This is a genomic window from Edaphobacillus lindanitolerans (assembly GCF_900156305.1).
GTDB classification, from domain to species: Bacteria; Bacillota; Bacilli; order Bacillales_A; family Planococcaceae; genus Bhargavaea; species Bhargavaea lindanitolerans.
In genome coordinates this window covers 576,473-634,143 of record NZ_FTPL01000002.1, presented here as the reverse complement: position 1 = coordinate 634,143, position 57,671 = coordinate 576,473, and the positions used below count along the sequence as shown (strand labels likewise).

Genomic DNA, 57,671 nt, shown 5'->3' with positions numbered 1-57,671 from the left:
TGGATGCCATCCTGAAAGATGACCCGAACGCGCGGGTGGCATGTGAAACGACCGTGACGACCGGCCTTGTGCTCGTTGCCGGCGAAATCACGACATCCACTTACGTGGACATCCCGAAAGTCGTCCGGGAAACGGTGAAGGAAATTGGCTACACGCGGGCCAAGTACGGTTTCGACTCCGAAACGAGCGCGGTCCTCACGTCGATTGATGAACAGTCGCCGGACATCGCGGCCGGCGTCGATGTGGCGCTCGAGTCGAGGGAAGGCCAGATGGCGGATGAAGAGCTCGAGGCGATCGGTGCGGGTGACCAGGGTCTCATGTTCGGGTTCGCCTGTGATGAAACGCCTGAACTCATGCCGCTGCCGATCAGCCTGGCCCACAAGCTGGCACGCCGCCTGGCGGAAGTGCGCAAGGAAGAGATCCTTCCTTATCTGCGTCCTGACGGCAAAACGCAGGTGACCGTGGAATACGGCGAGGACGGCCGCCCGGTCCGTGTGGACACGATCGTCATCTCGACACAGCACCACCCGGAAGTCACGCTTGACCAGATCCAGCGGAACATCCGGGAATATGTCATCAATGAAGTCGTCCCTGCAGGGCTGATCGATGAGGAGACGAAGTTCTTCATCAATCCGACCGGCCGGTTCGTGATCGGCGGACCTCAGGGAGACGCGGGGCTGACAGGCCGGAAAATCATAGTCGATACGTACGGCGGCTATGCTCGCCACGGCGGCGGTGCGTTTTCCGGCAAGGATGCGACGAAGGTCGACCGTTCCGCGGCCTATGCCGCGCGCTATGTCGCCAAAAATATTGTCGCGGCAGGTCTCGCGACGAAGTGTGAAGTCCAGCTCGCCTATGCGATCGGCGTGGCGCAGCCGGTGTCGATCTCGATCGACACATTCGGCACGGGCAAAGCCGCCGAAGCGGATCTGGTCGGCTGGGTCCGTGAACTGTTCGACCTCCGGCCGGCCGGCATCATCAAGATGCTTGACCTCCGCCGCCCGATCTACAAGCAGACGGCCGCATACGGCCACTTCGGCCGCACCGACGTGGACCTTCCGTGGGAGCGGACCGACAAAGCGTCTGCGCTGAAGGAAAAAGCGGGACAATAAAACAGAAAGGCCCGGCGCCGTGAAGGCGCCGGGCCTTTTTCATTTCTGAAGGCTCTTGTAGTATTGACCTTTTTCCGCATATTCACGCACGATCCGTTCCATGTCCTGCCGGTCTTCGTCGTTGAGCGGTCGGATGACTTTGGCAGGCGAGCCGAATGCCAGCATGCCGGCCGGGATCTTCTTGCCCTGCGGGACGAGCGATCCGGCACCGATGAACGCGCCTTCGCCGATCTCCGCCCCGTCCAGGACAATTGAACCCATTCCGATAAGCGCGCCCTTGCGGACGGTGCAGCTGTGAAGGATCACATTGTGCCCGACGGTCACGTCGTCCTCCAGGATGAGCGGGTAAGCAGGGCTCTGATGGAGCATCGACAGGTCCTGGATATTGACCCGCCTGCCGATCCGTGTCGGGGAAACATCCCCGCGGATCACGGTATTGAACCAGACGGAAGAATCCTCGCCGATTTCGACATCGCCCGTCACGGTTGCGTGATCTGCGATGAAAACCGACGGATGAATCGCCGGATGTTTGCCATTGAAGGGATAAATCATCGAAAAATCCTCTCTTTCCGTGTAAAATTGGTGATAAGTCAAGTTTACCAAAAGAACGAGATTCCGTTGGTTTCCGGATCACAACCGGCAGACCCTCGGATGGGAGGAGATGGACAGTCATGTGGAAATGGGAAGCGGAGGGGCAGCCGAAGGCGACAGTCGTCCTGTTCCATAATGCATATGAACACCATGGCCGCCATGCATGGCTGATCGAAAGGTTCCGGACAGCCGGCATGCATGTGATCGCGGGAGACCTTCCCGGCCATGGAAGCAGGGGGACGGATGTCCACGATGAGGCGATCCAGGAATACCGGGATTTCGCCGGCCGGCTCGTGAAGGCAGGGCTTGCGGAGAGCGTCCCGCTGTTCCTGTACGGCCACGGGCTCGGCGGCCTGCTGGCGGCGGACCAGGCGAGGCTGGAAGGACAGGCTTGTGCGGGGCTCATCCTCACGTCGCCCTGGTTTGCGCTCGACCATCTTCCGCCGAAGATGAAAGGCGCCCTTTCCGGCATCGGGAAAATCGCCTCCGGCATCAAGTTCAATCACCGGATCACCGAAGAGATGCTGACCAGGTCGCAGGAAAACGGCTCACCGGAAAATGGCATTCCTTCCTACCAGCCGGTCGCGACTGCAGGCTGGTATCGTGAACTGAATCTATATATGAAGGAAATGTCCGAGCTGCCGGCAGCCGGCGTTCCGCCCGTCCTGCTGCATACGGGCGGAAAGGACACGATTGCCAACCGCGGGGCGGCCCGCGAGTGGCTCGTACGGGAAGGACGCGAGGAATTCCAGTACAAGACGTGGAAAAACTGCCGTCATGACATATTCCTTGAGCCGGAGAAGGAGGAAGTGTTCCTTTACACGGAAGCGTTCATCAATTCCGTTCTCCGCTCATTGGGCTATGTAGCCTGAGGGGGAGGCGATGGGCGAACGGATGAGGAAATGGGCCGTCCGCATGCTGTTTTCCGCCGCATTGCTCGTTCTTGGCGATCCGGTGACCGGCACGTTCGGGTTGAAAGATGAACCGCTGCCCGACCAGGTGTTCATGGTCGGCAATGAAGACGGGACGGGGACCGGATTTCTGATTGAAGCGTCCGGTCTCGTCCTGACGAATCAACATGTGGCCGGTGATTCCGGAACTCAGGAAATCATCTCCCTGGGGGGCGGGGAATACACCGGTCAGGTCCTTGAAACCAACCGGTATCTCGATCTGGCGCTCGTCCGGATCGAAGATTTCCCGGGCGGAGAGCCGCTTGTGCTGTCGGACGAACCGCCTGAGCGGATGGAGAAGGTGCTGACGCCGGTCTGGACGGATGACCATCCATTCGAGATCCGGGAGGGCACCGTGCAGTTGCTGCATCAGACGGCCGGGATCGATGATCAGGAACCGGCATTCAGCGACTTCATGATCTCCAGCACAAAACTGAAGCCGGGGATGAGCGGCAGTCCGGTCATCCGGACGGATACAGGTGAAGTGATTGCCGTGAACACGGCGATCGAACCGTGGAGCGGCATCTCGCTGAGCATTCCGGTCACGACGGTGCGGGAAGTTCTGGACCGTTGGATCGGAGAGCATGGAGAAGGAGGAACCTTTGATGGATCATGAGGCAGAACGCTACATCCGGACACTCGGTCTGGAACCCCACCCGGAGGGCGGCTGCTACGCCCGGACATTTGAAGCTACGGGGGCGGAGGGGGACGGACCGCTGCTGTATACGAGCATTTATTTCCTGTTGCGCAATGGGGAAGTCTCCCACCTGCACCGGCTGAAATCGGACGAGCTGTGGTATTTCCATGACGGCGGACCGCTTGATGTCCATATGTTGTTCCTGGACGGAACAAGCCGGACGGAGTGTCTCGGTCTCGGCACAGACCGCGGAGAGCGGCCGCAGGTCCTCGTTCCGGCAGGCACGATCTTCGGATCAGAGCCGGCAGCCGGCAGCTCGTTCTCGCTCGTCGGCTGCATGGTCGCTCCGGGCTTTGACTTTGCAGACTTTGAATTGTTCACGCAGGTTGAGCTCTTGATCGATTATCCGGAGCATGAAGGACTTATCAGGCGTCTTGCCTACAGAACCCTCCCTGAATAACTGCGGCTTCCAAAATACTGAAGGTTTTAATTGGCGGGATTGCACCGGGTGACCGAAAGCAATCCCGCTTTTTTATCATCCGGCAGATGTAGGAGTCCAACTTATTGTCCGGCGTTTTGTTGTCGCAGCGACTGTAACCCCCATCCCGCAAAGACCGTCTGATCGGTCATAAAGGGGAGTGGAGAATGTGAGGAAAATCTTGTTCATGGCGCTGACGGTGATCTTGATGGTGGCCGCTTGCGGGAACACAGAAGGAATGAATGAGGATCCGGACCTTCCCGGACTGACCGTCCGGGTGGGAGGAGAGGAGTTCCAGGCTGCAGCCGGGCCGTATTGCTGGCGGACGGGCAACACGACATCCTGCGCGGATGCGTCAGGTGATCCGTTTGGCTACGGGGATGCGGACAAGCCGATCACTGCGGCACCCGGATCAGAAATTTCGTTTGAATTCGACCGTCCGCCGGATTCATTTACTGTCCTCGTGAAAGAGGAAGCCGGCGCAGAACACCCATCTGCCGGTCCGCCGTTCCAGCTGCCCGAAGAACCTGGGAAGTACGGCTTCATGGTCAGCGGTGAATGGCCGCAGGGAGAGGTCACTTTCCTGTTCGTCGTTTCTTCGACAGTGGACGCGTCCGATTGAAAGTCCTTGTTTCGGGGTAAAGTAGGGCGTAGACCATCCAGTGAAGGAGGAAACCGCCATGACCGAGCACAACAGCAGGACGGCAGAACAGATGGCCAAGTCCTCTGCGGAGGCCATGAAAAAGAGCCATGAACAAACACAGAGCATCGCGAAGAAATCCGGCAGCAAGCCCACGGTACAGCCGGGGAAGGCTTTTTCTGAAGAGGGGCGCAAGACCGACGAGGTGGCGGCCACCGAATATACCGACGGGGACGGCGGATTCGATCCGCGCGACAAGCTGGAAACCGGCGAATGACCGGTGAATGAATGAACGGGCGGCACTGCATGGGTTTGCAGGCCGTCTTTTTTGATTAAAAAGGAGGGGTACTAGAGAAACCAGCGGAGTCATGCACTTTAATGCCCGCTTGATTAAACAGTCCCCCAGAATGTCCCCCAATTCAAAGGTTAACGGCCTGAGAAAACAACTCCACTGATTCGTTTTCGAGTTCTTTCACAGCATGTCCGTAGACCTTATAGATCATGTCTGCTGTGTTCCCTAAACGTTTTGCGACGTTATGGGCAGTTACCCCCTGGACCAACAGCAAAGTGGCGTGTGTGTGTCTAAGTCCGTGCGGAGTGATGGTCGGGATGTCGAGCTCTTTTTTTTCAAACATCTCTCTAAGTGCCTCCCTAAGTGTGGAGACGGCGATTGGACTTCCCCAAGAAGAGTAGAATATGAACTGATCATCACTGTGTGCGATTCCGTGCTGTAGCTTGGTTTTCTTTACCCACAGTTTATAAGCGGCCAACATGTCGATAATCATTTGATCGATCACGATGGTCCGGTAGCTCCGATCAGTCTTCGGTGGCCCTACCTTATTGCCTTCACGGCTCCGCTCGATAGGTACAATTAATACAGGCTATGACAAACCAACAGACTATCAAGTAATGCTTAGCCAAGCTATAGCCACTTGGGGGAGAAGTTGTAAGTAAATATAGCAGTTTAAACAGGAGAGATTTTCTTGAAGGATTACATCCCGGGTATTATACTATCTCTGATTTTCTTCGTTATCTTAACTGTAGTTAATTCACAAATATATGGTGGTGTAATGTCTTTAAGCTTGTTGTATCTTTTGATTATCCTCCATATTTTAATGTTCAAAGTTTTAAGCGTTGAAAAGAAATGGTTACCATATTCTTTATTTATGTTATTCTTTGCAGTAGTTCTGTTCTTTTCTGTGCCAGAATTAACACAACAACAGGCAACAGAAAAAGTCATTGCAACGCATGATCTAGATGTTACAGAAACTACTACTGTTCCGACTGATAATATCAATCCATTCAGGCCTTCTAAAGCTTATTTCTTTAAAGGATATAAAGCTGATGAGGAAATTTCAGTAATCGTCACTGCTACTAATGGTGATGTGTTTGTTGTAGAAGATTAAAAAAGATGGTCGATTATTCGACCATCTTTTTTTCTCTTGAACTACTAGGGTATGAGGGTCCGTCGAGGACGCTCATACCCCAAGTTTTTGAATTTAGGGTTAATTTACTCGATATATGTAGTTCCAATGATATTTATATATGGCATAATTACATCTTTAATTGCAGATGGAATTAGTAAAAAAACGAAAAAATATAAGGGGAAATTATCTTTTTTGCTTCACCTTCTATTTGGACTAGGCTTTATACCACCTTATGCTTTGCTGTATGAAAATGATCCCATTCCCGAATTAAACTTCGTTAACGTGATTTCACACCCTGTAACAATAATTGGTGCTCTATGTTCTATTCTCTTTTTTATCATTGATCATATTTTAAATAAGTGGAATAGTCGACGGAAGAAATATCACTAAAGCGTATCGAAAGTCAATCCTTAATGAAAACTGAAAACACTGTTGACTCGAAAAACTGTTAAGCAGAAGACCATGTTGTGGAATAAGGATGATGGAATGATGTCCGTTCAAAGATTGCCCCACTTTTCCCCCTCAACTCATGAGCCACTATGTCGCTCTAAGATCGATAAAACAATAAAAACGCCCATCTTCTGCATCCAAATATGCAAAAGACGGACGTTTTCTTCTCCATTAATTTGGGTTCGATTCCTGCCGAAGGCGCTGACGTAAACCGTCATTGAGCGATTGATTTCGCTTGATGGCGTTTTTTGCATGCCATCCGACCCCAGCTAGAAAGAAAAACCCGCCGCACCGAAGTGCAGCGTCTGCCTGTCCACTTGATAAATGTCCCCCAAAGTTTCCCCCAAACGTTCAATTAACAATACGTTCTTTTGGAGAGCCGGCCGGCTTGCCAAAATAAAGAACCCTCGATACGCTTACTGAATGAAGAATAAAAAACCTCATTCAAATAGCTTCTCGTTAATTGATTAGAATAGAGGGATTGAAGCAGGAAAGGGTGGCGGACATGACGGACTTTTTCGAACGGAAGCGGGCGGATACGGGCGTGGCGCTTAATGAAGTGCAGAAGCAGGCGGTCCTGAAGACGGACGGCCCGCTTCTCCTGCTCGCATGCCCGGGTTCGGGGAAGACGACGACGATGATCATGCGGATCGGCTATATGATCGAGGAGAAGGGGATCAGCCCGGCCCGCATCAAGCCGATCACGTTCAGCAAGGCGTCGGCGCGGGATATGGCGGACCGGTTCCGGCAGCTGTTTCCGTCGCTCAGGGTCCCGGCCTTCTCCACGATCCACAGCCTCGCATTCGGGATTGCCCGGGAGCATCTTGAACAGACGGGCAGGGAATTCGCCCTGATCGAAGGGGAGAAGCAGCCGGGCATCCCGAACCGGCTGGCCCTTCTGAAACAGAGCTTCCGGGACATTGAAAAAGAGGATCCGAAGGAAGAGGAACTGGGCGCGCTGTCCACGTATGCCAGCTACGTCAAGAACCGGCTCCTCCCGGAGAGTGAATGGGGGATCGACGGCCCGTTCCCGAAGGCGGGGGACATGCTCCGGCGCTACGAGGCGCTCAAGCGCAGGAACCGGCGGTTGCTCCTGCTCGATTTTGACGACATGCTCACCATCGCGGAAGAAGGGCTGAGGACGGATCCGGATCTTTGCAGGCGTTCACAGGACCGGTTCGACTACGTGATCACGGACGAAAGCCAGGACACGTCGCTTGCGCAGCACCGGATCGTCGAACACCTCGTCAGACGGCATCGCAACCTGTGTGCTGTGGCGGACGACGACCAGTCGATCTACACCTGGCGGGGGGCCGATCCGGATTATCTCCTGAAATTCAGCGAGCCGTATCCGGGTGCGGAAATCCTCATGATGGAAACGAACTATCGGTCGTCGGAGGAAATCGTCGGTGCTTCGGCCGGCTTCATCAAGCGGAACCGCAAGCGGTACGAAAAGGGGATGCAGGCGGTCAACGGAAGTGCCGGGCCCGTGACGCTCAAGAAGTTCCCGGACCGCGACACGCAGATCCGGTATGTCATCTACGAACTGCTCGCGGAAGAGAATCCGGGCGATGCGGCGATCCTGTTCAGGACAAATGCGTCATCGACCGCTTTCGTCCACGAACTCCACAGGAGGGGTATCCCGTTTTACATGAAGGATGCCGACGACCGCTTCTTTGACCACTGGGTTGTGGAAGATGTGCTGAACTTCATGCGCCTTGCCTACAATCCCGCCCATAAAGGCGTCTTTTCCAGGATCGCGCTGAAAATGGAACTTTACATATCCCGTGCCCTGCTCGACCGGTTCACGCAGTCGGGCAGGGACGGCAATGTCTTCGACGGTCTGCTGGAAGAGCCGGAGCTGAAGGAGAGCCAGCGCCGGAAGCTGGTGCTCTACCGGGACATCTACGGAAGCCTCAAGGGGAAGCGGCCTGCGGAAGTGATCCGGATCATCCGGAAGGACCTCGGCTACGAGGAAGCGCTGAAAGGCCGTGCCGACAAATTCGGCTACCGTGCGGATGCCCTGCTCGACATGCTCGATACACTGGAAAGCATCGCGAAGCCGCTCAGGACGATGACGGAGTTCGCCGGCCGGCTCGATGAGCTGAAAACGGCGGTCAAGGAAGCGAAGCAGCATCCTGCGGACGGGGCGGTGACGCTCTCGACGCTGCACAGCTCCAAAGGCCTGGAATTCCGGCGCGTGTTCATGATCGACCTGATCGAAGGCCAGTTCCCGTCCGCGGAGGACGTGAAGGATGCGGACCTGCTGGAAGAGGCGAGGCGGCTGTTTTACGTCGGGATGACGAGGGCGAAGGCGAGGCTTGAGCTTCTCAGCTATGAACGCAACGACCGGGGAGCCGGCGCGGCCGACTCCAGGTTTGTCGGAGAGGTCCGTGGATTGCTGGCGATCGGGGAAGGACGCGAACGCATGCAGGCAGCGGACAGGATGCTTGCAGCCGCCGGGGGAACGAAGTCCGCTGGCCGGGAACCGATGCACGGCGCGATCAACGATCCGGCCCGGCTCGTCCCGGGCCTGAAAATCCGTCACCGGGTGTTCGGTGACGGGGTGGTGGAGTCGGTCGGAGGCGGGCGGGTGTCCGTCCAATTCACAAAGCAGCGAAAGGAGCTGGACCTCGACATGTGCATCGGCCGGGGGCTGATCGCGGAAGCAGGTGAAGGCGCATGAAAGAATGGGCTGCGGTCGGTGCCGGCGGCGCCGCGGGAGCGGTTGCCAGATACCTGATCGGAAGGTGGCTCCAGGAACCCGGCGGCTTCCCGTTCGGGACGCTTGCCGTCAATCTCACCGGCGCATTCGTGCTTTCTGCACTCATTGCCGCCGCTCCGTTCAGGGGGGCCTGGAAAGCGGGCATCCAGACCGGTTTCCTCGGATCATTCACGACGTTCTCTGCACTCGGAACGGAGCTGGCCGGGATGATTCCGGAAGGCAGATGGGGCGAGGCGGCGATTTATGCCGCCGTCAGCCTGGCGGGCGGTCTCATCGCAGGGACGGCAGGGTTCCGCTTCGGTGAGAGGGGCGTGGCCGCATGAGCGCATGGGTGATTGCCGCGGTTGCAGCAGGCGGGTTTCTGGGCGCGGTTGCCCGCCATGCCGTTTCAAGAAAGCTGAACCGGACCGGCCGGCCGTACGGGACCATTGCGGTGAACCTGGCCGGGGCCTTCCTTGCGGGATGGTTTCTCGAGGGGCAGACGGCTAGGCTGCCGCAGGCGTTCGTCGTGTATGGTTTCCTCGGATCATTCACGACTTTTTCCACATGGCAGTCCGAAGCGGCAGCGATGTGGACAGAGGGACGGCGGCGGAAAGCCGTCGTTTATTCGGCAGGCCTGCTCGCAGCGGGGATCCTCGCTGCCGCGTTAGGCTGGCTGATGAGCGGCACGGGCAGATGATTTGATATGAAAAGGTGCGAAGGAGAGGTCTCATGTCATCCAGGAAAACACGGCAGAAAAAACGGGGATCCCTGGTAACCCTGATTGTCATCCTCCTCATTGCGATCGTTTATTTGATGGGTGACCGCGATGAGGGAGCGGAACAGGATCGGGATCAGGCCGTCCAGGACCGTCCGGACGGTCAAATAGAAGAACAGGCAGAAGAACAGGCAGGCGGGCAGGTTCCGGCTTCAGCCCAGTCCGGCGATCTCATCCCCATCAAACTCGTCAAGACGATCGACGGCGACACGATCAAAATCCGTTACGAAGGAAAAGAGCAGAATGTCCGGTACCTGCTGATTGACACGCCGGAGACGAATCATCCGCGTCTCGGGAAGCAGCCGTTCGGCGAGCAGGCGAAGGAACGGAACCGCGAACTGCTGGCGAACGGGGAAGTGTCGATCGAGTTCGACATCGGCCCCCGGACCGACAAATACGGGCGGCTGCTCGCCTATGTGTATGTGGACGGGGAAAGCGTCGAGGAAAAGCTCCTGGAAGAAGGGCTGGCCCGCGTGGCCTATGTGTATCCTCCGAACACCCGCCATCTTGACCGTTTTGAAAAAGCCGAAAAACGGGCAAAGGATAAGGGGATCGGCATCTGGTCGATCGAAGATTATGCAACAGACCGGGGCTTCGATAATGAAAAGGCCGGAGACCTGCAGGAAGGTTCCGGGGAACCGCCGGAATCCGGCGGCACGGACAAGCGGTTCAATAATTGCACCGAGCTCAGAAAGGTTTATCCGGAAGGGGTCAAGAAGGGGCATCCCGCCTATGAATCCAAGATGGACAGGGACAATGACGGCGTTGCCTGTGAGCCGGCGTGAGGAGGAAGCAACCATGGACTTCAAGAGCAAATGGAAAGGCAGGATTGATTCGGCGACGGACCGCGCGTTTTTCAGATACCATCAGGTCGTGGAAGAAAAGCAGGAAGAGGAAACGGCGATTGCGCTGATCGGCTTCTGCTGTGATGAGGGCGTGCGCAGGAACCAGGGCCGTCCGGGGGCGGCCGAAGCACCCGATGCCCTCCGGCGGGCGCTTGCCGGCCTGCCTTGGCATGGAGGGGACTGCAAGGTCGCAGACTACGGGAACGTCATCTGCGAAGACGGGATGCTGGAAGAAGCGCAGGATGCGCTTGCGGAGCAGGCGGCCGACGCATATGCCGGCGGGTCGAAAGCCGTCGTGCTCGGGGGCGGCCATGAGACGCTTTACGGGCATTACCTCGGTGCCCGGCTCCATCTCGGACCGGAAGCGAAGCTCGGGATCATCAACATCGATGCACACTTCGACCTTCGGCCCTATGACAGCGAGACTTCATCGGGCACCATGTTCCGGCAGATCCTGGATGAAGATCCGAAGGCGGGCTACTTCGTCCTCGGCATCCAGCGATTCGGCAATACCGAGTCCCTGTTTGATGCGGCAAGCGGTTTTGATGTTGAATACATGCCGGAGGAAGCGGTCCGGATGGCCGACCCGGCATCGATCGCCGCCCGGATCCATTCATTCATCGACCGACATGACGCTGTCATCGTGACGCTCTGTGCGGATGTGATGAACGCGGCGTCAGCACCCGGCGTGAGCGCGCCTTCCCCGTTCGGCCTTGAGCCGGTGACGGTCAGGTCGATCATCCGTGCAGCCTGCAGCCATCCGGATGTGCTGTCTTTTGACATATCCGAGGTGAATCCGGGTCTCGACGAAAACGGGCGGACCATCCGGCTCGGTGCGGCACTGACGAACGAAGCCATCCTGTCGATGATCGGCAAAGCACCCGAAGCATAGGCGGAACCAATTAAAAAGGCTTGCCCCGGGTGGTTTCCACTCGTTTGGGCAAGCCTTTTCCCATGGTGTATTTTTCAGGGCTCTCCGGTGCGGGCAGGTCCGAACCGCTCATTGTAGTCTGTCGCCTTCCGAAGCGCCTTTTCCTCCGCCGGAATCCGCACGGACAGCATCCAAGCGTTGAGCAGGGCGAACAGGGCGGCGGTGAAATACGCCTGGTACAGGAGCGGCAGCACGAGCAGTTCGGTCGTGACGATCACATAGTTCGGGTGCCGCAGCCATTTGTACGGCCCCCGCCTGACGACATTCGCCCCCGGCAGGATGATGATTTTCGTGTTCCAGAATTCCCTGAGCGATGCCAGGCACCAGACCCGGAGAACCTGCATCGCCAGAAAGACGGCGAGCAGCGGCAGCCAGATCGGGGAAGGAGGACGGTGCAACAGCAGCACTTCCATGACCAGACAGAGGAAAAAGGCGGCATGCATCGCGACCATGTATGGATAGTGTGACTTTCCCGCCTCAAATGCGCCCTTCGCAAGGAGCAGCCGTTCGTTTCGCCGGGCCACCCTGAGCTCGACGAGTCGCTGGACGATGACGAGCCCAATCAAGATCCAAAAAAGCATCATCCGGGCTTACCTCCATTCAAGCAGCAGGAGTTCTCCGGAAAAACCGGGACCGAGCGCTGCCATCAGTCCGGTTTCTCCCGCACCGGGCTGCTTTTTCATGAACTGCTCCAGGACGAACAGCACGGTGGGGGAAGACATGTTGCCGTATTGTCTCAACACTTCCCGGGATATATCGGTCTTGCCGCGGTCGAAGCCGAGCGCATCTTCATAGGCGACGAGGACTTTCTTTCCGCCAGGGTGTGCGACGAAATGGCCGATGTCCCCGACCCCGACCCCGTTTGAATCGAGGAATTCATGGACGAACGGACCCAGCCATTCGGTGATGATCGCCGGGATGCTTTTTGAAAAGATGACGTGGAGTCCCGCATCGTCCACATCCCAGCCCATGACATCCTCGGAGTCGGGCATGGTTTTGGAGACGGTGGCGTTCACATGCGGCATCGGGACGGTGGAAGGGATGTCCGCTTCATCTCCCGTCACGAGCGCGCAGGCGACCCCGTCCGCAAACAGCGAGGCGCCGACCAGATTGCTTTTTGTATAATCTTCGCTTTGAAAAGTGAGGGAGCACAGTTCAACGCAGAGGACGAGCACTTTGTGGTCAGGGTACGCCTTGCAGTAGTCGAAGGCCCGGCTGATCCCGGAGGCTCCGCCGGCGCAGCCGAGCCCCCAGACCGGAATCCGCTTGACGTCATCGCGGAATGGCAGCCGGTTCATGATGCGGGCCTCGATGCTCGGCGTGGAGATGCCGCTGCTGGATATGTAGAAAACCGCATCGATCTCGGCGAAGTCCACCGGCCGGCCGAGATAGTGCGGATTTTCCAGGCATCCGGTCATGGCTTCGGAGCCGAGACGGATGGCATGCTCGATGTACAGGTCATTGCGCTCACCGAAAGGATGGGACTCGCCGTACCAGTCAAGCGGCATCGTCACATGCCGGGTCTGGATGTCCCCATTGTCGAAAACCCTGAGCAACCGTTCAATATCCTTGAATTTCTCTTTGAACAGCCTGCGGGTGAGCCCCGCGGCATCGTCCTGCCGGATTTCGTGGCCGGGCACGGTTGTGTAAATCGAACGGATGACAGGCATGTCGGTTCCTCCTTCAGTTTCTGGTTCTCTATTACTTCATACCCTTATAAAAAAAGGATATGCAGAAGCCGGAGGAGATAGGAGGAGACCGGCGGAGTCAGTCAAACATCCGAAGCTCGGTGAAGTCTTTTTTCTTCTCAAAGACGATCAGAAACGGGGGATGGCCCCGGTGATTCAGCAGTTCGTAGCGGGCGGCGTGGACGTCCGCTTCATGAAGCCTGCCCGCAAACCGGAGCAGGGCATCCCGTTCCTCGGCGCCGCCTTCATGGCCGTCATACACACAGACGGTGATCAGTCCGCCTTTTTTAAGAAGGGCGAGCAGTGCGCGGATGGCCCGGACGGTCGATTCCGGGCGCGTGATGACCGACCGGTCCCCCCGGTTCGGAAGGAACCCGAGATTGAACATCGCCCCGCCGACCGGACCGTCGGCGTACTCGGCCACTTCCGCATGGCTGTCCAGGATGAGGCGCACGCGGCCGGCCATGCCGCCGAGCCGGTCCGCCGTGGCATCCAGCGCTTCCTGCTGGACGTCGAACGCCAGCACGGTTCCCGCCTCCCCGACAAGCTCAGCGAGAAATGCCGTGTCATGTCCGTTCCCGGCCGTGCCGTCGACCACGAGATCACCGGGGGCGACCGCCAGTTCCATCCATTTTCTTGCCTGTGCCAGTGTTCTTCCAAATTCCATTGCCAACCACTCCCCGGATAAATTCCAACTCTTTTCTAACCATCGTACCATCCGTCCGTGCTTCGCTCCATCGGATCCCGATTGCAATGTTCGGACAATGAACAGCGTTATTGAAAACCATGCCGGCTGGGAATACAATCATTGGAGTGATTATTAATCAGGGAGGTGGCTGTCTTGCCGAAAAGAGTATGGCTTCTGGTCATCGGGATGTTCGTGAACACGGTCGGGAACTCCTTCATCTGGCCGCTGAACACGATCTATATCCATGACCATCTCGGAAAGTCGCTGTCGGTCGCGGGGCTCGTCCTCATGGCGAACTCCGCCGCGGGGATCGTCGGCAACATGCTCGGCGGGTTCCTGTTCGACAGGATCGGCGGTTACCGCTCGATCATCACCGGGATCGTGCTGTCGCTCGCCGCGCTGGTCGGACTCGTATTCTGGCACGGCTGGCCGCAATATGTCTGGCTGCTTGCATTCCTCGGATTTGGCGGCGGAATCGTATTCCCGAGCATGTACGCGATGGTCGGGACCGCCTGGCCGGAAGGCGGGCGCAAGGCGTTCAATGCGATCTACCTGGCAAACAATGCCGGTGTCGCCATCGGGCCGGCCATCGCCGGGCTCGTCGCCTCTTATAAGATTGATTATATTTTCCATGCCAATACGATCATGTACATTCTTTTCCTGCTCATCGCACTCATTTTCTACCGCGGGTTCAAGATTGACCCGGCGACCCACACGTCGGTCATCAAGGAACAGAAGAAAATCCGCCAAAAGGCGCCGCTTTATTCGCTCGTCATCGTCCTGAGCGGGTTTTTCCTCACTTGGCTCGTGTATTCCCAGTGGACGACGACCATTTCCACGCATGCAATCGATCTCGGGGTATCCCTGGCTCAGTACAGCCTGCTGTGGACGATCAATGGTGCACTCATCGTCCTCGGACAGCCGCTGATCAAGCCGATCATCAAGCGCATCGAGGACAAGCTGAAGGTCCAGATGCTGATCGGGATCATCATCTTCCTCGTTTCGTTCGTCGTCGTGGGCTTTGCCGAATCGTTCGCGATGTTCATCACGTCGATGGTGATCCTGACATTCGGCGAGATGTTCGTCTGGCCGGTCATCCCGACGATTGCGAACAACCTCGCGCCGAAAGGCCGGGAAGGATTCTATCAGGGAATCGTCAACAGTGTCTCGACCGCGGGCCGCATGGTCGGTCCCGTGCTCGGCGGGGTGCTCGTCGACCTGTACGGCACACAGATGATGCTGACCATCCTGACGGCCGTCATGAGCCTGGCGATCGTGACCAGCCTCCTGTACGACCTTCCGCTCAAGCGCCAGGCTGCCGGGCAGTCTGCCGGCCGGTGATCATCAGAGAGCTTCCGCAACTCGTTGCGGGGGCTCTTTTTTTGATGAGCCCGGCCTTTTCGGTGCGATCCGGACAGGCCGGGCCATTGCAAGCTGCGGAGTCTTCTGATTTAATTAAATGTAGGCGTTTACATAATAGAAATGGAGGGGGACCATTTGAAACCGATTTACGATGCAGCCGCAGAGGCGGTGGCGGACATCCGGGACGGAGCGACCATCATGGTCGGAGGATTCGGGCTCGTCGGGATTCCGGAGCAGCTCATCCTGGCGCTCGTCGACAGCGGCGTCAAGGACCTGACCGTCATCTCGAACAACTGCGGAGTGGATGACTGGGGGCTCGGACTGCTCCTGAACAATAAGCAGATTAAAAAGATGATCGGTTCCTATGTCGGAGAAAATAAAGAGTTCGAACGGCAGGTGCTGTCCGGCGAGATCGAGGTGGAGCTGACGCCGCAGGGCACACTCGCCGAGAAGATCCGCGCGGGCGGTGCCGGCATCCCGGCGTTTTTCACGCCTGCGGGTGTCGGGACACCGATCGCGGAAGGAAAAGAGATCCGCACATTCGACGGCAAGGAGTATGTGCTGGAAGAAGCGCTCAAAGCCGACTTTGCCCTCGTGCGCGCAGCGAAGGCCGACAAGCTCGGAAATCTCATCTACAACAAGACCGCGCAGAACTTCAACCCGATGATGGCGGCGGCCGGCAAGGTGACGATCGCGGAGTCGGAAGAAATCGTGGAGGTCGGTGAACTGGATCCGGCCTGCATCCATACGCCGAGCATCTACGTCCAGCGGCTCATCCAGGCGGAACAGGAAAAACGGATCGAGCGGCTGACGACCCGCTGACGACAGGAGAAAGGGGAGGGTGCATGATGGATAAAGCGCAAGTCAGGGAGCGGATTGCCCGGCGTGCCGAACAGGAGATCCAGGACGGGGACTACGTCAATCTCGGCATCGGGATGCCTACGCTCGTGGCCAACTATATTTCTGAGGACAAAAACGTCATTCTGCAGTCGGAGAACGGACTGCTGGGGATCGGACCCTATCCGACCGAAGATGAAGTCGACCCGGATCTGATCAATGCGGGCAAGGAAACCGTGACCGCTATCAAGGGGGCGGCCTACTTCAGCAATGCCGAATCATTCGCAATGATCCGCGGCGGCCATATCGATGTGGCCATCCTCGGCGGCATGGAAGTTTCGGAGAACGGGGACCTTGCCAACTGGATGATTCCGGGCAAGATGATCAAAGGGATGGGCGGTGCGATGGACCTCGTACACGGTGCGAAGAAAATCATCGTCATCATGGATCACGCGGCAAAAGACGGCTCGCCGAAAATTCGCAAGGCGTGCTCACTGCCGCTGACGGGCAAGGGAGTCGTCGACATGATCATCACGGAGCGGGCGATGATCGAAGTGACGCCTGACGGGCTGAAGCTGAAGGAAGTGTTCGAAGGCTTTACCGTTGAAGATGTGGTGAACGCCACCGAGGCAGATCTGGACACGAGTGAAGTAACCAAATAAATCAAAGGGGTCAAGCCGGAAGAGGAAACTTTTCCGGCTTGATTTCCGTAGACGGAGAAAATCGGGAAAGAGGGAGCGAATGCGATGGGCAGGCACGAACTGCTGGAGGAAATGCAGACGGCTGTCGGCCGGGTGCTGTTCGAAAAAGAGGAAGTGACCGAACTGATGCTGACGGCTCTCGTGGCTGGGGGGCATGTGTTGCTGGAGGATGTGCCCGGAACCGGGAAGACGGTGCTGGCCAAAACGATGGCGGCCGTCATCGATGCATCATTCAGACGCATCCAGTTTACGCCGGATGTGTTGCCGGGTGATGTGACAGGCATCCGCTTCTTCAACATGAAAGAGCAGGAATTTGAATACAGGGAAGGCCCGGTCATGACGAACATCCTGCTCGCGGACGAGATCAACCGGGCCACGCCGAGGACGCAATCCAGCCTGCTGGAGGCGATGGATGAACGCCAGGTGACGGTTGACGGAGAAACCCATCCGCTGCCGGATCCGTTTTTTGTCATCGCCACGCAAAACCCGATCGAATCCGCCCAGGGGACCTTTGACCTTCCCGAAGCCCAGATGGACCGCTTCCTTATGAAAATCCGGCCCGGTTATCCATCGGCGGCGGGGGAACGGGCGATGATCCGCTCGTATATGCATGGAAGCCCGGTGCCGTCCGGACCTGCAGCCGGTCATGCGGACATTCTGGCGATCCGCAGGGAAGCCCTGAAGGTAAGGGTGAATGAGGCGGTGGAGGAATACCTGATCCGGCTCGTCAGGGCGACGAGGGACCACTCCGAGATCGAGACGGGGGCTAGTCCGCGCGGGACGATTGCCCTGATGCGTGCCGTCCAGGCAAAGGCCCATCTCCGCGGGCGGGACTTCGCAGTGCCGGAAGATGTGCGGGATCTCGCCGTTCCCGTACTGGCCCACCGGATTTCATTGAGCGTTGACGCATCCTTGAGGAACCGGCCCGAAGAGGTGCTTGAGGCGGTTTTGGACAGGATCCCCGTTCCGGTCGAGGATGTCGCGAGAAGATGACCCGCCCATTCAATATACTCATCCTGCCGGAACGCCGTGCTGCCGCTTATCTTCTCGCAGCGATCGCGTTTTTCCTCGTCGCACTGGCCGGAAGGAATCCCCTCGTCTGGTGCCTCCCCCTGATCATCCTGTCCATCCTCATCGGGAACTACATTTATGTGCACCGTGCCGCACGGGCCCTCCGCTTCGAGAATGAACGGAGCCGTCTCCGCCTGTTTGCGGGAGAAGCCGCCACCGTCCCGTTCGCGTTCACCAATACCGGCCGTCTTCCGATCGTGAGCGCCGAGTGGACGGCGGACGTGCTTGACCGCGACCGGGCGCTTGGACGGGAGGCAGGGAATCAGGGCGAATACCGCCCGATGTTCCTCATGGGGCGTGAAACATCCGTGTATCCGATCGATGTGCAAGCGGTGAAGCGGGGGATGGTCCGCTTTCCGGAGTTGAAAGTGCGGGTCAGGGATCTGCTCGGCCTTTATACGGCAATGCTGACGTACGGTGAGTTCGTCCGGAAGGAGATCTGCGTTTACCCCGAACCCATTCCGTTTCCCCTGCCGCAGCGCCTTTCCCGGATGGAGCCCGGCGCGTTGCAGGATCGCCTGTCACTCTTCGAGGAGCCGACCATGCCGAGGGGAAGCCGTTCCTACAGGGAGGGCGATCCGTTCGGGACGGTCGCCTGGAAGGAGGCGGCGCGGACAGGCGAACTCCGGACGAAGGAATTTGAACGGGTCCTGCAGACGCGGTGGATCCTGGCTGCGGATCTTTCCGGTCCGCAGCCGGGGCATCCCGATGAACAGGCGGCAGAGCGCATTTTCGGCGAACTCGCCTATGCGATGACCGTCGCAGGACAAAAGGGGATCGAGACGGAACTATGGCTCAACGTCCGGATGGCGGGCGCCCGGACCCACCTCCATGTGCTGCCGGGGAGCGGGCCGGCACATATGGTTTCGGTCCTTCAGATGCTCGCCAGACTGCCGGCCGCTCCGGCAGTCGCACCGCCCGCCAATATGTACGGCGGCATCGCAAGGTCTGCCGGCAGGGGGCATGTCCTCCTGCATTTCGGGGCCTGGCGTGAAGAGGCGGGGGGGCTGGAGCGCCTGCTCAGGAAAAAAGGGGTTCCCGTCCACAGGCTCGCCGGGGGAAGGGAGTTGGAAGCAGTGTGAGAAATCCGAGGATGGCCGCAGTCCGGCTTGCCGGTCTTTTACTGGAGTTTTCGGCAGTCTATCTGTTTTCGGCTCCTCCCCATCTTTTCCGCGGAGAGCTTCCGCCGGTCTGGCCGATGGCCGTTGCCCTGCTGGCGGGCGGTGCGGGATTTCTGTTGTTCAGAAAGGCCGGTCCGCGGCTTGCCGGACTGTTTTCGGCCCTGTGCGTATTCGTGGCGGGGACGGTCTCAGGCCTGAGCCTGCTCTTTTCCCTCATTCTCGCCGTCATCGCCGTCTGGCGGTTTACCGCGGCGTCCGCCGGGAAAGGGACCAACACCGAACTGCTCGCATCGGTCCTGTCAATCGCCTACGGGCTCGCCGCATTTTTCCTGATCGGCGGGGAGGCGGGGAACCGGCTGCTGCAGCTGTTGATCCTGCAGTTCGGCCTGGCGGTTTTTGTGCGGGCAGCGAAGACCGTCGTGCAGAACGGGGATGCCGGCAGGAGACAGGACCGGATCTTGTCGGTGATGGCCGCGGGCTTCATCCTGTTTGCGGGCACTGTCTTTTACATGGAACCGATCATGGCGCGGCTCGCCGTTCCGGCCGCCTGGCTGGCCGGGTGGGCCGGCCGGCTGTTCGGCTGGACGGCGTCGCCGTTTCTCGGTGCGGCGGAGCCGCTGATCGACTATTTGGATGAGAAACAGAAGAAGATCGACGGGGGATCGGAGAAGAATGAGGAGGCCGGGCAGGAGGACGTTCAGTTTCCCGGCGGGGATGCAATGCCGGAGGGCAACGGGGCCGCTGTTATATTCTTCATGATTTTTGCGGCAGTTGCCGTTGGGCTGATCCTGTTCCTCCTCCGCCGTCAGCGGCAGGCACAGGTGCCGGACCGTCCCGGGGACCATTCCGGAAAACGGATGGCCGTCATGGAAGAAGGGGGCCGCCGGATGCTCGCGTTCAGGCCGCCTGCGGATCCGGTCCGGCGTGAAGTATACCGCCTGGAAAAACGGATGGCCCGCAGGAGCCGGGGGCGGCGGCCCGGCCAGACATTCGGTGAGTGGCTCAGTGACCTGGGGACGGACGGTGAGGCGGCCGGCATGCTCGAAGACGTCTACAGCCGCATCCGATATGCCGAGGAGCCGCTTTCCAAAAGGGAAATTGATGATTTCCGCCTGCTGATCCGCAAGATCGGCTGAAGCAATGTTACAGGCGAAAGCCCCATTGCGGTGACGGATCCATGCCGGCGGGAACACGAACGCAAAAAACGAGCAGGCCCGAGAAATGGACCGTGCTCGTTTTGATTTTCCTGCGTATTTTCATTGGCCGGTTTCCGGCACGGTCTTCTCGTCCTTTCCGGCTTTTAATCCTGCCAGCAACAGAAGGATGATCGTGATGATGAACAGCCAGATGGAGGCATTCCAGGCACCGGTCATGTCGTGGAAGGCACCGAACAGGACGGGTCCTGCCGCAGCCAATAGATAGCCGAGCGACTGTGCCATCCCCGAAAGTGAGGCCGCTTCGGACGGCGTGTTCGTCCGGAGGGCAAAGAACATCATCGCCAGGCCGAACGAGGCGCCTCCGGACACGCCCATGAGAACCATCCAGAGCGGGGTGAGGGCCAGGTTGTCGACAAACAGGCCCCCGTATCCCGTCAGGTAGAATGCGGCGATGATCACGACGAGCAGCCGCTGGTCCTTCAGGCGTCCCGCAATGATCGGAATGAGGAACGTGAACGGGATCTGCGAGAACTGGACAAGCGAGAACATCCAGCCGGCCGTGCTGTCATCCATTCCGCGCGAGGTGAGGACTTCCGGCACCCAGGCGGCCGTCGTATAGAACATGACCGACTGGAAACCCATGAAGAAAGTCACGCCCCATGCGAGCGGGGATTTCCAGAGCGGCCTCGGTGCCGGTCCCTTGGCCATGCCGGCCACTTCCAGGACGGGCCGTTTCTTCACCTGCGGGAGCCAGATGATCGCGCCGATGACGCCGAACAGCGCCCAGACCCCGAGGGAGGCACGCCAGCCGAGCGCAACCGAATTGGAGATCGGCGTGCTGAGCCCGGCGGCCACACCGGCGGCCAGGTTCATGGAGACGGTATAGACGCCCGTCATGAGGCCGACCTGCATCGGGAAGTTCAGCTTCACGAGACTCGGCAGGAGAACATTGCCGAATGAAATTGCGACTCCGAGCAGGAATGTGCCGGAGATGAGCATCCCCGTCCCGCCGGATGACCGGATCAGGACGCCGATGATGAGGATGAGCAATGCGAGGAACAGGCTCCTGGCCATCCCGATCCGGTCGGCGATCTTCGGGACAACAGGCGAGACGAGGGCAAAGGCGAGAAGCGGGATGGTTGTGAGGAAGCCGGCCGTCGTATTGGAGATGCCGAGGTCTCCCATAATTTTGGAGATCACCGGCCCGACCGACGTGAGCGGAGACCTGAGTGTGAACGCGATGGCGATGACGCCGAGGAGCAGAAGCCAGGCCCCCGGCGGCAGATTCAGCCGTTTTGAGCGGTATGTATGAGTGTCTTCCAAGTGCAACCCTCCAGACAGAATATACGGACAACGCTTCCAATCATCGTAACATCGGGCCTGCAGGATGTAAACGCGCCTGCACAATGGCACTTGCGGCCGCATGGACTATCGGGTACAATGATGCCAATAGTCAAAGACTTTGACGGGGAATAGTAGGCGTTCCGGTCCTTCCAGAGAGCCGGCGGTCGGTGTGAGCCGGCAGGACGGGACGCTGAACTCGCCCCCGAGTCCGCACCGCAGGCATGTCCGGCCGGTGCCGTCACTCCGCGTTAAGGATGAGCTGGACGGCATGCCGTCAATGTGGGTGGCACCGCGGGAGCACAACAACTCTCGTCCCTGTTCCGGGACGGGAGTTTTTTATTTTTTCTGAGGAGGAATCAGCCGTGAGCTACAACCATCAAGAGATTGACCGCAAATGGCGGAAGTACTGGGAAGACAACAAAACATTCAAGACGGTCGACGAACCGGAAAAACCGAAGTTCTATGCACTGGATATGTTCCCGTATCCGTCCGGCGCCGGCCTTCACGTCGGGCATCCGCTCGGCTATATCGCGACCGATATCCTGAGCGGTTTCAAGCGGATGCAGGGGCACAACGTCCTCCATCCGATGGGCTGGGACGCGTTCGGCCTGCCGGCTGAGCAGTATGCGCTCGACACGGGCAACGACCCGGCCGAGTTCACGGCGAGGAACATTGCCACGTTCAAGCGCCAGATGCAGGAACTCGGGTTCTCCTATGACTGGGACCGGGAGATCAATACGACCGATCCCGAGTATTACAAATGGACCCAGTGGATTTTCATCCAGCTCTACAACCGGGGCCTCGCCTATGTGGATGAAGTGCCGGTCAACTGGTGCCCGGCACTCGGCACGGTGCTCGCAAACGAAGAAGTCATCGACGGCCTGTCCGAACGCGGCGGCCACCCGGTCGAACGCCGCCCGATGCGGCAGTGGGTGCTCCGCATCACCGAATATGCCGACCGCCTGCTCGATGACCTGGACGACCTCGACTGGCCGGACAGCCTGAAAGAGATGCAGCGCAACTGGATCGGCCGTTCCGAAGGCGCGCAGATCACGTTCCCGATCGACGGGACGGAAAAGTCGTTCGATGCCTTCACGACACGCCCGGACACGATCTTCGGCGCCACGTACGCCGTGCTCGCGCCCGAGCACAAGCTCGTCTCCGAGATCACGACGCCGGAACAGCAGGCGGCGGTTGATGCGTATCTCGACAAGGTCAAGACGAAGAGCGACCTGGAGCGCACCGATCTTGCGAAGGAAAAGACCGGCGTCTTCACCGGCGCCTATGCCGTCAATCCGGTGAGCGGCGAGAAGATGCCGGTCTGGATCGCCGACTATGTGCTCGCTTCGTACGGCACCGGCGCCATCATGGCGGTACCGGCGCACGATGAGCGGGATTACGAGTTTGCAAAGGAATTCGGCCTGCCGGTCAAGGAAGTCGTCGCAGGCGGCAACATCGAAGAGGAAGCCTATGTCGGAGACGGCCCGCACGTGAATTCCGGTTTCCTCGACGGCCTCGGAAAAGACGAAGCGATCTCCAAGGCCATCACGTGGATGGAAGAGCACGGGGCGGGCGAGAAAAAGATCACCTACCGCCTCCGTGACTGGCTGTTCTCCCGCCAGCGCTATTGGGGCGAACCGATCCCGGTCATCCACTGGGAAGACGGCACGATGACGACCGTTCCGGAAGAAGAGCTGCCGCTCATGCTGCCGAAGACGGACAACATCCGCCCGAGCGGCACAGGCGAATCTCCGCTGGCCAATATCGAGGATTGGGTGAATGTCACGGATCCCGAGACCGGCATGAAGGGACGCCGCGAGACGAACACGATGCCGCAGTGGGCCGGCAGCTGCTGGTATTACATCCGCTACATCGATCCGCACAATTCCGAGCAGCTCATCGATCCGGAACTCGCCGAGCGCTGGCTCCCGGTCGACATCTACGTCGGCGGTGCGGAACATGCGGTCCTCCACTTGCTGTACGCGCGGTTCTGGCACAAAGTGCTCTACGACATCGGCGTCGTCAAGACGAAAGAGCCGTTCCAGAAGCTCTTCAACCAGGGCATGATCCTCGGCGAGGGCAACGAGAAGATGTCCAAGTCGAAAGGGAACGTCGTCAATCCGGACGACATCGTCGAGAGCCACGGTGCGGATGCACTCCGCCTCTATGAAATGTTCATGGGGCCGCTTGATGCATCGAAGGCCTGGTCGACGAACGGCCTTGACGGCTCGCGCAAATTCCTTGACCGGATCTGGCGCCTCTACACCGAAGCGGACGGCTCGCTCTCGGCGAAGATTACGGAAGAGAATGACGGCAAGCTCGATAAAGTGTACAACCAGACTGTCAAGAAAGTGACGGAAGACCTCGAGGCGATGCACAACAACACCGCCATTTCGCAGATGATGGTGTTCATCAACGAAGCCTACAAGGCCGACACGCTGCCGAAAGAGTACGCGGAAGGCTTCATCAAGATGCTGTCGCCGATCTGCCCGTTCATCACGGAAGAACTGTGGCGCATCCTCGGCCATGAGGAGACGATCAAGTATGAATCATGGCCGGTCCATGATGAAGCCAAGCTTGTGGACGACGAAGTGGAAATCGCCGTCCAGATCAACGGCAAGGTCCGTTCCAAGGTCGTCGTGCCTGCGGACGTGACCAAGGAAGAGCTGGAGAAAGCCGCGCTTGCCGAGCCGCGCGTGAAGGAACTGACGGAAGGCAAGGAGATCAAGAAGGTCATCGGCATTCCAGGCCGCCTTGTGAACATAGTGGTGAAGTAATAGGGAAGAAAGACAAACCCGGAGCGGGAGGCTCCGGGTTTGTCTGGGTTTTAATAGATATCGAAATGACTCAAAAGAGGGCGGGGGCTGTTCACGGTGCATTCTTCACTTACAGCCCGTCTTTCTTAACATAGGGCCGTGGATCCTTAACCTACAGTCCCTCTTTCTTAACATAGAACGCCGAGTTCTTAACTTACAGATCTTCTTGCCCGGCTGACGGCTCACATTCCAATTCTCCGGCAGCCAATGGATCACCGGCATCCAGAATGTCTTACTCGCCGGTGCCGAGCGCGGACTTCGCTGCGTTCATCCCGGCGATCCGGCCGGTGACGAGGGCGGATGTGATATTGTAGCCGCCGGTGTAGCCGTGGATATCGAGGATCTCGCCGCAGAAGAAGAGCCCTTCCTTTTTCTTTGACGCCATCGTCTTCGGACCGATTTCCTTCACCGAGACACCGCCGCCCGTGACAAACGCCTTCTCGATCGGCTGCGTGCCGTTCACTGTCATTTCAAAGGAGTGGAGGAGGCGGGCCAGATTGCGCAGTTTCTCATGGGCGATCTGGCCGGCCGGAGATGCCGGGTCGATCCCGGCTTCTTCCATAAGGAACAGCAGCCAGCGCTCGGGCGCGAGGCCTTTCCACAGGTTCTTCGCCGCTTTCTTCGGTTCGGCTTTTCCGCTGCCGGTGAGAAACTGGAACGTCTTTTCCGCGTTTTCGTCGGGGAGCGTATCGATCAGCATCCGGACCGGGGCGCCGCCGTTTTTCTTCCGCTCTTTCACAACGAACTGGCTGCAGCGGAGGATCGCCGGGCCGCTCAGGCCGAAATGTGTAAAGAGCATGTCCATCCGGTGGGTGACGAGCGTCTTGCCTTTCTTGTTGAGTACGGATACGGCCGCGTCCCGGAGGGCGAGGCCCTGGAGCGTCCGGGAACGGATGAACGGCTCGCCGGACAGGAGCGGCACTTCCGTCGGGTACAGTTCGGTGATGGTATGGCCGGCGCGCTCCGCCCACGGGTAGCCGTCGCCCGTCGATCCCGTCTGCGGGACGGCCTTCCCGCCGGAGGCCACGACGACCGAGCGGCTCTGGAGTTCTTCCCCGTTCTCGAGCCGGACGCCGAGGATGCGCTCATCGTCCATGAGGAGCTTGGCGACGCGCGCGCCGAACCGGACCTTCACGCCGAGCCTGCCGAGTTCTCCGGTCAGTGCATCCACCACGTCCGATGCCTTGTCCGATACCGGGAACATCCGGCCGTGGTCTTCTTCCTTGAGCGGGACGCCGAGATTCTCGAAAAAGCGGATGATGTCCTGGTTGTCGAATACCGAAAACGGTCCATAGAGGAAACGGCCGTTTCCGGGAATATGCCGGATGATCTCCTCGTAGTCCAGATTGTTCGTCACATTGCAGCGTCCGCCGCCGCTGATGGCGAGTTTCTTCCCGAGCTTGTTGCCCTTCTCGATGAGCAGCACGTCTGCGCCCGAAGCGCCGGCCGCCGCAGCGGCCATGAGCCCCGAAGGACCGCCGCCGATGATGATCACGTCATGCATGTTTGTCATCCTTTCAATATAAATCCGGTTCCGTAGAACGGGAGAGAGTCCAGTCTCGTGTGTTTTTATGATGCCGGTTTTCCGGTTCACGGATCGGCAACATTTCACTTGCATTCCCGTCTTATTATACACGCCGGCCAGAAAAGAATTTGAGATATCTGCGGGAGCGGAGTACACTGTAGAATAGTTTATAGGAATGGAAGGGTCTTATGTCATCCAACTTAGTCAAAGGGACGGCGGTCCTGTCGATCGGGCTGTTTCTGTCCAAGGCGCTCGGTCTCCTGTATGTCATTCCGCTCTATGCAATGGTCGGCAAGGAGAATCTCGGGCTGTATCAGTATGCATACATACCGTACAACATCATGCTGTCATTCGCGATTTCCGGCATGCCGATCGCAGTGTCGAAATTCGTATCCAAATACAATGCGCTCGGCGACTATGAAACCGGGCGCAGATTGTTCAAGTCCAGCCTCGGGATCATGATCGGAACGGGGATCGCCTCGTTCCTCATCCTGTTCTTCCTCGCCGAGCCGATGGCCCATATGGTCATCGCCGATGATGAGCAGGTGTTCTCAATCGACGAGATTGCGGGCGTCATCCGCTGGGTGAGCTTTGCGCTCATCGTCGTTCCGTTCATGAGCCTGACCCGCGGATTCTTCCAGGGCTATCAGCAGTTCACGCCGACTGCCGTTTCCCAGCTGCTGGAACAGATCGTCCGGATCCTGTTCGTGCTGGCGGGCGTCTATGTCGTGATCCACTTCATGGAGGAATCTCCGCGGACCGCGATTTCATTTGCGGTGTTTGCCGCCTTCATCGGGGCGCTGGCAGGGCTTGCGATCCTCGGCTACTACTGGAAGAAGGAAAAGCCCGAGTTTGATCGTCTTCTCCAGTCGAGCCGGCATGCGAGCGGCGCCAGCCTGAAGGACATGTACCGCGAGCTCATCGTGTATATCTTCCCGATCGTCCTCGTCGGTCTTGCGAACCCCCTGTTCCAGTTTGTTGACATGATCACGTTCAACCGGGCGATGTCGTCCATCGGGCTTGCCGCCGTATCGGACGGCCAGCTCGCGATGCTGAACTTCACGACCCACAAGATCGTCATGATCCCGGTCATGATCGGCACGGCTTTTTCGATGGCGCTCATCCCGATCGTGACGGGCTACTTCACGACCGGCAACCGGCCGGCCATGACCCGTGCGCTCGACCAGACGTACCAGATCGTCGCATTCCTCACTTTCCCGATGGTCATCGGACTGATGATCCTGTCGGGCGAGTTTTACCACTTGCTGTTTGAACAGGATCCGGTCGGAGCGGATATCCTCCGGGCGTATGCGCCGACGTCCATCCTGTTCGCCCTGTATACGGTGACCGGCTCGATCCTCCAGGCGATCGACCGTCACAAATGGATTGTCCTGAACCTGCTGATCGGCCTCTTCCTGAAGCTGGCGCTGAACATCCCGCTCATCAAGCTGTTCGAGGCGGAAGGGGCCATCCTTGCAACCGTGATCGGCTACGGGGTGGCCGTCCTGATGAACATCATGGTCGCCTCCCGGGCGCTGGACTACCGTTCGTCGATGGTGACGAGGCGCCTGCTGCTCATCCTGATATTCAATGCGGTCATGGCACTCGCTTCCTGGCTCACGCTGAAGGGGCTCCGCCTGTTCGGTCCCGCGGACACAAAAGGGGACGCGTTCCTCTACATTCTGGTGACTGCGGCCGTCGGTGCCGTCGTGTACGCCGTCATTTCCTTCAAGTCCGGACTTGCACAGAAACTGTTCGGAGACCGGCTGAAGCGGCTGACCGACAAACTTGGATTGTGAGGTGGGGAGAATGAGGCTGGATAAGCTGCTCGCAAACAGCGGGTACGGTTCGAGAAAAGAAGTGAAGCTCCTTCTGAAACAGGGGGCCGTGAGCGTCGGGGGAGAAACGGTCCGGGACCCGAAGCTGCATGTCGATCCGGATGCGGACAGCGTCACGGTGTTCGGAGATCCGGTCGATTACCGGGAATTCGTCTACATCATGATGAACAAGCCGCCGGGTGTCGTGTCGGCCACGGACGACAACCGGGACCGGACGGTGATCGACCTGCTGCCTGACGAATACAGGCGGTTCGAGCCGTTCCCGGCCGGCCGGCTCGACAAGGACACGGAAGGGCTCCTGCTCATCACGAATGACGGGAAGCTGGCCCATGAACTGCTCTCGCCGAAGCGGCATGTCGGAAAGACGTATTACGCAAAGGTGGACGGCGAAGTGACCGCAGCTGATGCAGAGGCCTTCACGGCCGGCGTCGAGCTCGAGGACGGGTACGTCACAAAACCCGCCGTGCTGGAAATCTTGTCCGCCGGCCCCGTTTCGGACATCGAGCTCACGATCACCGAGGGGAAATTCCATCAGGTCAAGCGCATGTTCGAAAGCCGGGGCAAGCAAGTCGTCTACCTGAAGCGGCTGACGATGGGTCCGCTCCGCCTGGATCCGGAACTGGCCCTCGGCGGATTCAGGGAACTGACCGATGAAGAGCTGAATGAACTCAAGTCACATAAAAAAGGATGACCTGCCGAAGGGCAGGCCATCCTTTTTCGTATGTGTACAGTCTCATGAAGTCAGTTTTACCCGTTTCTCCGTCGTTGTCCATTTGCCGCGGCTTGGGCTGTCGACCAGGCCGTTGAAAGCAAGCACGTTCAGGTCCCTTTGAACCGTGCGCGGAGTGATGCCGAATGCGTCGACCAAATCGTCGGTCGTGACGGTTCCTTGATCCCGGATGTACAGGTAGACATCCTTTATCCGGGTGAGCATCCGGTCGGTAGTAGGTTTCATATCCAGAACCACTCCTTCATCATGTTCTCCTTGGCAAGACCAGCGGACGACCAAAGCGTCGAGCCATGCTCGAGGACTGTTCCGTTGAGGGCGTACACATCCTTTGTATGGTTTCGGTCCCCACAGGGGTCCACTCTTATTATACAATAATAATTAGAGTATTCCAACGCACGGAAGTTGGTTTTACATAAATTAACAGACAACAAGAGTTGTGAGATACCACTTTTCATTTTCTGCCGAACGTGTAGAATGGCACTATAAATGACGGGGAGGCGGAGTGATGGACTGGAAAACAGAAGCCGCACGGTCGGAAGCGGCAATGATCAATGATCTTCAATCACTCATTTCTATCAACAGCGTGCTCGACGAGTCGACGGCAAGCGAACATGCGCCGTTTGGCGAAGGGCCGCGGCGCGCACTCGACTGGATGCTTGAGGAAGGCAGGAAAGCGGGGATGACCGTCAAAGACATCGACGGCAAGGCGGGGCATATCGAAATGGGCGAAGGGCCTGAACTGCTCGGGATCCTGTGCCATGTCGATGTGGTGCCCGCGGGCGACGGCTGGACGACGCCTCCGTTCCAGGCGGATGTCCGGGACGGGAAAGTGTTCGGCAGGGGGACGATCGACGACAAAGGACCGACGATCGCCGCCTGGCATGCCATGAAGCTGGTGAAAGAATCGGGCATCCCCCTGAACAAACGGGTACGGCTCATCATCGGCGCCGACGAGGAAAGCGGATTCCGATGCATGGACCGGTACTTTGAGACGGAAGAAATGCCGGACATCGGATTTGCGCCCGACGCGGATTTTCCGATCATCCATGCAGAAAAAGGGATTGCGGGCCTCGTCTTTTCGCAGGGGCCGTTCAACGGAACGGGACCGCTCGCGTCATTCCGTTCGGGCAGCCGGACGAATATGGTGCCGGACGAGGCGGTGGCCGATATCCGGCTTCCGGAAGAAGCCCTTTGCGGACCGTTTGAAGAATTCGTCCGGGAACACGGCCTCGAAGGCGAGATCAGGTCCGGAGGGGAAGCGGACTGCCGGCTGTTTCTGAAGGGTCGCGCGGCGCACGCCATGGAGCCGGAGGACGGCATCAATGCGGGCATCCGGCTTGCCGAATTCCTGGATCCGTACATGGACGGGGATGCCGCCCGCTTCACTTCGTTTGTCCTGCAGGCATTCGGTGAAGGGTCCAGGGGGCATTCCCTCGGCCTTGGCTACCGGGATGAAATTTCAGGGGAAACGACGCTCAACGCCGGTATTCTGGCGTATAATGAAGAGAGCGGAGGAGAAGTTTCGGTCAGCATGCGCTACTCGGTCACGTATCCGCTCGACGAGAAGCTGTCGGCGTGCCGGAACGTGCTGGAAGGCTCGGGCTTCGGACTGGATCTGTCGTCCGATTCGCCGCCCCACCATGTGGATGCGGACGATCCGTTCATCCGCACGCTGCAGCATGTATACGAACGGCAGACCGGCGAAAAGGCTGAACTGCTGGCGATCGGCGGCGGCACCTATGCCCGCACGCTGGAAAAAGGGGTGGCGTTCGGCATGCTGTTCCCCGGCAGGCCTGACGTCGCCCATCAGGCGGATGAGTATGTTGACGTGGAAGACCTTGTGAAGGCGGCCGGAATCTATGCGGACGCCATTGCGGAACTGGCCGGGAATGACCCGGCGCACTGACAATCATTTATGAAAGAAGGATCAGAATGTCTACCTACCTGCTGAATGACCGATTTGTCAAAGACGATGAAATCTCCATCTCGATCGAAGACCGCGGATATTACTTCGGTGACGGCGTCTATGAAGTGATCCGTGTGTACGGCGGCACCCTGTTCACCGCAGAGGAGCATATCGCCCGGCTGTATGAGTCGGCTGCAAAGATCCGCATGCAGCTTCCGTACGGCGAGGAGGAAATGAAACACAAGATCGAGCAGCTTGTCCGGGACAACGGCATCGATGAAGGGCATGTGTATGTCCAGGCCACCCGGGGTGCCGCTCCCCGCGTCCACCAATTCCCGGGCGAAGACATCGTTCCCGTGATCACGGGCTATACGAAGGCCTATCCGGCAACGGCGTCCCAGCATGAGCCGGTGACGCTCAAGTCGGTCGAGGACATCCGCTGGATGCGCTGTGACATCAAGAGCCTCAACCTGCTCGCCAATGTCATGGCGAAGCAGGAAGCCTACGAAGAGGGCCACTATGAAGCGCTTCTTCATCGCAGCGGCACCGTGACCGAAGGGTCTTCCTCCAATATGTTCGGCGTGAAAGACGGCGTCATCCATACGCATCCGGTTTCCAACTTCATCCTGAACGGCATCACGCGCCGCGTCGTCATGGAATGCTGTACGGAACTGGATCAGCCGGTCATCGAGGAGCCGATGGCGCTCGAAGATGTGTACAACATGGATGAGTTCTTCATGACTTCGACGACGAACGGGATCGTCCCGGTTTCGGCGATCGACGGAAAGCAGATCGGCGACGGCCGGCCGGGTCCCGTGACGGAAGCCCTGATGGCTGCATTCGACCGGAAGCTTCCGGTGCCCGTCGAGTCAAAATAACGGATGGACGTGATCTTCATCGTCAATCCTGCCGCCCGGAACGGCAGGTCCCTTGACCGATGGGAGTCATTCTGCAAACAGATCGGCTTCCCCTATGAGGCGGTCATGACGAAAGGCCCCGGGCATGCGGCTGCCGTCGCCCGGGGCCTTGCTGCAAAGGCGGACAGGGGTCCTCTTCTGCTCATCGCATTTGGAGGGGACGGGACGGTGCATGAGGTCATTCGGGGAGCCGCGGGATATCCCGAGGTGCAGATCGGTTCGGTCGGTGCGGGTTCGGGCAATGATTTTGGCCGGGGATACCTGTCATTCCGGACGGCCGAAGAGATCGAGGCCGCCGGACGGAAAGACTCCGGCTCGTTTGATCTCGGCACAGCCGGAATGCCCGGATCATCAAAACCCGCCGTTTTCGTCAACAGTGCCGGCATCGGGTTTGACGCAGTGATCTCCATGCAGGTGAACCGCTCCCGCACAAAGCGGCTCTTCAACCGGTTCGGCGCGGGCAAGCTGATCTACACATTCTTCATCGTCCGTACGTTGTTCACCTTCCGTCCGTTCAGCCTGACCGTGGACGCAGACGGGCAGCGGCGGAAGTTTGACCGGGTATGGCTGGCCGCCGTGAGCAACCAGCCGTACTACGGCGGAGGCATGATGATTTCCCCGGGTTCCGATCCGGCAGACGGGGAGCTCGAACTGACGGTGATCCACGGGCTGAACCGGCTGAAGCTCCTGCTCGTCTTCGGAACCGTGTTCACGGGGAGCCACACCAGATTCAAGGAAGTCCACAGGCAGTCCGGCGGGGCGTTCAGGCTGACCGCCGATCGACGGATGCCGGTCCATACAGACGGGGAAGGCGCAGGCCTGGCGGAGCCGGGCCGCCCGATTCCGTTTGAAGTCCGGCGGGCCGCCTGGCGGCTTGCAGGGCCAACACGCAACAGGAAGGTTAGGGATAAACATGAGGGCACGCCATAAGCCATGGGCGGAAGCTTACATAAACGAGCGACCGGATATTGTCATTCCGGAACCGGAGACATTGAAGGGACGCTGGCAAGAGGAATTCGGCAATGACCGGCCGATCCACATCGAGGTCGGAACGGGCAAAGGCCGTTTCATCACCGGGATGGCAGAAGCCAACCCGGACATCAACTACATCGGGATTGAAATGTTCCGTGACATCATCGTCACTGCGGTCCAGCGGGCGGAAGAAGCGGACAAGCCGGCAAATCTCCGGCTGCTGAACGTGGATGCCGGCCGGCTTTCCGAGTTTTTCGCTCCCGGGGAACTGGGCCGGGTGTATCTGAACTTTTCGGATCCTTGGCCGAAAACCCGTCACGCCAAACGGCGCCTGACGCACGACAACTTCCTCCGGCTTTATGAGTCGGTGTTGCCGCCGGGCGGGGAAGTGCATTTCAAGACGGACAACCGCGGGCTTTTCGAGTATTCGCTCATGAACATGACCGACTACGGGATGCAGCTCAGATATGTCTCGCTTGATCTTCATGCGGACAATCCGGAATGGAACATCATGACGGAATACGAAGAGAAATTTTCATCGATGGGGCAGCCGATCTACCGGCTGGAGGCTGCGTTCCGGAACAGGACGGACGAAGGGGAGTAAATTCAATACTGGGGGGATTTTCATGGATACGTATCAATTTCATGACGTCAAATTGACCTGGCTGGACGGGGGATTCAACAAATTGGACGGGGGCGCCATGTTCGGACCCGTGCCAAAAGTGCTCTGGTCAAGGAAATACGCCGTGGACGAGGACAATAAGATCGACCTCGCGACGGAGCCGATCCTTCTTCAGACGGGCGGCAAGAATATCATGATTGAATCCGGCATGGGGGCCGGAAAACTGACGGACAAGATGATCCGGAACCTCGGGGTGACCCGGGAATCCAGGGTCGAGGAGAGCCTGGCGGAACTTGGCCTGGCCCCGGAGGATATCGACATCATCCTCATGACCCATCTCCACAACGACCATGCGGCCGGTCTGACGAAGCGCGGAGAGGACGGATTCGTCTCTGTTTTCCCGAACGCGGTCATTTACACGACGAAGATTGAATGGGACGAAATGCGCGAACCGAACATCCGGTCGAAAAGCACATATTTCCGTGATAACTGGGAAGCCATCCAAGATCAGGTCAGGACTTTCGAAGACGAGATCGAGGTGCTCCCGGGAATCCGGATGGTCCATACCGGCGGCCACAGCAACGGCCATGCGGTGATCGAGATCGAACGGGACGGCGAGACGATGGTCCATATGGGCGACATCATGCCGACCCACGCCCATCAGAACCCGCTCTGGGTGCTCGGTTTCGACGACTACCCGATGGACTCGATCTTCGCCAAGGAGCGGATCCTGAAAAAAGCCTACGACGGGAACTGGCGCTTCATCTTCTACCATGATGCCGTCTATCGCATGATCCGCTGGGATGAAAACGGAAAAGAAATGGTCGAGACGCTTGAGCGTACGCCGTTCGAGTGAACGGAAAAAGACGCACTTCCCGCCGGGAGGATGCGTCACAGACTGCAGACTAAGTGAGGGGCCTCCCTTTCCCTGTCTGCAGTTTTTTGTATGGAGCCATATGGCATTCGGAGGAACCCGGAGAGTCGTCCTGACCATCCGGATCATGGATTTCTAACATGGAGGCAATCGATATATCTTGAGCAATTTCCCGTCATCCATAAAAAAATCAGGTCCGGAAGAAAAACTTCCGGGCCTAATTTGCAGTCTGAGACGGCGCTCACGGGCGGGACATTGGGCCGCCCTGCGCCGGCAACTCAGATTTTGGTGATCTCGACGACGGTGCCTGTCTTGGCATCCGCCGCAAACTCGTACTCTTCAAAGACGCCGTCGATTTCGCGGGTGAGGCCGCCCCGGTAAACATCAAGCTGGACGGCCTTCTGGCGGAATGGTTCCGTCTTCATGACAATCCAGGAACCCTCGATCGGGCCTTCCTTCTTGAATGCACTCTTGACGTTATTCAACACTTTTTCAGCCGGTACATTCCGGTCCGCCCGATTGACGGCTTCCACGACCGCTGCGCCGGCAACTGCACCGGCAACGGCACCTACTGCAAAGTCTTTCATATTCATTCCAATTCCCTCCTCAGACACGCTTTTTTCACAGTATATCACAGAACGCCGGTCGGACCATCTCCGAAGGGGGGAGGTTTTAATTTCGCTGCCCGAAAGAAGCCGGTGGAAACATTCTGAACCATCGTCTACAATAAGAAAGAACCGGTCACCACATGGGAGGGTTTCAAATGGAAAAAGAGACATTGGAGCTGTTTAAGACATTGACGGAGCTGCCGGGCGCACCCGGCAATGAACATGCCGTGCGTGACTTCATGCGCGGGGAACTCGGGCGCTATTCGGATGAAGTCATCCAGGATCGGCTCGGGGGAATCTTCGGTGTCCGGAAAGGGGAAGCCGGAGACCCGAAAGTCATGGTGGCTGGACATATGGACGAAGTGGGCTTCATGGTCAAAAGCATCACCGAGAACGGCATGATCACCTTCCAGCCGCTCGGCGGATGGTGGAACCAGGTCCTGCTGGCCCAGCGGGTTGAAGTCATCACGGACAACGGCCCGGTGCCGGGCGTCATCGGATCGATCCCGCCTCATCTGCTGAGCGATGAAGTGCGGAACAAGCCGATGGACATCAAAAACATGCTCATCGATATCGGTGCGGACGACCGCGAGGATGCCAAAAAGATCGGCATCAGGCCGGGCCAGCAGATCGTCCCGGTCTGCCCGTTCACCCCGATGGCCAACGACAAGAAAATCATGGCCAAGTCCTGGGATAACCGGTACGGCTGCGGCCTGTCGATCGAGCTGCTGAAAGAAGTGCAGGGGGAGAAGCTCCCGAACAATCTGTACTCCGGTGCGAACGTCATGGAAGAAGTCGGCCTCCGCGGCGCACAGGCTGCGGCCAACATGATCAACCCGGATGTTTTCTTTGCGCTTGACGCAAGCCCTGCCAATGATGCTTCGGGCAATAAAAACGAGTTCGGCCAGCTGGGCAAGGGGACGCTCCTGAGGATTTTCGACCGGTCGATGGTCACTCACCGCGGAATGCGGGAATTTCTGCTCGATACTGCCGAGACGAACGACATCCCTTATCAATATTTCATCTCGCAGGGCGGCACGGATGCAGGCCGTGTCCATACGTCCAATGAGGGCGTTCCGAGTGCGGTCATCGGCATCTGCTCGCGTTACATCCATACTTCGGCAAGCATCATCCATACAGATGACTATGCTGCCGCAAAAGAGCTGCTCGTGAAGCTGGTGCGTTCTCTGGACCGGACCACCCTCGAAACGATCCGGCAAAACGTTTGAAAAAAGGAGCCCGCGGGCTCCTTTTTTCACCCAATCCCATCATCCCCTGGAGGCAGTGAAATGATCAAGATCACAGTAGGATCAACGAACAAAGCAAAAGTGGAGGCAGTCCGGACTGCGCTCCGGTCAATGGAAATCGAAGCGGAGGTGACCGGCACCGGGACCGATTCGGAAGTTTCGGCACAGCCCGTCGGCGACGAAGAGACGATGACGGGGGCGAGGAACCGGGCAAAGGCCGCGGCTTCCACTGTGCCCGGTTCCGTCGGAATCGGTCTTGAAGGCGGCGTGAGGGAACTCGACGGCCGGCTCTACATCTGCAACTGGGGTGCGCTTGCCCTTCCGGACGGCACCGTGTTCACGGCGGGCGGCGCGCAGCTCCCCCTGCCGGAAGAAGTGGCCGCTCCGGTGAGGGCCGGGCAGGAACTCGGTCCGGTCATGGAACAGTACTCCCTGCAGGAGGATATAAGACAGACGGGCGGGGCGGTCGGCGTATTCACGTCGGGCAGAGTCGGGAGACCGGACATGTTCGGCCACATTGTCCGCCTGCTCGTCGGCCAGTGGCAGTTCAAGGACGGGGACGGAGCGGTTGCAAGCGGCCCGGAACATGCTTAAAATGATGGAGATGCTTTTAAGCGATTGGAGGAGACACGATGGTCAAAGGACTTCGCCCGCTCGGGGTCGCGATGCTTGCCGTCTTGCTAGCCGGATGTTCGATGACGCCTGAAGAGCGCAGTGAGGAAGGCCTCGAGGCAGCCGGCAAGGTATTCCGGGAGGACGTCCGCAGGACCAATGCGGAAGTGGGATCGGTCCGCTTGTATAAGCCGGCCGGCTTCAAAATCCGGGAAGGTTCGGACGAGCAGAACATCGTCTTTGAAAAGGGCGGGGACACCTATGTTCTCTTCATCAATCCGAATGAACCCGACAACAGCCGCCTGTTTTATGAACTGCTTTATGCGGATCCTGCAAAGGACATCCTGACGACGGCCACGTACGAACAGTACGGCGTGTTCGGATTCTCCGGGATCACCGATGCGGGAAATGAGCGATTCGAGCTCGTTGCCGGCAGCGGGGGGACCAAAATGACCACCATGTCGAAGGAAAGAGGGATCGAACGCAATCTCCGGACCATGATGGAGATTGTGCGCTCGGTTGAACGGGCGGATGATCCGGAACTGACATACAACTAACAGGCCCGTCATACCGGCGGACCGGAAGGAGAGGAACCGATGAATGCATCCGAACTCGTGAAGGTGCTTAAGGAGCGTCTCGGCTCCGAACGCTTCGATTGGGATTTCGACCGGCAGAACAACCGCCTCCGCCTCACCAACAAAGCGACGGGAAAAGGGATGGAACTGAGCCTGCCGCCCCTGCTCGCCAAATATGAGCAGAAAAAGGACAAGGCAATTGATGAAGCGGTCTATACGATCGATGAAACATTCTCCGCCATGGAGCGGGAAGCGGCGGAAGGCTTTGACGCCACGGGCAGGATCTATCCGGTGATCCGGTCGACTTCGTTCCCGGTGAAGTCAAAAGACGGGCATCCGTTCGTCACGTGCGACCATACCGCGGAGACGAGAATCTTTTATGCCCTGGACCTGGGCAAGACCTATCGGCTCGTCGATGAGACGATGCTTGAAAACCTCGGCATGACGGAACAGCAGCTGAAGGAATCTGCACGGTTCCGGGTCCGGCAGCTGCCGACCGGTGCGAAAAAAGACGAAGTGGCCGGCAATGTCTTTTATTTCGTCAACAACAATGACGGCTATGACGCAAGCCGGATCCTGAATGAGCCGTTCCTGAAAGAGATGGAAGAGAAGATCGAGGGGGACATGACCGTTTCCGTCCCCCACCAGGACGTGCTCATCATCGGGGACATCCGGAACGAGACGGGCTATGACGTGCTCGCCCAGCTGACGATGCACTACTTCACAGTCGGGACGGTGCCGGTCACCTCCCTCTCATTCATCTATGAAAACGGGGAACTGGAGCCGATCTTCATCCTTGCGAAGAATCGGCCGGTGAGAAAGGAAGAAAAGGAATGAACGCATTTTATAACAAGACGGGCGTCGGCGATGTGCTGCTCGTCCAGCTGACTCCCGAAGCACCAGCGGAGATCCGCACCGAAACGAACGGAGATGTCACGGTCATCCGAGACGCGGAGAGCGGCGAAGCTTCCGGCTTCAACCTGTTCCGTGCATCCGAGTACGTGGAGCCGGACCAAGACGGACAGATCGAGGTCAATGAAGCGCTGATCGATGCACTGAAGAAGGCGTTTGGGCAAAACGGGACGCAGTTCGATTTTGAAATCGACATTTCACCGAAGTTTGTTGTCGGGCATGTGCTTTCGAAAGAGAAGCACCCGAACGCGGACAAGCTGAGCATCTGCCGTGTCGACACAGGCGGGGAAACGCTTCAGATCGTGTGCGGGGCACCGAATGTGGCGGAGGGCCAATTCGTGGTCGTGGCCAAGCCGGGGGCCGTCATGCCGTCCGGAATGGTCATCAAGGATGCGGAACTCCGAGGCGTACCTTCTTCCGGGATGATCTGCTCAGCCCGTGAGCTGGACCTTCCGGATGCTCCGAAGGAAAAAGGGATCCTCGTCCTGGAGGGCGATCAGACGCCGGGCGAGCCGTTCCGGTTCTGACGGCCGGCACAAATGAATCATGAATGCGCGGGCGGCAGGGATGCCTGGAGCCCCCGCCGACCGAACGGCGGGGGACGACCAGATCCCCTGCCGTTTTTTATATTGGTGTTTAAACGGCCGCGCCCGCACGTCCTGCAACGGCCGAACCGGTCTGTTCAGCCGGACGGTGACCGGTGTCCGTTTGATTCCTCTGTGCCGGGCTGATAAAATAAAGTGATCGACTTGGAAAGAGTGATGTTTTTGAATTGGTTCAAACGACTATTCCTAAAAAATGATGATAATCCTGAAACGATTGAAACCGTTGGATACATAGAAGACGAGAATCAAGAACAGCCTGTTACGGGAAGAAGAAGCAAGTTCAGATTTCCGCTCATCTCGGATGAAGAAGCCGATGTGCTTGAGGAGCGGCAGGACAATCCTGCACCTCCTGCCCAGGAAGAATGGAGCGACTCCGGCCAAACCGGAGGGATCAGCGAGTACAAGCCGGGTCCGCTCGGTGTCACGGACACCGACAGGAGAAGATTCCGCAACGGCATGCCGGCCGGAACCTTCATGGCCCGTCAGCAAGAGGCGGATGCATGGGCGCCTCGACAGCCCATCCGGAAGCCGGCTGCCGACCGCTCTGATGATCATTTCGGACCGGCCGAGCCGCTGAAGCCAAGAAGATTGTTGGATGAACGGCCGAAGCCGCCGACCCGCACACGCGGCTTCCAGCCGACGGAAGTGCCGTCCCCGGTCTATGGATTCGGCCGGCGCCCCGAGCAGAAGAGGGAGAAAGCCCCGAGCCCTGCGGCTAAAGCGCCGGAAACCGGACTAGCAGAGCGGCTGAGGGAGAGGGAAGAAACGACGATCAACGAAACGGACACAATCGGAACGCAAACGTCCCAGGTGCGTGTCCGGGAACCCCGTTCCCTGGAAACCCAGGCAACCCGCACCGCAACCCCGCATGACCGGGAACGGACGGTGAACAGTCCGCGTCCTTCCGACCGGGCAACAGAACCCGTCCGGACAATCGGAACGGAACCGGCGGACGAGAAGGGGAAAACAGCGGACAACGAAGCGAAACCTGTCCAGGAACCGTTGCGCCCGACTGAGGAGATGCCGGAGGCGGTCCATTCGACGGAGCAAGCGGAGACACCGGCAGAGCCCGTCGGATCGGTTGAGGCTGTGAAACCCGTTGGAACGGTTGCCGGGCCTGGGGCGGAGGTGCAGCAGGCACCTGCTTCCGAAGTGATCGTGCCGGCTGATTCGGCTGAAGAAAAGCCGGAAACGGACCGCAAGGGGAGAAGCTCCGGCACGCCGTTCAATGTGGTCATGCTGAAATCCGACAGGGAACGGCTTGAGAAGCTGGATGCCCTGAAAGGGATCCGGCGGCGTCCGGCCGCGACTCCGGGAACTGGATCAGCCCACAATCGAACGACGTCCATCCCGGCCCCGGCCGGACCGGAGCGGCAAATGGAACTGCCGGCATCGGAACCCGCGGCGGATGTCTCCGGCATCAGAACTTCCCGGGTGAATGAACCGAAAATGAAACCGTCCGGCTCAAACATTGCGGAATCAGTTGCATCAAAACCGGCACCCGCTGTGGAAACAGCGGCAGCTGAACCTGCACAAGTTCATGAACCGGCAGCATCTGAACCGGAACACGTTGCTGAAACGGCAACGGAACCGGCGTACATTCGGGAGACGACGTCATCTGAACCTGTACTCCATCCGGAATCAGCGACAGCTGAACCGGTACACGTTCCGGAACCGGCAGTATCTGAACCGTCATCCGCTGTCGAAACGGCTGCACCCGCTCCTGATTCTGTTCGGGAAACGACTGCTGTTCAGGCGGAAGGGACAGAACCGGCAACGGACGGAATAGAAGAACCAGAAGAAGACCTTCCCTATTACATGACGCCCGGACTGGATTTCCTGAATCCTCCCGCAGAAAAAGGGGAGGATACGGAGTGGATGGAGCAGCAGGCCGCCACGCTTGAAGAGGCGCTGTCCTACTTCTCCGTGAAGGCGAAGGTGATCGGCATCGTCCAGGGTCCGGCGGTCACCCAGTTTGAGCTCACGGTCGGACACGGGACGAAAGTGAGCAAGATCCGCAATCTGCAGGATGACCTGAAGCTGGCACTCGCTGCCCGGGACATCCGGATACAGGCACCGATCCCAGGCAAAAGCTCGATCGGGATCGAGATTCCAAACAGGATCTCGCGGCCGGTGCGGATTTCGGAATTGATCGGCGCAGACGTGTTCCGGGAATCCGATTCTCCGCTTGAAGCGGTGCTCGGCCTCGACCTGTCCGGACGGCCGACGACCGTCGATCTGCGGAAGATGCCGCACGGACTGATCGCCGGAGCGACAGGCTCCGGGAAATCAGTCTGTATCAACTCCATCCTGACGAGCCTGCTGTACAAAGCCTCGCCGGATGAGCTCCGGATGCTCCTCATCGACCCGAAAATGGTGGAACTTGCGCCATATAACCGGATTCCGCATCTCGTCAGCCCGGTCATCACGGATGTGAAGGCGGCGAATGCAGCTCTGAAATGGGCGGTCGAGGAGATGGAGCGGCGGTATGAACTGTTTGTCCATGCAGGCGTGCGGGACATCGTCCGCTTCAACAGGAAGGCGGAGGAGCACCGGGAATTCGGCCGGAAGCTGCCGTATCTCCTCATCGTCATCGATGAGCTTGCTGACCTGATGATGGCGGCGCCCGCCGAAGTGGAGGAGTCGATCTGCCGGATTGCACAGAAAGCCCGCGCCTGCGGGATCCATCTCATCATTGCGACGCAGCGTCCGTCCGTCGATGTCATCACCGGCCTCATCAAGGCGAACATTCCGGCCCGGATCGCTTTCTCGGTCTCTTCCCAGGTGGATTCAAGGACCATCATCGACGTCCAGGGGGCCGAGCGCCTTCTCGGAAGAGGGGACATGCTCTACCTCGGAAACGGGATGCCGGCACCCGTCCGCCTTCAGGGCACTTTCGTCACGGACGATGAGATTGAGCGGGTGACGGATTTCGTCCGCCGTTCCGGGGAGCCGGATTACCTGTTCAGGCAGGAAGAGCTTCTCCGCGAAACGGAGGCCCACGAAGCGGAAGACCCGCTGTTCGGAGAAGCGTGCTCGTTCATCATCCAGGCGGGCAGCGCCTCGACATCGATGCTGCAGAGAAAGTTCAGCATCGGCTACAACCGCGCCGCCCGGCTGATCGACATGCTGGAAGAACGGGGCTATGTCTCTCCTCAAAAGGGGAGCAAGCCGAGGGATGTCTACCTGACGGACGCCGGTGAGGCTCCAGAACGGCAGGATGGCCCTGCGCATACGATATGAACAGTTGGAAATAAATAAATGAAACACGCTTTTCGGCTTGCAAAAGTTTGATGATATAATTGGAATGCGGCATTTTTCGGCCGCGGTTAGGGATATTTCAAATCCCGGGAGGTTTCACTTATGACAGTTTTCCATTTTACCGGCATCAAAGGATCAGGGATGAGTTCGCTCGCCCAGATTCTCCATGACACCGGACAGACCGTCCAGGGCTCGGACGTAGAGAAATATTTCTTCACGGAAGAGCCGCTCAAAGAGCGGGGGATCCTCATCCTGCCGTTCAGCGAGGAGAATATCCGCGAGGGGCTGACGGTAATTGCAGGGAATGCGTTTCCGGATGACCACCCTGAGCTCGTGCGGGCGAGGGAACTCGGCCTCGAGGTCATTCGCTATCATGAATTCCTCGGAAACTATATGGACTCGTTCATTTCGGTGGCAGTCACGGGATCCCACGGCAAGACGTCGACGACGGGACTGCTTTCCCATGTGCTGGCCGGGTACGGTCCGACGACTTACCTGATCGGAGACGGCACCGGCAAGGGTGATCCTGACGGCCGGTACTTTGTCCTGGAAGCATGCGAATACAAGCGCCACTTCCTGGCATACGATCCGGATTATGCAATCATGACGAATATCGACTTCGATCATCCCGATTACTTCACGGATCTGAATGATGTGGTGGATGCATTCCAGGAAATGGCTTGGAAAGTGAAGAAGTGCCTCATCGCCTGCGGGGATGACGATCAGCTCCAGCGCATCCAGGCAAATGTTCCGGTCATTTATTATGGCTTTTCGCCTGAAAATGATTTTGTCGCCTACAATCTGCAACGCTCCGAATCAGGGACGACTTTCGACGTCCGTGTCCGCAACGAGGCATATGAAACGTTTCATGTTCCACAGACAGGGGACCATGCCGTCCTGAACGCGCTGTCGGTCATTTCGCTCTGCCACTATGAGAACATCCCGGCAGAGATCGTCCAGGCGAGACTGGATACGTTCGGAGGCGTCAAGCGCCGGTTCACCGAGACGAAGCTCGGTGAACGGGTGATCGTGGACGATTATGCACACCATCCGACGGAGATCCGCGCAACACTCCAGTCTGCAAGACAGAAGTACCCGGGCAGGGAGATCGTTGCGATTTTCCAGCCGCACACTTTCTCAAGAACCGCCAAGTTCCTGGATGAGTTTGCGCAAAGCCTCGGGGAGGCGGACAGCATCTACCTGTGCGATATCTTCGGATCCGCGCGTGAACAGAACGGTGATTTGACGATCAACGACCTGTCGTCGAAAATTGACAACAGCACGGTCATTTCCGTTGCCGACGTCGAACAGCTGCTCGGGCATGACGAAGCCGTGTTCCTGTTCATGGGGGCAGGGGATGTCCAAAAATACGAAAGAGCCTTCACGGAACTTCTGAAGGAAGGAAAGACAGCCTGAGCAGCCTTTGCCGGGCTGTCTTTTTTCTTTTGGGAAGGAGTCTGGCGCCCGGCTGTCGAATAGGTTGTACGGAGCGTTTATTCCTGCATTCGCAGGGGTACAACGTTAGTATGATACGCGCAACACACGATAGGAGGAAAAGGCATGGAGAATTTGTTGTACATCGCGGCGATTGTGGCAGCCGTTGCTTTCCTGATCTTATGCATCGCACTTGCCATGACCCTCGGGTCACTCAAAAAGACGCTGAACAGCGTGGCGGAGACGGTGGACGGACTGGAAGGGCAGCTGCAGGGCCTGACAAAGGAGTCGACCGACCTCCTGCATAAAACGAACCTGCTCGCAGCAGACATCCAGCAGAAGAGCGAACAGCTCAATACGGTCGTACAGGCCGTGCAGGGTGTCGGAGAATCGGTAGGCAACCTGAACTCTTCAGTCCGCAGGATTACATCGTCCGTGGCGGCGGAAGTTGAACGCAATGAAGATAAAATCGCGCAAGTGGTCCAGTGGAGCAACGTCGTTCTCGGCATACGCGACAAGTGGAAAGAACGCAAAGGGACCGGCCAGGACGGGTGGACGGAATATACGGTTCCCGGCCAAAAAAGGCTTCCGGGACCCGGCGCCCAGTAATCGGACCCGGCAACAAACGAACCGTTTGAATAAGCTTCCCTTAAACAAACGCATTAACTAAAAGGAGGAAACCGAAATGAACGAAGACCGCAATGTCAAACCCAACTACAACGACCCTGAGTACGGCAAGGATTATTATGCAAACAAGAGCCATTATGATGAGCAGCACAGCGGGACGTACGACATGTACAGCCCGAACAACTATGACTACAGCTACCGGGACAACTATTCCGATTCGTTCTACCGCAACGAACGCGACCGGGACGAAGACGGCGGCGGCGGATTCCTGACAGGCGCGATCATCGGAGGGCTCATCGGGGCGGCTGCCGCGCTCCTGCTCGCACCGAAATCCGGCAAGGAGCTGCGTGGAGATGTATCCACACAGGCCGTAAACCTGAAAGAGAAGGGAATCGAGCTTTCTTCCGTGGCGAAGGACAAGACGGCCGACATGACGAAGACGGTCCAGGAAAAAACGAGCGGACTCGGCAAGTCCATCCAGGATCAGGCCGGCCAAATGGTCGACAAAGTCAAATCCATGAAGAAAGGCCAGAGCGCTCCGATGGATGACGGAACCGTTTCTTCCGAAGGGGAGGAGCCGATCGAGTTTATCGATACGGTGGCGGACAAAGTCCATGAAGCGATCAGCACCGGCCAGGACAAAGTCAATTCCACCGCCGAAGCGATGAAGGACGCGGTTGACGAAAAGCAGAAGCAGGCAAAAGACATGGCCAAAAATTCCTCTTCCGGCAAGTCGGGCAGCGGTTCCGGCTCCGGCAAGTCCAAAAGCGGCTCCGACTCCGACTTGAAGGATCAGCACTCCGGCAACACCGAGTATTCCTATGACAACTCGGAGAACAAGGGCGACAACAAAGTAATGGGGATGAACCACATCTCCAAAATCGAAAATGACAAGAAAGACAACAAAAATACTTGATATGAACCGGGGCTGCATTCAGTGACCAGCCCATGGGCAAGAGGCTTGGCCGGCATCGAACCGGCCAAGCCTCTTTTTTTGTTATGATAAACGGAACGGCTTTGGGCAGCAGACCCGGAAAACAAGCAGTAATTTCCATGCAGTCGGAATGACAGCGCTTACAATAATAATTTTGAAGTTTTCAGCAAATATAACGTGACAAAATGAGACATACTCCACTATAATAGGTTCATTATACCTCGGCGGCTGCGGCAGCCGGATATAGCGAACACTCAACAGAGAGGGGATACGGGAATGAGCCTGAATGATTTGGAAAGCCTTCGTGGCAAGGTGGATGAACTGAACCTGGAAATTCTTCGTCTCATCAACGAGCGGGCAGAAGTGGTCCAGGAAATCGGCAAAGTAAAGGAAAAGCAGGGTGTCAACCGATATGACCCTCTCCGTGAACGGCATATGCTGAATCTCCTGAAGGAGTACAACGACGGTCCTGTGCCTCAGTCGACCGTTGAACATATCTTCAAGGAAATTTTCAAAACCGCACTCGAGCAGCAGGAAGAGGATCACCGCAAGGCGTTGCTCGTCTCAAGGAAGAAGAAAAAAGAAGACACGGTCATCGAAGTGAACGGCGAAAAAATCGGCAAGGACGTCCCGACGTTCATTTTCGGTCCGTGTGCCGTTGAATCATATGAACAGGTGTCCACGGTGGCACAGGCGATTGCCGCGAAAGGTCAGAAACTCATCCGCGGCGGGGCCTACAAGCCGCGTACGTCTCCTTATGACTTCCAGGGCCTCGGTCTCGAAGGTCTGAAGATCCTCAGCCGGGCGGCCAAGGAAAACGGCCTGGCTGTCGTGTCTGAAATTGTCACCCCGGGTCATCTCGAGGAAGCGCTTGACTACGTGGATGTCATCCAGATCGGTGCGCGCAATATGCAGAACTTCGAATTGCTGAAAGCAGCCGGATCGGTCCGCAAGCCGGTCCTCCTCAAGCGGGGCCTCGCCGCAACCATCGATGAATTCATCAATGCGGCGGAGTACATCATCGCCCAGGGGAATGACCAGATCGTCCTGTGCGAGCGGGGGATCCGGACGTATGAGCGGGCGACGCGGAACACGCTCGACATCTCGGCTGTTCCGATCCTCAAGCAGGAAACGCATCTGCCGGTCTTCGTCGACGTGACGCACTCCACGGGCCGCCGGGATCTTCTCCTTCCGACAGCGAAGGCAGCGATTGCGGTCGGTGCGGACGGTGTCATGGCCGAAGTGCACCCGGATCCGGCAGTGGCCCTCTCGGATGCGCAGCAGCAGATGAACCTTGAGCAGTTCGATGAGTTCTACACCGAGCTGCAGAAATTCATGAAGTCCCACGCCATCCTGGTCTGAGGATGGGCGGGTGAGCCGAAACCTCCGTGTTCCGGCTTTTTTGTGTTCCGGGGGAGGCGGGGTGTGACGCTCCGGCACGGCGAGGAATGCCCTTCGCTCATCGCATCTAAATCGGTGCCAATGCAGAGGATATTTGGAAAGGGAAGACGGGGGAATGCCGGTGAATTCGGGAAACTTCTGCTTTCGGGCTTTGAGTTGGGGCAAACTTAGCGTAAAATGAAAATAAATGAAGTGTTTTCATCGGAGGGATCATCGACATGACAGTAACGATTTACGATGTGGCCAGGGAGGCAAACGTGTCCATGGCGACCGTCTCACGGGTCGTCAACGGGAATCCGAACGTCAAACCGGCCACGCGGAAAAAAGTGAAAGAGGCGATTGATCGTCTGGGTTACCGGCCGAATGCCGTGGCAAGAGGGCTGGCGAGCAAGAAGACGACAACCGTCGGGGTCATCATCCCGGATATTTCCAAAGGCTTCTACGCCGAGCTTGCCCGCGGGATCGAAGATATTGCCACGATGTATGAATACAACATCATCCTGTCGAACTCCGACCAGAAGGAGGACAAGGAGATCCGCCTGCTGGAGACGATGCTCGGCAAGCAGGTGGACGGCATTGTCCTCATGAGCGATGCCGTGACGCCGGCGCTCAGGGAAGAAATCAGCCGATCCTCCGTCCCGGTCGTCCTGGCCGGCACGGTCGACCCGGAAGGACTCATCCCGTCCGTCAACATCGATTACAAAGGGGCGGCCCGTGAAGCGGTGTCCAAACTCATCGGCAACGGGCACAAGGAAGTGGCATTCGTATCCGGCCCGTTCAATACGGTCATCAACCGGGACTTCCTCCTGGAAGGATACAAGGAAGCGCTCGAGGAGGCGGGCATCGCACTGGATGAGGGTCTGGTCTTTGAGTTGGACGATTCCTATGACGCTGCGCTTGAAGCCTGGCATGCCATCGACCGCCGCCCGACCGGTGTCTTTGCGGGCAGCGACGAACTGGCGATCGGCGTGATCCACGGTGCGCTCGACGCGGGGCTTTCCATTCCGGAAGACGTGGAAGTGATCGGGTTCGAGAACACGAAGCTCGCGCGGATGGTGCGGCCTCGGCTCACATCGGTCGTCATTCCGCTTTACGATATCGGGGCTGTCTCGATGCGTCTCCTGACGAAATATATGAGCAATGAAGAGATTGAGGATCCGACGGTCATTCTGCCGCACCGGATCGAAGAGCGGGAGTCCGCAAAATAAGCAACTGAAAATTAAAAGCGGTCCGACGGTGAAAGTTGCCGTCGGACCGTTTCTTCATTCTCTGTGCTTTTGTTCACTCCGGATGATGTGGAGCGCCTTGTCCATCATATGGCGGTTCTTCTCCGTAATCTCCGCTTTTCTCGGAATCGGCTCATAGAGCGGATCGGGATCTTCCCAGTCCGGCATGAGCGGAACCGGTGATTCTGGTCCGTATTTATCCAGCCATTCTTCCGGAAGAGGGCCGGCCGGCAGCGGCTGTCCGCTCATCGTGAGCCAGATGAGCGACCATGCCCGGGGCACGACACGCCAGATGTCGTAGCCTCCGCCGCCGACGGCGATCCAGCGGCCGTCGCAGAACTCTTCGGCCAGTTCCAGCGCCAGCTTCGGGATCTCCCGGTATGTATTCATCGTGCTGTATAAATGCGTGAGCGGATCGAAAAAGTGGGCATCCGCACCGTTCTGGGTGAGGATGACATCCGGCTTGAAGTATTCGGCGATCTCCCGGACGCCGGTCCTGTAGATCTCGAGGAACGATTCGTCTTCGGTGAACGCATCGATCGGAAAGTTGAATGAGAACCCATATCCTTTTCCGCTGCCTCTCTCCGTGATGGCACCGGTCCCGGGGAACAGATACCGGCCGGTCTCATGGATGGAGACCGTGCACACGTCCGGATCGTCATAGAAGCTCCACTGCACCCCGTCGCCGTGATGGGCATCCGTGTCGATGTACAGGACCCGGGCGCCGTATTTCTTCTGCATATAGCGGATGGCGACCGAACTGTCGTTGTATACGCAAAAGCCGGAAGCCTTTCCGCGGAAGCCGTGGTGAAGGCCCCCGCCGAGGTTCAGGGCGTGCCGGGCACGGCCTTCCATCACTTCATCGACCGCCGTGAGCGTCCCGCCGACGAGCATGGCGCTCGCTTCGTGCATATCGGGGAAGATCGGGGTGTCTTCGGTGCCGATTCCATAATTCTCGGCGATATCCGCAGTCACCTCTCCGCGACCGGCTTTTTTTACGATCTCGATATACCGTTCATCATGGATCAGTGCAAGTTCTTCATCCGTGGCCATTCTGGGCCGGACGATGGCCGAATCGGGCAGCGCCCCGATGCTTTTGAGCAGATCTGCCGTCAGGACCAGCCGTTTTTGATTGAACGGGTGGGTATCGGAGAACTTATAGCCCAGCTGTCCGTCCGAGAAGACGAACGAGGCCTTGTTCATCGGTTGATCCCGGGTACGTTCGGCCATAGCACTTCATATCCTTCCTTGCGCAGATCTTCGATGATCGGTAGCGGGTTCATCGTCTTCACGCGGATGACGAGCACCTTGTGATCACTGCTGTTTTTATCGGGATAGACGAGGACGCTCAGAACATTTGCATTGTGCCCGAGGAACACTTTGGTGACACCGAACAGCACGCCGGGTTCATCGGGCACCCGGACTTCCATCTGCGAGCCGGGCTGGCTGGCGCCGGTCAGCTCGATGTATGTATAGAGCAGGTCCGTCTCCGTGACGATGCCGACGAGCTTGCCGGACGATACGACGGGGAGGCAGCCGATCTGGGTCTCATAAAAGAGCACGGCCGCGTCCTCCACGAAGTCCAGCGGATGTCCGACCATCGGATTCCGTGTCATGATATCGGAGAGTGGTGTCTCATACAGATCGGATTCCTGCTTGCCGATCAGAGTGGAAGGAACGGCTTCCTTAATGTCCCGGTCGGTCACGACGCCGGCCAGCGAGCCGTCGCCGGACAAGACCGGCAGGTGACGGATCTTTTTCTCTTCCATAAGCCGGAGCGCGTCCCGTATGGAATCCTCCGGCGCCAATGTATACACTTCCGCAGACATGATCTCTTCGAGGATCATCTGGATCACTCCTTCGGGGTTCTGGTCAATACATGAACCGGTTCATGAACCGGAGCTGGTCGAACTGCCGGACGGATTCCTGGTCCACCCGGCTGCCGATCCTGGCCATCAGGCAGTTGGCGGGGTGGGAGCTGATCTCCGGATCGTCGGTCGCATAATACTCCAGGCCGCCGGCATTCATCATCTTCTCCATGACCTTCCGATATTCCCAAACATTCAGCTTGGTCCCTTTCAGATCCCAATGCCAGTAGTACTCGGTCGTAATGACAATATAATCTTCCATCTGGTCGTCCATCATTGAAACTTGCAGGAGCCGCTTTCCGACCCCGCCGCTGCGGAATGCCGGAATCACTTCGATCGCGCCGAGTTCGATGAGATTGTCCATCTTGCCCTCCGACCATCGCTCAAGCGGATCCGGATAAAGGTACGTGACGTACCCGACGATCGTGTCCTCATGGCGGGCGATGAGGATCCGCCCTTCCTCGAGCCGGGCAATTCCGACAATGGCTTTATGCTGCTGCTCGGGCTGGCGGAACGCAATAAGATCTTCATGGAAATGCAGAGACTCCAGCGTCTCCGGCGTTACAGGCCCTTCGATGACCAGATCTCCCGACGGGTGGGCCAATTCCGCCGAGTGGTAAGTTTTCGCATGTTCCAAAAATGTCACCGCCTCATCATTGTGGCTATCTCCGATTATACATGAAAGCGCTCTATCAAGGGTGTGGAAAATTCTCATTTTTGTGACCGGAAGGAGGAGCAGCCTTCATTTCCAGGTTGACCGGCCGGGGCAGCGGAGCGTCCGCCAAAAGCAAAAGCGCCGTCGTCAGGCCGGTTCCATAAGTATCAAAAGTTAAAAAATTGCCACATATAATTCGTTTTCGTGTAGAATAGAAGAGTATTCGTATAGCGAAAGGGTGATCACATGGCAACGATGGAGAAAAACATCATTCCGGTTAGAGAAGGGGACTTTAACCTCGCGGACTACGAGAAGACCGCCAAGGATTTCAAATGGGAAGATGCAGAGAGGGAGTTCGACTGGTACACCACGGGCAAGGTGAACATCGCCCACGAGGCAGTGGACCGCCACGCCGATTCGTACCGGAAGAACAAAGTTGCTCTCTATTATCGAGACGCCAATCGCAGTGAAGCTTATACGTACGATCAGATGAAGCGGATGACGAACAAGGCCGCCAATGTTTTGAAAGCGAATTCAACGCTTGAAAAAGGCGACCGCCTGTTCATCTTCATGCCGCGCTCCCCGGAACTTTATTTTGCTCTGCTTGGAGGGCTGAAGCTCGGCACGATCGTCGGGCCCCTGTTCGAGGCGTTCATGGAAGGAGCAGTCTACGACCGTCTTGACGACTCCGAGGCGAAGGCGATCATCACGACGCCGGAACTGCTCGACCGTGTCCCTGCAGACCGCCTTCCAAAGCTGGAGAAAATCTTTGTCGTCGGGGAGAATGTCGAGGAGACCGACAAAATCGTTGATTTCAACAAACGGATGAAAGAGGCATCGCATCACTTCGAAACCGTCTGGCTGGACAAGGAAGACGGCAGCGTGCTGCACTACACGTCCGGATCAACGGGCCGTCCGAAAGGGGTCATGCACGTCCAGTATGCGATGGTGCAGCAGCTCCAGACCGCACGGTGGGTGCTCGACCTGAAGGAAGAGGACATCTACTGGTGCACGGCAGACCCGGGCTGGGTGACGGGCACGGCATACGGGATCTTCGGACCGATGCTCAACGGAGCGACGTCGCTCATCCTGGGCGGCCGCTTCCGGACAGAGGACTGGTACCAGGCGATCGAGGATTACGGGGTCACGGTCTGGTACAGTGCGCCGACCGCCTTCCGGATGCTCATGGGAGCAGGGAACGCGCTCATCAACGAGTATGACCTGTCCACGCTACGCCACGTCCTGTCCGTCGGCGAACCGCTCAACCCGGAAGTCGTGAAGTGGGGGCTGGAAGTGTTTGACCGCCGCATCCACGACACGTGGTGGATGACCGAAACCGGGGGCCACATGATCTGCAACTACGGCAGCATGCCGATCAAGCCCGGGTCGATGGGCAAAGCCGTACCGGGCATCGAGGCCGCGATCGTCGACGACCGCGGGAACGTCCTGCCGCCGAACTCGATGGGCAACCTCGCCCTCCGCAAAGGCTGGCCGGCGATGATGCGCAAGATCTGGAACAACCTGGAAAAGTATGACTCCTATTTCATCGGCGACTGGTACGTGTCCGGAGACTCGGCCTACATGGACGAAGACGGATACTTCTGGTTCCAGGGACGGGTGGACGATGTCATCATGACGTCCGGAGAACGCGTCGGGCCGTTCGAGGTCGAGAGCAAGCTTCTCGAACACCCGGCCATCGTCGAAGCGGGCGTCATCGGCAAGCCGGATCCGGTCCGCGGAGAGATCATCAAGGCGTTCGTCGCCCTCCACGAAGGATATGAGCCGACCGATGAACTGAAGGAAGACATCCGCCAGTTCGTCAAGAAGGGCCTGGCTGCGCATGCCGCGCCGAGGGAAATCGAATTCAAGGACAAGCTGCCGAAAACACGGAGCGGGAAGATCATGCGCCGTGTCCTGAAGGCTTGGGAACTCGATCTTCCGACGGGCGACCTGTCCACAATGGAAGACTGATTGAAAAAGACCGTGCGGGCAAAATGGCCCGCACGGTTTTTTGTATAGAAAAAAGCGATGGCCCGTGATTCGGGTCCATCGCTTTTTTGGCAGGGCGGTCAGTCTCCGTCACCGGAAGGCTCTGAGTCGCCGTTGTCTTTTCCGTCGCCGTCGGCAGGGGGCTTGCTGTTCCCGTTATCGCCGTCCGGTTTTTTATCGGAATCTTTGTCCGGCTTTTTCTCCGGCTTGTCATCCGGTTTCTTGTCCGGTTGTTTCTCCGGTTTCGAATCCGGATTCTTGTCGGTCTTCTCTTCTTTTTTATCGTCGGATTTGCTGTCGTCCGGGTCTGCATTCTCGGATTTCTCCACTTTGATGACATTCGACTTTCCGGAAACCTGTCCGGTGATGTCGACAGCCACGACATAATACTCGCCCGCAGCGGAAGCACCGGCGCTGTACGAGCCGCCGTCGGCGACAGAAGCAATCTTCGATCCGTTGTGGTACACGTAATACCCGACTACATCCGGCGAAGCGGAGCGGCTCCAGGTGATCGCGGATCCGCTCAGTGCGGCGCCGGGTGCGATCGGTGCGCCGCTCACGCCTTCATATTTCTTCGCTGAAACGATGTTCTTGCCGAGCGAAGAGTTTTGCGGGAACAGTCCTGCCGGATCTCCGCCGAACGGTGCGAGCATCCGGTCAGCAAAGCCCTTGCTGATGCCGGCCGCGCCCGTTTTCACGAACTCCTTCGGTGTGGACGGGAGTGCCTGATAGCGCACGCCCTGGGCCGTCACGTAGGCACCGCCGGCACCTCCGAAGCTGTCGTCCGCCTTGTTCGGAACGAACACGTTCGCATTGAACAGGTCGGAGCGGATCAGCCCAGCAGCCGAACAAGCCGCAGACGGTGCGAGACCGGAAATGCCGCAGAATGACCGGGAGACGACGCCCTTAGGCTGCTGGAACCGGGAACCGGCGCCGACAATTTCCGGCTCGACCCGGTTCATGCTGTTCAGCAGGCGGGCAAACAATTTATTCACCCGGGCGCTCGGCGGACCGTAGCTGTTCGATAACGTATCGAGCTTGTATTTCTTTTCATTGTCATACCCGAGCCAGAGCCCGAGCGTGATGTTCGGGTTGTACCCGACAAGCCAGACGTCCTTATAGCCCTGGGTCGTTCCCGTCTTGGCCGCGATGTCGAGGTTGAAGTTCAGGTTGCTGCGCATGATCTGCGCCGTCCCCATCCTCGGTGTGTCCCGCAGCATGTCGGTGATCATGTAGGCCGTCTGCGGGCTGTACACTTCCACCGGCTTGGATTCGTGCTGATACACGACATTGCCTTCGGAGTCCTCGATCTTTTCGATCATATAGGGCTCGACGTAATTTCCGCCGTTTGCCAGCGTGGAGAATCCGGCCGTATTCTGCTCGACGGATGCCGAGTAGGAGCCGAGGGCGGCGGCCGGAACGTTCCGCTGGAAGTCCTTGATATGATCAAAATTCATCTTGTCCAAGTATTCGGTCGGGTTTTTGTCCATGATCTTGCCCATCAGGCGGACAGCCGCCAAGTTGTAGGAGTTGGCGAGTGCCTCGCGGGCAGGGACCAGGCCGTATTGCCGGTTGGACTGGAAGTTCTTCGGCGACCAGCCTCTGTAGGTGAGCCAGACGTCCGGAACCGGCGAGCCGGCGCCGATCATCCCATACTCGATGGCAGGACCGTAGACGAGAAGGGGCTTGACGGATGATCCGACCTGCCGGAAAGCCTGCGTGGCATGGTTGAGCGCCTCGACCTGATGATCGCGTCCGCCGACGAATGCTAGAATCCGGCCCGAGCCGTTCTCCATCGCCATGCTGCCGACCTGTACCGGTTTGAGCTCTTCTTTCTCTTCCTTCGTGTCCGGATCGATCGTCTTTTCCACGAATGTGTGGCCGTACGATTCAAACGAATCCTTGACCTTCTGGAAATCGTCATACAGATCTTTTTTCACTGTGGAGTGGATCCGGTAGCCGCCGTTCCGCATATCGCGGTCGGCCATGATCTCGTACTTCTCGCGGAGTTCCTTCTCTTCCTCGAGCCGGTCAGGATCGATTCCGTCCTTTTCCGCAAGGATTTCCGACAGGAGCTCAACCGTCCGGCGCTGGATTTCGTGCGTCAGATACGGATAGCGCTCGGTGGCACGCTGCTCCGGCTCATTGAAGTCTTTCGTGATGTCATAGACGATCGCTTCATTGTACTGTTCTTCCGTAATATACTCGGTTTCCTTCATCCGGAAGAGGACGGTTTTCATCCGCTCGATGCCGGGCTTCAGATGCTCGGGCTCCTTCATGCCTCCGCCGCCCGCATAGAACGGCGTATACAGGAACGGCGCCTGCGGCAGTCCGGCGATATATGCGGCCTGCGGAAGGTTCAGATCCTTGGCCTTGATGCCGAAGATGCCTTCAGCCGCGGTTTCCACGCCGGCAATGTTCTGACCCATCGCATTCCGTCCGTACGGGATGATGTTCAGGTAGGCTTCGAGGATCTCGTTCTTGTCCATGAACTTCTCAAGCCGCATGGCCAGGAGGATCTCCTTCGCCTTCCGTTCGTACGAAACCTCGTTCGTCAGAATCTGGTTTTTGATGAGCTGCTGGGTGAGCGTCGATCCGCCCGTCTGCGAGGAGGCGTTCGTCACGTCCTGGAAAAGTCCCCGGAAGATCGCTTTCGGGACAATCCCGGTGTGCTCTCCGAAGTACTCATCTTCCGTCGCAAACACGGCATCCACGAGGAAAGGGGAGACTTCTGAAAGCTTCGTCTCGCGCCGCTCAATATCCGCGTTCACCTTCCCAAGATAAACCCCGTCCGCGAAATACAATTCGGACGTCTCTTCGTAGGTCAGGATCGCCTGGCGCATCTCATCCTTCGTCCGGAGCGGCTCCTTGTGGACGAGCGAGGCAAAATAGCCCGCCCCGACCGACCCGGCAAACACCCCGAGCACGAGGAACGTGATCAGGAAGAGGAGCAGCAGGTTCCAGACGACGCCGGAACTGATGCGCACCCGCTTCCCCCATCGGGAAGACTGGAACGCCTCCACCTTTTCCTCGATATATTTAAATGGATTTTTCTTCGATTCCACAGGATCCCCCCTTAAAATCTTGTTTATTATACCATTCTTTCAATCAGCAGCGGAACCTGTTTATTAGAGTTATTGGGTGTCGAATGGTGGCAGAAATTACCCTGAAGAGTACGCCAGAAAAAAACTGTTATTTGGGGTGTGAAATTGAAGACGGGGGCTTGAGGGGCGGACTTGAAAGTTGAATTAAGTGGCTTCCGCGCTGTTGAACAACAGGGGCGTCATCAAAACAACTTAGTAAGATTGGTTAGTCCAACAGGAAGCTGGTTTGGTGTGCCCACGCCTGCCTATAGAAACGGCAATGTCTTATAAAGATGTTTTATAGTCCAACTGGCCAACCGGAGGACACTAAAGCGTTATTTACTGTGTCATTTTCCCAATTGGTTTCTGGCTAGTGGGTGAAGCTGGAGCTCACTAATTAACCTAAATAAATTACAGGATTATGAAGGGTTTCCTTCTCCTGATGCCGAAAAATGATTATGGGAGAAGGGAGAGTTGTTTATGAAAATGAGTGAAATTCCAGGGGTAGAGCATTTTGAGCTATTTGTTAAGTTCACGAAAGCGGAATACGTCGATTCATTACTCGATGGAAATTTTTATATGAACAATATAAACTTTTATATTGAACTTGAGAATAATAGTAAAACAAAAGGAGTAGGGGATAAGTGGGAAGCGGCGCATGTTTTTCAGTTTGATGAAATGTACTACATGGATAGCGAAGAAGACAAAGTTATTAAACTCCTAGGCAAAGGAGAATTAATAACACGCTTTGAAAAGTCAAGAGAGGTACCCGTGTATTGTTTTTCAAAATTTACCGCGAAAGATTATTCGCTCTATGAAGATACTGATGAATACATGAGTTTCAGATTGGATATTGGTGATGATTTAAGAAAATTTAAGGAATTCGGTGACACTGCAGTAATATTTCCTGTGAATATCGGAGAAGCCTTGAGAGAGGCTGCGCATTCTAAAGGCATGGATTCTGTATTCAAAGAGGTTACGTACAATGGTTTTTCTGATAAAACTTTGGGAGAAATGGATGAATTCCACAAGGGATCTGTTGATATGTTTTTTCGGAAAAACGAGATGTTCAAATATCAAAGAGAAGTAAGATTGGCTTTATATAACACATTCGTAGACAATCATTTTTCATTGGAAACCCAAAACATAAAGGAACACTCCATTGTTAGTCCCATTGAACAGTTTTTAGAGCGTTCTGCAATATTAGCTTACAAGAACGACGAGGCGCTTGATTGAGGCGTTTTTTTCTATGCCACAAAAGCGATTAGCGTGAATGTAGGTGATGTGAAGTGATACTGACAGAGAAGCAGTGACGCTTGGCAGATGAATATATCCGGTTAGGGAATGCGGCTGAAGTTGCACTGAATGCCGGATATAGCCAGAAAACTGCAGGGGTCATTGAACAAGAGAATTTTAAAGCGATAAAACAATTTATTGACAAGCGTCTCGAAGGACTACGAAAAGAATCCATTGAGCAACAGGACTAAATCCTTCAGTTCCTCAAGAAAGTCTTACGAGGCAAAGCTAAAGGAACTAGCCTGGTCGGTCTCGGCATGGGCGAGAAATCGGTTGAACAAGTACCACCGATAGTTACCGAACGGACAAGGCTGCCGAACAGCTGGGCAAACGGTTTACATGTGGACGAGAAGCACGATGTTGACGTAAAGGGCGCCGTGCAATTTATTGACGACGTTGGAGCGGATGAGAAATGACTGCAGTCAAGTTGCTGTCCTCACTGTTACCGCCTGCCGTCCCATTCGTTTTTGAATGCCCTATCTACCCTGATTTTCTCCATTTCGTCTCCAAGGGCAGCCGTGGCTCGAAGCCATACATCAATTCTTAAGTGTATTATTATATACAAAAAATTACAGTTGATTGGAGTGATGATGTCCCCCGCCATAGCAACACAGCGATATCAAGAGTATGAGATCTAGCCACCGCAATTGAGGTGATTAGTCAAACTCCACTATTGACAACGACATTGAAACGGTTAGAATGTTGGATAACGATACGTACCGAGCGTGGATGGAGCCGAAGTAGGGCGGGGATCAACGAAAATCAGAGAGGCAGCGGCTGGTGGAAGCTGCCCGGTGACCCTGTTGCGAATTACAGTTCCGGAGCGAGGCGTCCGCATGGCGTTAACGTGCATGGAGTGGAGGCATGGATTTGCCTCAAGCCGGGTGGTACCGCGTCGATTGAGATTGGCGCCCCTGCAGGATCGGAATTTCCGGTCCGCGGGGGCTTTTTATTTTGTCTGGAGGGATGAATGATGACGAACGAATTGATGGAAGACCTGAAGTGGCGCGGTTTGCTTTACCAGCAGACCGATGAAGAGGGGCTTGCGAAGCTGCTCGACGAAGAGAAAATTTCTCTGTACTGCGGGACGGACCCGACGGCGGACAGCCTGCATATCGGACATATCGTGCCGTTCCTGACGCTTCGCCGTTTCCAGCGGCACGGCCACCGTCCGATCGTCCTTGTCGGCGGTGCGACCGGGATGATCGGTGACCCGTCGTTCCGTGCTGACGAGCGCCAGCTCCTTTCCGAAGAACAGCTGGGCCACAACATTGCGGGGATCCGCAAACAACTGGAGCAGATCTTTGATTTCGCCGACGTGAACGCGGCCGTCATGGTCGACAACAAAGACTGGTTCAAGGAAATGACCGCGATTGATTTCCTGCGCGATTACGGGAAACTGCTCAGCGTCAACTACATGCTCGCGAAAGAGAACGTTTCTTCACGCCTCGAGACGGGCATCTCGTTCACCGAGTTCTCCTACATGCTCATCCAGGGCGCGGACTTCAATCACCTGTATGACCATTACGGCTGCCGGGTGCAGGTCGGCGGTTCCGACCAGTGGGGCAACATCACGACCGGTCTGGAGATCATCCGGAAAACGCATGACGATGAAGCGAAGGCGTT

The 57,671-nt window shown here is 57.5% G+C and carries 54 protein-coding genes and 1 other annotated feature (2 of these 55 running past the window's edge); of the genes, 41 read left to right on the top strand and 13 right to left on the bottom strand.

Annotated elements, in window-relative coordinates:
- Nucleotides 1–1,112: the 3' portion of a methionine adenosyltransferase gene (gene metK, locus B0B07_RS09190; RefSeq protein WP_076758303.1), read on the top strand. It extends 85 nt beyond the left edge of the window; 1,112 of the gene's 1,197 nt are visible here — the last part of the coding sequence; its start codon lies beyond the left edge, outside the window; the stop codon is at nt 1,110–1,112.
- Nucleotides 1,113–1,151: 39 nt separating this feature from the next.
- Here metK and B0B07_RS09185 read toward each other — a convergent pair whose 3' ends face one another.
- Nucleotides 1,152–1,664: a gamma carbonic anhydrase gene (locus tag B0B07_RS09185; protein WP_076758302.1), complete on the bottom strand. Its 513-nt coding sequence runs from the start codon at nt 1,662–1,664 to the stop codon at nt 1,152–1,154.
- Nucleotides 1,665–1,783: 119 nt separating this feature from the next.
- On the opposite strand from B0B07_RS09185, the gene B0B07_RS09180 reads away from it, so the two are divergent.
- The 5 genes from B0B07_RS09180 to B0B07_RS09160 all read left to right on the top strand — a co-directional run bounded on the left by B0B07_RS09180 (nt 1,784) and on the right by B0B07_RS09160 (nt 4,685).
- Nucleotides 1,784–2,575: an alpha/beta hydrolase gene (locus tag B0B07_RS09180; protein WP_076758300.1), complete on the top strand. Its 792-nt coding sequence runs from the start codon at nt 1,784–1,786 to the stop codon at nt 2,573–2,575.
- A gap of 10 nt (nt 2,576–2,585) precedes the next feature.
- The gene (locus B0B07_RS09175; protein WP_076758298.1) at nt 2,586–3,269 is read left to right on the top strand and encodes a S1 family peptidase; all 684 of its coding nucleotides are present in this window, start codon (nt 2,586–2,588) and stop codon (nt 3,267–3,269) included.
- Nucleotides 3,259–3,750, top strand: coding sequence for a cupin domain-containing protein (locus B0B07_RS09170; protein WP_076758296.1), 492 nt, complete (start codon nt 3,259–3,261; stop codon nt 3,748–3,750). Before B0B07_RS09175 ends, B0B07_RS09170 begins: the two co-directional genes overlap by 11 nt.
- A gap of 187 nt (nt 3,751–3,937) precedes the next feature.
- Nucleotides 3,938–4,390, top strand: coding sequence for a hypothetical protein (locus B0B07_RS09165; protein ID WP_076758294.1), 453 nt, complete (start codon nt 3,938–3,940; stop codon nt 4,388–4,390).
- A 58-nt stretch (nt 4,391–4,448) separates the two neighbouring features.
- Nucleotides 4,449–4,685 carry a hypothetical protein gene (locus B0B07_RS09160; RefSeq protein ID WP_076758292.1) on the top strand — a complete coding sequence of 79 codons (237 nt, stop codon included), beginning with the start codon at nt 4,449–4,451 and terminating at the stop codon, nt 4,683–4,685.
- Nucleotides 4,686–4,827: 142 nt separating this feature from the next.
- On the opposite strand, the gene B0B07_RS09155 is transcribed toward B0B07_RS09160, so the two are convergent.
- Nucleotides 4,828–5,193, bottom strand: coding sequence for a tyrosine-type recombinase/integrase (locus B0B07_RS09155; protein ID WP_159438437.1), 366 nt, complete (start codon nt 5,191–5,193; stop codon nt 4,828–4,830).
- Between the two features lie 198 nt (nt 5,194–5,391).
- Here B0B07_RS09155 and B0B07_RS09150 point away from each other — a divergent pair, with 198 nt between their 5' ends.
- From B0B07_RS09150 to hutG, 6 genes are all read left to right on the top strand, one after another.
- Nucleotides 5,392–5,814, top strand: coding sequence for a hypothetical protein (locus B0B07_RS09150; protein ID WP_076758289.1), 423 nt, complete (start codon nt 5,392–5,394; stop codon nt 5,812–5,814).
- Nucleotides 5,815–6,790: 976 nt separating this feature from the next.
- Nucleotides 6,791–8,971, top strand: coding sequence for an ATP-dependent helicase (locus tag B0B07_RS09145; RefSeq protein WP_076758287.1), 2,181 nt, complete (start codon nt 6,791–6,793; stop codon nt 8,969–8,971).
- Nucleotides 8,968–9,333, top strand: a complete 366-nt coding sequence (locus B0B07_RS09140; RefSeq protein ID WP_076758286.1) for a fluoride efflux transporter FluC — start codon at nt 8,968–8,970, stop codon at nt 9,331–9,333. The genes B0B07_RS09145 and B0B07_RS09140 overlap by 4 nt, the downstream gene beginning before the upstream one ends.
- Nucleotides 9,330–9,689, top strand: coding sequence for a fluoride efflux transporter FluC (locus B0B07_RS09135; protein WP_076758284.1), 360 nt, complete (start codon nt 9,330–9,332; stop codon nt 9,687–9,689). The genes B0B07_RS09140 and B0B07_RS09135 overlap by 4 nt, the downstream gene beginning before the upstream one ends.
- Nucleotides 9,690–9,721: 32 nt before the next feature.
- Nucleotides 9,722–10,552 carry a thermonuclease family protein gene (locus tag B0B07_RS09130; protein ID WP_076758282.1) on the top strand — a complete coding sequence of 277 codons (831 nt, stop codon included), beginning with the start codon at nt 9,722–9,724 and terminating at the stop codon, nt 10,550–10,552.
- 13 nt (nt 10,553–10,565) lie between these two features.
- Nucleotides 10,566–11,504: a formimidoylglutamase gene (hutG, locus tag B0B07_RS09125; protein ID WP_144264330.1), complete on the top strand. Its 939-nt coding sequence runs from the start codon at nt 10,566–10,568 to the stop codon at nt 11,502–11,504.
- Nucleotides 11,505–11,578: 74 nt separating this feature from the next.
- Here hutG and B0B07_RS09120 read toward each other — a convergent pair whose 3' ends face one another.
- The 3 genes from B0B07_RS09120 to B0B07_RS09110 all read right to left on the bottom strand — a co-directional run bounded on the left by B0B07_RS09120 (nt 11,579) and on the right by B0B07_RS09110 (nt 13,898).
- Nucleotides 11,579–12,124 carry an isoprenylcysteine carboxyl methyltransferase family protein gene (locus B0B07_RS09120; protein WP_076758460.1) on the bottom strand — a complete coding sequence of 182 codons (546 nt, stop codon included), beginning with the start codon at nt 12,122–12,124 and terminating at the stop codon, nt 11,579–11,581.
- 9 nt (nt 12,125–12,133) lie between these two features.
- Nucleotides 12,134–13,213, bottom strand: a complete 1,080-nt coding sequence (locus B0B07_RS09115) for a type III polyketide synthase (RefSeq protein ID WP_076758279.1) — start codon at nt 13,211–13,213, stop codon at nt 12,134–12,136.
- 97 nt (nt 13,214–13,310) lie between these two features.
- The gene (locus tag B0B07_RS09110) at nt 13,311–13,898 is read right to left on the bottom strand and encodes a tRNA 5-(aminomethyl)-2-thiouridylate-methyltransferase MnmM (RefSeq protein WP_076758277.1); all 588 of its coding nucleotides are present in this window, start codon (nt 13,896–13,898) and stop codon (nt 13,311–13,313) included.
- Between the two features lie 174 nt (nt 13,899–14,072).
- Between B0B07_RS09110 and B0B07_RS09105 the strand changes: the two genes are divergently transcribed.
- The 6 genes from B0B07_RS09105 to B0B07_RS09080 all read left to right on the top strand — a co-directional run bounded on the left by B0B07_RS09105 (nt 14,073) and on the right by B0B07_RS09080 (nt 20,147).
- Complete coding sequence (locus B0B07_RS09105; RefSeq protein WP_076758275.1) at nt 14,073–15,260, top strand: MDR family MFS transporter; 1,188 nt, start codon at nt 14,073–14,075, stop codon at nt 15,258–15,260.
- Between the two features lie 156 nt (nt 15,261–15,416).
- Nucleotides 15,417–16,103: a CoA transferase subunit A gene (locus B0B07_RS09100; RefSeq protein WP_076758274.1), complete on the top strand. Its 687-nt coding sequence runs from the start codon at nt 15,417–15,419 to the stop codon at nt 16,101–16,103.
- A gap of 26 nt (nt 16,104–16,129) precedes the next feature.
- The gene (locus B0B07_RS09095; protein WP_076758272.1) at nt 16,130–16,780 is read left to right on the top strand and encodes a CoA transferase subunit B; all 651 of its coding nucleotides are present in this window, start codon (nt 16,130–16,132) and stop codon (nt 16,778–16,780) included.
- 84 nt (nt 16,781–16,864) lie between these two features.
- Complete coding sequence (locus B0B07_RS09090) at nt 16,865–17,812, top strand: AAA family ATPase (RefSeq protein ID WP_076758270.1); 948 nt, start codon at nt 16,865–16,867, stop codon at nt 17,810–17,812.
- Complete coding sequence (locus tag B0B07_RS09085) at nt 17,809–18,972, top strand: DUF58 domain-containing protein (RefSeq protein WP_076758268.1); 1,164 nt, start codon at nt 17,809–17,811, stop codon at nt 18,970–18,972. Before B0B07_RS09090 ends, B0B07_RS09085 begins: the two co-directional genes overlap by 4 nt.
- Nucleotides 18,969–20,147, top strand: coding sequence for a DUF4129 domain-containing protein (locus B0B07_RS09080; protein ID WP_144264329.1), 1,179 nt, complete (start codon nt 18,969–18,971; stop codon nt 20,145–20,147). The genes B0B07_RS09085 and B0B07_RS09080 overlap by 4 nt, the downstream gene beginning before the upstream one ends.
- A 120-nt stretch (nt 20,148–20,267) precedes the next feature.
- Here the strand turns inward: B0B07_RS09080 and B0B07_RS09075 are convergent, their stop codons facing one another.
- Nucleotides 20,268–21,491, bottom strand: a complete 1,224-nt coding sequence (locus tag B0B07_RS09075; protein ID WP_076758264.1) for a CynX/NimT family MFS transporter — start codon at nt 21,489–21,491, stop codon at nt 20,268–20,270.
- A 130-nt stretch (nt 21,492–21,621) separates the two neighbouring features.
- Nucleotides 21,622–21,832 (top strand) — a binding site (T-box leader).
- A gap of 42 nt (nt 21,833–21,874) precedes the next feature.
- On the opposite strand from B0B07_RS09075, the gene leuS reads away from it, so the two are divergent.
- Nucleotides 21,875–24,289, top strand: a complete 2,415-nt coding sequence (gene leuS, locus B0B07_RS09070; RefSeq protein ID WP_076758262.1) for a leucine--tRNA ligase — start codon at nt 21,875–21,877, stop codon at nt 24,287–24,289.
- A 271-nt stretch (nt 24,290–24,560) separates the two neighbouring features.
- On the opposite strand, the gene B0B07_RS09065 is transcribed toward leuS, so the two are convergent.
- Nucleotides 24,561–25,832 (bottom strand): BaiN/RdsA family NAD(P)/FAD-dependent oxidoreductase, encoded by a 1,272-nt coding sequence (locus tag B0B07_RS09065; protein ID WP_076758260.1) that lies wholly within the window; start codon nt 25,830–25,832, stop codon nt 24,561–24,563.
- A 209-nt stretch (nt 25,833–26,041) separates the two neighbouring features.
- Here B0B07_RS09065 and B0B07_RS09060 point away from each other — a divergent pair, with 209 nt between their 5' ends.
- Complete coding sequence (locus tag B0B07_RS09060; RefSeq protein WP_076758258.1) at nt 26,042–27,652, top strand: putative polysaccharide biosynthesis protein; 1,611 nt, start codon at nt 26,042–26,044, stop codon at nt 27,650–27,652.
- A 10-nt stretch (nt 27,653–27,662) separates the two neighbouring features.
- On the top strand, nt 27,663–28,382 hold the full coding sequence (locus B0B07_RS09055) for a pseudouridine synthase (RefSeq protein ID WP_076758256.1): 720 nt from the start codon (nt 27,663–27,665) through the stop codon (nt 28,380–28,382).
- A 42-nt stretch (nt 28,383–28,424) separates the two neighbouring features.
- Here the strand turns inward: B0B07_RS09055 and B0B07_RS09050 are convergent, their stop codons facing one another.
- Entirely contained in the window at nt 28,425–28,646 is a 222-nt protein-coding gene (locus B0B07_RS09050; protein ID WP_076758254.1) for a DeoR family transcriptional regulator, read from the bottom strand.
- A 280-nt stretch (nt 28,647–28,926) separates the two neighbouring features.
- On the opposite strand from B0B07_RS09050, the gene pepV reads away from it, so the two are divergent.
- From pepV to B0B07_RS09025, 5 genes are read left to right on the top strand one after another with little or no spacing between them, the layout of a single operon-like run.
- The gene (gene pepV / locus B0B07_RS09045) at nt 28,927–30,327 is read left to right on the top strand and encodes a dipeptidase PepV (RefSeq protein WP_076758252.1); all 1,401 of its coding nucleotides are present in this window, start codon (nt 28,927–28,929) and stop codon (nt 30,325–30,327) included.
- A gap of 26 nt (nt 30,328–30,353) precedes the next feature.
- Nucleotides 30,354–31,205 carry a D-amino-acid transaminase gene (gene dat / locus B0B07_RS09040; protein ID WP_076758250.1) on the top strand — a complete coding sequence of 284 codons (852 nt, stop codon included), beginning with the start codon at nt 30,354–30,356 and terminating at the stop codon, nt 31,203–31,205.
- Nucleotides 31,206–31,208: 3 nt separating this feature from the next.
- Nucleotides 31,209–32,174, top strand: a complete 966-nt coding sequence (locus B0B07_RS09035; protein WP_076758248.1) for a diacylglycerol/lipid kinase family protein — start codon at nt 31,209–31,211, stop codon at nt 32,172–32,174.
- Nucleotides 32,158–32,820 (top strand): tRNA (guanosine(46)-N7)-methyltransferase TrmB, encoded by a 663-nt coding sequence (gene trmB / locus B0B07_RS09030; RefSeq protein ID WP_076758246.1) that lies wholly within the window; start codon nt 32,158–32,160, stop codon nt 32,818–32,820. The genes B0B07_RS09035 and trmB overlap by 17 nt, the downstream gene beginning before the upstream one ends.
- A 22-nt stretch (nt 32,821–32,842) precedes the next feature.
- A complete protein-coding gene (locus B0B07_RS09025; RefSeq protein ID WP_076758244.1) occupies nt 32,843–33,694 on the top strand; it encodes a YtnP family quorum-quenching lactonase in 852 nt (283 codons plus the stop codon).
- A gap of 296 nt (nt 33,695–33,990) precedes the next feature.
- On the opposite strand, the gene B0B07_RS09020 is transcribed toward B0B07_RS09025, so the two are convergent.
- Entirely contained in the window at nt 33,991–34,305 is a 315-nt protein-coding gene (locus B0B07_RS09020; protein WP_076758243.1) for a peptidase M4, read from the bottom strand.
- Nucleotides 34,306–34,475: 170 nt separating this feature from the next.
- Between B0B07_RS09020 and B0B07_RS09015 the strand changes: the two genes are divergently transcribed.
- From B0B07_RS09015 to ccpA, 11 genes are all read left to right on the top strand, one after another.
- On the top strand, nt 34,476–35,549 hold the full coding sequence (locus B0B07_RS09015) for a M42 family metallopeptidase (protein ID WP_076758241.1): 1,074 nt from the start codon (nt 34,476–34,478) through the stop codon (nt 35,547–35,549).
- 63 nt (nt 35,550–35,612) lie between these two features.
- Nucleotides 35,613–36,161: a DUF84 family protein gene (locus B0B07_RS09010; protein WP_200805800.1), complete on the top strand. Its 549-nt coding sequence runs from the start codon at nt 35,613–35,615 to the stop codon at nt 36,159–36,161.
- A gap of 38 nt (nt 36,162–36,199) precedes the next feature.
- A complete protein-coding gene (locus B0B07_RS09005; RefSeq protein WP_076758238.1) occupies nt 36,200–36,736 on the top strand; it encodes a hypothetical protein in 537 nt (178 codons plus the stop codon).
- Nucleotides 36,737–36,775: 39 nt separating this feature from the next.
- Nucleotides 36,776–37,591, top strand: coding sequence for a DUF1444 domain-containing protein (locus B0B07_RS09000; protein WP_076758236.1), 816 nt, complete (start codon nt 36,776–36,778; stop codon nt 37,589–37,591).
- Nucleotides 37,588–38,193: a YtpR family tRNA-binding protein gene (ytpR, locus tag B0B07_RS08995; RefSeq protein WP_076758234.1), complete on the top strand. Its 606-nt coding sequence runs from the start codon at nt 37,588–37,590 to the stop codon at nt 38,191–38,193. Before B0B07_RS09000 ends, ytpR begins: the two co-directional genes overlap by 4 nt.
- A gap of 240 nt (nt 38,194–38,433) precedes the next feature.
- Complete coding sequence (locus tag B0B07_RS15425) at nt 38,434–41,514, top strand: DNA translocase FtsK (RefSeq protein WP_076758232.1); 3,081 nt, start codon at nt 38,434–38,436, stop codon at nt 41,512–41,514.
- A 120-nt stretch (nt 41,515–41,634) separates the two neighbouring features.
- Nucleotides 41,635–42,948, top strand: a complete 1,314-nt coding sequence (gene murC, locus B0B07_RS08985) for a UDP-N-acetylmuramate--L-alanine ligase (RefSeq protein ID WP_076758230.1) — start codon at nt 41,635–41,637, stop codon at nt 42,946–42,948.
- A 144-nt stretch (nt 42,949–43,092) separates the two neighbouring features.
- Complete coding sequence (locus B0B07_RS08980; RefSeq protein ID WP_076758228.1) at nt 43,093–43,575, top strand: DUF948 domain-containing protein; 483 nt, start codon at nt 43,093–43,095, stop codon at nt 43,573–43,575.
- A gap of 76 nt (nt 43,576–43,651) precedes the next feature.
- On the top strand, nt 43,652–44,509 hold the full coding sequence (locus B0B07_RS08975; protein WP_076758226.1) for a YtxH domain-containing protein: 858 nt from the start codon (nt 43,652–43,654) through the stop codon (nt 44,507–44,509).
- A 294-nt stretch (nt 44,510–44,803) separates the two neighbouring features.
- Entirely contained in the window at nt 44,804–45,889 is a 1,086-nt protein-coding gene (locus B0B07_RS08970) for a bifunctional 3-deoxy-7-phosphoheptulonate synthase/chorismate mutase (protein ID WP_076758225.1), read from the top strand.
- Nucleotides 45,890–46,146: 257 nt separating this feature from the next.
- The gene (gene ccpA, locus B0B07_RS08965) at nt 46,147–47,136 is read left to right on the top strand and encodes a catabolite control protein A (protein ID WP_076758223.1); all 990 of its coding nucleotides are present in this window, start codon (nt 46,147–46,149) and stop codon (nt 47,134–47,136) included.
- Nucleotides 47,137–47,190: 54 nt separating this feature from the next.
- Here the strand turns inward: ccpA and B0B07_RS08960 are convergent, their stop codons facing one another.
- Genes B0B07_RS08960 through B0B07_RS08950 form a run of 3 tightly spaced genes read right to left on the bottom strand, consistent with a single transcriptional unit; the run spans nt 47,191 to nt 49,659 of the window.
- Nucleotides 47,191–48,357 carry an acetoin utilization protein AcuC gene (locus B0B07_RS08960; RefSeq protein ID WP_076758458.1) on the bottom strand — a complete coding sequence of 389 codons (1,167 nt, stop codon included), beginning with the start codon at nt 48,355–48,357 and terminating at the stop codon, nt 47,191–47,193.
- The gene (locus B0B07_RS08955) at nt 48,354–49,001 is read right to left on the bottom strand and encodes an acetoin utilization AcuB family protein (RefSeq protein WP_076758221.1); all 648 of its coding nucleotides are present in this window, start codon (nt 48,999–49,001) and stop codon (nt 48,354–48,356) included. The genes B0B07_RS08960 and B0B07_RS08955 overlap by 4 nt, the downstream gene beginning before the upstream one ends.
- Before the next feature lie 25 nt (nt 49,002–49,026).
- Nucleotides 49,027–49,659 carry a GNAT family N-acetyltransferase gene (locus B0B07_RS08950; RefSeq protein ID WP_076758218.1) on the bottom strand — a complete coding sequence of 211 codons (633 nt, stop codon included), beginning with the start codon at nt 49,657–49,659 and terminating at the stop codon, nt 49,027–49,029.
- A 264-nt stretch (nt 49,660–49,923) separates the two neighbouring features.
- Between B0B07_RS08950 and acsA the strand changes: the two genes are divergently transcribed.
- On the top strand, nt 49,924–51,648 hold the full coding sequence (acsA, locus tag B0B07_RS08945) for an acetate--CoA ligase (protein WP_407643867.1): 1,725 nt from the start codon (nt 49,924–49,926) through the stop codon (nt 51,646–51,648).
- 98 nt (nt 51,649–51,746) lie between these two features.
- Here the strand turns inward: acsA and B0B07_RS08940 are convergent, their stop codons facing one another.
- A complete protein-coding gene (locus tag B0B07_RS08940) occupies nt 51,747–54,731 on the bottom strand; it encodes a transglycosylase domain-containing protein (RefSeq protein ID WP_084186629.1) in 2,985 nt (994 codons plus the stop codon).
- Nucleotides 54,732–55,229: 498 nt separating this feature from the next.
- Here B0B07_RS08940 and B0B07_RS08935 point away from each other — a divergent pair, with 498 nt between their 5' ends.
- The 3 genes from B0B07_RS08935 to tyrS all read left to right on the top strand — a co-directional run.
- Nucleotides 55,230–55,985, top strand: coding sequence for a hypothetical protein (locus B0B07_RS08935; protein ID WP_076758216.1), 756 nt, complete (start codon nt 55,230–55,232; stop codon nt 55,983–55,985).
- A gap of 80 nt (nt 55,986–56,065) precedes the next feature.
- Complete coding sequence (locus B0B07_RS15045) at nt 56,066–56,236, top strand: terminase small subunit (RefSeq protein ID WP_084186628.1); 171 nt, start codon at nt 56,066–56,068, stop codon at nt 56,234–56,236.
- Nucleotides 56,237–57,018: 782 nt separating this feature from the next.
- Nucleotides 57,019–57,671 carry the 5' portion of a tyrosine--tRNA ligase gene (gene tyrS, locus B0B07_RS08925; RefSeq protein WP_076758214.1) on the top strand. The gene runs 613 nt beyond the window's last position, so 653 of the gene's 1,266 nt are visible here — the first part of the coding sequence; the start codon lies at nt 57,019–57,021; its stop codon lies beyond the right edge, outside the window.

Coding starts and splice junctions, on each gene's coding strand:
- B0B07_RS09180 (WP_076758300.1), top strand. CDS start 1,784: ATGTGGAAATGGGAAGCGGAGGGGCAGCCGAAGGCGACAGTCGTCCTG.
- B0B07_RS09115 (WP_076758279.1), bottom strand. CDS start 13,213: ATGCCTGTCATCCGTTCGATTTACACAACCGTGCCCGGCCACGAAATC.
- B0B07_RS09140 (WP_076758286.1), top strand. CDS start 8,968: ATGAAAGAATGGGCTGCGGTCGGTGCCGGCGGCGCCGCGGGAGCGGTT.
- B0B07_RS08970 (WP_076758225.1), top strand. CDS start 44,804: ATGAGCCTGAATGATTTGGAAAGCCTTCGTGGCAAGGTGGATGAACTG.
- pepV (WP_076758252.1), top strand. CDS start 28,927: ATGGACTGGAAAACAGAAGCCGCACGGTCGGAAGCGGCAATGATCAAT.
- B0B07_RS09055 (WP_076758256.1), top strand. CDS start 27,663: ATGAGGCTGGATAAGCTGCTCGCAAACAGCGGGTACGGTTCGAGAAAA.
- B0B07_RS09130 (WP_076758282.1), top strand. CDS start 9,722: ATGTCATCCAGGAAAACACGGCAGAAAAAACGGGGATCCCTGGTAACC.
- hutG (WP_144264330.1), top strand. CDS start 10,566: ATGGACTTCAAGAGCAAATGGAAAGGCAGGATTGATTCGGCGACGGAC.
- B0B07_RS09175 (WP_076758298.1), top strand. CDS start 2,586: ATGGGCGAACGGATGAGGAAATGGGCCGTCCGCATGCTGTTTTCCGCC.
- ytpR (WP_076758234.1), top strand. CDS start 37,588: ATGAACGCATTTTATAACAAGACGGGCGTCGGCGATGTGCTGCTCGTC.
- B0B07_RS09005 (WP_076758238.1), top strand. CDS start 36,200: ATGGTCAAAGGACTTCGCCCGCTCGGGGTCGCGATGCTTGCCGTCTTG.
- B0B07_RS09060 (WP_076758258.1), top strand. CDS start 26,042: ATGTCATCCAACTTAGTCAAAGGGACGGCGGTCCTGTCGATCGGGCTG.
- B0B07_RS09135 (WP_076758284.1), top strand. CDS start 9,330: ATGAGCGCATGGGTGATTGCCGCGGTTGCAGCAGGCGGGTTTCTGGGC.
- murC (WP_076758230.1), top strand. CDS start 41,635: ATGACAGTTTTCCATTTTACCGGCATCAAAGGATCAGGGATGAGTTCG.
- B0B07_RS09085 (WP_076758268.1), top strand. CDS start 17,809: ATGACCCGCCCATTCAATATACTCATCCTGCCGGAACGCCGTGCTGCC.
- ccpA (WP_076758223.1), top strand. CDS start 46,147: ATGACAGTAACGATTTACGATGTGGCCAGGGAGGCAAACGTGTCCATG.
- B0B07_RS09020 (WP_076758243.1), bottom strand. CDS start 34,305: ATGAATATGAAAGACTTTGCAGTAGGTGCCGTTGCCGGTGCAGTTGCC.
- B0B07_RS09025 (WP_076758244.1), top strand. CDS start 32,843: ATGGATACGTATCAATTTCATGACGTCAAATTGACCTGGCTGGACGGG.
- B0B07_RS09145 (WP_076758287.1), top strand. CDS start 6,791: ATGACGGACTTTTTCGAACGGAAGCGGGCGGATACGGGCGTGGCGCTT.
- B0B07_RS09035 (WP_076758248.1), top strand. CDS start 31,209: ATGGACGTGATCTTCATCGTCAATCCTGCCGCCCGGAACGGCAGGTCC.
- B0B07_RS09050 (WP_076758254.1), bottom strand. CDS start 28,646: ATGAAACCTACTACCGACCGGATGCTCACCCGGATAAAGGATGTCTAC.
- acsA (WP_407643867.1), top strand. CDS start 49,924: ATGGCAACGATGGAGAAAAACATCATTCCGGTTAGAGAAGGGGACTTT.
- B0B07_RS08980 (WP_076758228.1), top strand. CDS start 43,093: ATGGAGAATTTGTTGTACATCGCGGCGATTGTGGCAGCCGTTGCTTTC.
- B0B07_RS08975 (WP_076758226.1), top strand. CDS start 43,652: ATGAACGAAGACCGCAATGTCAAACCCAACTACAACGACCCTGAGTAC.
- dat (WP_076758250.1), top strand. CDS start 30,354: ATGTCTACCTACCTGCTGAATGACCGATTTGTCAAAGACGATGAAATC.
- B0B07_RS09160 (WP_076758292.1), top strand. CDS start 4,449: ATGACCGAGCACAACAGCAGGACGGCAGAACAGATGGCCAAGTCCTCT.
- B0B07_RS09155 (WP_159438437.1), bottom strand. CDS start 5,193: ATGATTATCGACATGTTGGCCGCTTATAAACTGTGGGTAAAGAAAACC.
- B0B07_RS08955 (WP_076758221.1), bottom strand. CDS start 49,001: ATGATCCTCGAAGAGATCATGTCTGCGGAAGTGTATACATTGGCGCCG.
- B0B07_RS09170 (WP_076758296.1), top strand. CDS start 3,259: ATGGATCATGAGGCAGAACGCTACATCCGGACACTCGGTCTGGAACCC.
- B0B07_RS09185 (WP_076758302.1), bottom strand. CDS start 1,664: ATGATTTATCCCTTCAATGGCAAACATCCGGCGATTCATCCGTCGGTT.
- B0B07_RS09000 (WP_076758236.1), top strand. CDS start 36,776: ATGAATGCATCCGAACTCGTGAAGGTGCTTAAGGAGCGTCTCGGCTCC.
- B0B07_RS09065 (WP_076758260.1), bottom strand. CDS start 25,832: ATGCATGACGTGATCATCATCGGCGGCGGTCCTTCGGGGCTCATGGCC.
- B0B07_RS09095 (WP_076758272.1), top strand. CDS start 16,130: ATGGATAAAGCGCAAGTCAGGGAGCGGATTGCCCGGCGTGCCGAACAG.
- B0B07_RS09120 (WP_076758460.1), bottom strand. CDS start 12,124: ATGCTTTTTTGGATCTTGATTGGGCTCGTCATCGTCCAGCGACTCGTC.
- trmB (WP_076758246.1), top strand. CDS start 32,158: ATGAGGGCACGCCATAAGCCATGGGCGGAAGCTTACATAAACGAGCGA.
- B0B07_RS09110 (WP_076758277.1), bottom strand. CDS start 13,898: ATGGAATTTGGAAGAACACTGGCACAGGCAAGAAAATGGATGGAACTG.
- B0B07_RS09015 (WP_076758241.1), top strand. CDS start 34,476: ATGGAAAAAGAGACATTGGAGCTGTTTAAGACATTGACGGAGCTGCCG.
- B0B07_RS08935 (WP_076758216.1), top strand. CDS start 55,230: ATGAAAATGAGTGAAATTCCAGGGGTAGAGCATTTTGAGCTATTTGTT.
- B0B07_RS08960 (WP_076758458.1), bottom strand. CDS start 48,357: ATGAACAAGGCCTCGTTCGTCTTCTCGGACGGACAGCTGGGCTATAAG.
- B0B07_RS09090 (WP_076758270.1), top strand. CDS start 16,865: ATGGGCAGGCACGAACTGCTGGAGGAAATGCAGACGGCTGTCGGCCGG.